Source organism: Streptomyces sp. NPDC001728, assembly GCF_040297565.1.
GTDB lineage: Bacteria > Actinomycetota > Actinomycetes > Streptomycetales > Streptomycetaceae > Streptomyces.
This window is the reverse complement of the sequence record NZ_JBEOZK010000012.1, coordinates 112,854-169,123: the sequence shown is the minus strand read 5'-3', so window position 1 is coordinate 169,123 and position 56,270 is coordinate 112,854. Positions and strand designations below refer to the sequence as shown.

Annotated in this window: 52 protein-coding genes and 5 pseudogenes (1 of these 57 only partly in view); 25 read left to right on the top strand and 32 right to left on the bottom strand. The window is 72.1% G+C overall.

The window, feature by feature from the left end:
• Positions 1-863 precede the first annotated feature (863 nt).
• On the top strand, positions 864-1,601 hold the full coding sequence (locus ABT154_RS19985) for a hypothetical protein (RefSeq protein WP_351858160.1): 738 nt from the start codon (positions 864-866) through the stop codon (positions 1,599-1,601).
• A 76-nt stretch (positions 1,602-1,677) separates the two neighbouring features.
• Here ABT154_RS19985 and ABT154_RS19980 read toward each other — a convergent pair.
• The 3 genes and pseudogenes from ABT154_RS19980 to ABT154_RS19970 all read right to left on the bottom strand — a co-directional run.
• Positions 1,678-1,853: pseudogene (locus ABT154_RS19980) on the bottom strand (Hsp20/alpha crystallin family protein); the annotation flags it as partial.
• A 213-nt stretch (positions 1,854-2,066) separates the two neighbouring features.
• Positions 2,067-2,609, bottom strand: a complete 543-nt coding sequence (locus ABT154_RS19975) for a DUF6529 family protein (RefSeq protein ID WP_351858159.1) — start codon at positions 2,607-2,609, stop codon at positions 2,067-2,069.
• Between the two features lie 3 nt (positions 2,610-2,612).
• Positions 2,613-2,969, bottom strand: coding sequence for a COG4315 family predicted lipoprotein (locus ABT154_RS19970; RefSeq protein WP_351858158.1), 357 nt, complete (start codon positions 2,967-2,969; stop codon positions 2,613-2,615).
• Between ABT154_RS19970 and ABT154_RS19965 the strand changes: the two genes are divergently transcribed.
• Positions 2,947-3,219: a hypothetical protein gene (locus tag ABT154_RS19965; protein WP_351858157.1), complete on the top strand. Its 273-nt coding sequence runs from the start codon at positions 2,947-2,949 to the stop codon at positions 3,217-3,219. The genes ABT154_RS19970 and ABT154_RS19965 overlap by 23 nt on opposite strands.
• 442 nt (positions 3,220-3,661) lie before the next feature.
• On the opposite strand, the gene ABT154_RS19960 is transcribed toward ABT154_RS19965, so the two are convergent.
• Entirely contained in the window at positions 3,662-3,805 is a 144-nt protein-coding gene (locus ABT154_RS19960; protein WP_351858156.1) for a hypothetical protein, read from the bottom strand.
• A 428-nt stretch (positions 3,806-4,233) separates the two neighbouring features.
• Here ABT154_RS19960 and ABT154_RS33950 point away from each other — a divergent pair, with 428 nt between their 5' ends.
• Together ABT154_RS33950 and ABT154_RS19950 are read left to right on the top strand one after the other, a co-directional pair.
• Positions 4,234-5,121: a hypothetical protein gene (locus ABT154_RS33950; RefSeq protein WP_502969544.1), complete on the top strand. Its 888-nt coding sequence runs from the start codon at positions 4,234-4,236 to the stop codon at positions 5,119-5,121.
• Positions 5,072-5,257 (top strand): annotated as a pseudogene (locus ABT154_RS19950) (hypothetical protein); the annotation flags it as partial. The gene ABT154_RS33950 and the pseudogene ABT154_RS19950, both read left to right, overlap by 50 nt.
• A 266-nt stretch (positions 5,258-5,523) precedes the next feature.
• On the opposite strand, the pseudogene ABT154_RS19945 reads toward ABT154_RS19950, so the two are convergent.
• Both ABT154_RS19945 and ABT154_RS19940 read right to left on the bottom strand, forming a co-directional pair.
• Positions 5,524-5,673: pseudogene (locus ABT154_RS19945) on the bottom strand (MFS transporter); the annotation flags it as partial.
• A 5-nt stretch (positions 5,674-5,678) separates the two neighbouring features.
• The gene (locus ABT154_RS19940) at positions 5,679-5,852 is read right to left on the bottom strand and encodes a hypothetical protein (RefSeq protein ID WP_351858192.1); all 174 of its coding nucleotides are present in this window, start codon (positions 5,850-5,852) and stop codon (positions 5,679-5,681) included.
• 197 nt (positions 5,853-6,049) lie between these two features.
• Between ABT154_RS19940 and ABT154_RS19935 the strand changes: the two are divergent.
• Positions 6,050-6,636: pseudogene (locus ABT154_RS19935) on the top strand (MmyB family transcriptional regulator).
• Between the two features lie 192 nt (positions 6,637-6,828).
• The gene (locus tag ABT154_RS19930) at positions 6,829-8,901 is read left to right on the top strand and encodes an ATP-binding SpoIIE family protein phosphatase (protein WP_351858155.1); all 2,073 of its coding nucleotides are present in this window, start codon (positions 6,829-6,831) and stop codon (positions 8,899-8,901) included.
• Between the two features lie 123 nt (positions 8,902-9,024).
• Here the strand turns inward: ABT154_RS19930 and ABT154_RS19925 are convergent, their stop codons facing one another.
• The 3 genes and pseudogenes from ABT154_RS19925 to ABT154_RS19910 form a co-directional block, all read right to left on the bottom strand.
• A complete protein-coding gene (locus tag ABT154_RS19925) occupies positions 9,025-9,363 on the bottom strand; it encodes a thioredoxin family protein (protein WP_351858154.1) in 339 nt (112 codons plus the stop codon).
• Positions 9,364-10,165: 802 nt separating this feature from the next.
• A pseudogene (locus ABT154_RS19915) lies at positions 10,166-11,224 on the bottom strand (ABC transporter substrate-binding protein); the annotation flags it as partial.
• Between the two features lie 239 nt (positions 11,225-11,463).
• Positions 11,464-11,874, bottom strand: coding sequence for a VOC family protein (locus tag ABT154_RS19910; RefSeq protein ID WP_351858153.1), 411 nt, complete (start codon positions 11,872-11,874; stop codon positions 11,464-11,466).
• Positions 11,875-12,273: 399 nt separating this feature from the next.
• On the opposite strand from ABT154_RS19910, the gene ABT154_RS19905 reads away from it, so the two are divergent.
• From ABT154_RS19905 to ABT154_RS19895, 3 genes are all read left to right on the top strand, one after another.
• Complete coding sequence (locus ABT154_RS19905; protein WP_351858152.1) at positions 12,274-13,314, top strand: C40 family peptidase; 1,041 nt, start codon at positions 12,274-12,276, stop codon at positions 13,312-13,314.
• A 118-nt stretch (positions 13,315-13,432) separates the two neighbouring features.
• Positions 13,433-13,801, top strand: a complete 369-nt coding sequence (locus tag ABT154_RS19900; protein ID WP_351858151.1) for a BlaI/MecI/CopY family transcriptional regulator — start codon at positions 13,433-13,435, stop codon at positions 13,799-13,801.
• Positions 13,798-14,712, top strand: coding sequence for a M56 family metallopeptidase (locus ABT154_RS19895; protein WP_351858150.1), 915 nt, complete (start codon positions 13,798-13,800; stop codon positions 14,710-14,712). The genes ABT154_RS19900 and ABT154_RS19895 overlap by 4 nt, the downstream gene beginning before the upstream one ends.
• Before the next feature lie 38 nt (positions 14,713-14,750).
• Here ABT154_RS19895 and ABT154_RS19890 read toward each other — a convergent pair whose 3' ends face one another.
• Both ABT154_RS19890 and ABT154_RS19885 read right to left on the bottom strand, forming a co-directional pair.
• The gene (locus ABT154_RS19890; protein ID WP_351858149.1) at positions 14,751-16,433 is read right to left on the bottom strand and encodes an acyl-CoA dehydrogenase family protein; all 1,683 of its coding nucleotides are present in this window, start codon (positions 16,431-16,433) and stop codon (positions 14,751-14,753) included.
• 137 nt (positions 16,434-16,570) lie between these two features.
• Positions 16,571-17,209: a TetR/AcrR family transcriptional regulator gene (locus ABT154_RS19885; RefSeq protein WP_351858148.1), complete on the bottom strand. Its 639-nt coding sequence runs from the start codon at positions 17,207-17,209 to the stop codon at positions 16,571-16,573.
• Between the two features lie 123 nt (positions 17,210-17,332).
• Between ABT154_RS19885 and ABT154_RS19880 the strand changes: the two genes are divergently transcribed.
• Complete coding sequence (locus ABT154_RS19880) at positions 17,333-19,342, top strand: CASTOR/POLLUX-related putative ion channel (RefSeq protein WP_351858147.1); 2,010 nt, start codon at positions 17,333-17,335, stop codon at positions 19,340-19,342.
• Positions 19,343-19,368: 26 nt separating this feature from the next.
• Here ABT154_RS19880 and ABT154_RS19875 read toward each other — a convergent pair whose 3' ends face one another.
• From ABT154_RS19875 to ABT154_RS19840, 8 genes are all read right to left on the bottom strand, one after another.
• Positions 19,369-20,613 carry a cytochrome P450 family protein gene (locus ABT154_RS19875; RefSeq protein ID WP_351858146.1) on the bottom strand — a complete coding sequence of 415 codons (1,245 nt, stop codon included), beginning with the start codon at positions 20,611-20,613 and terminating at the stop codon, positions 19,369-19,371.
• Positions 20,610-21,839 (bottom strand): cytochrome P450, encoded by a 1,230-nt coding sequence (locus ABT154_RS19870; RefSeq protein ID WP_351858145.1) that lies wholly within the window; start codon positions 21,837-21,839, stop codon positions 20,610-20,612. Before ABT154_RS19870 ends, ABT154_RS19875 begins: the two co-directional genes overlap by 4 nt.
• Complete coding sequence (locus ABT154_RS19865) at positions 21,836-22,465, bottom strand: GTP-binding protein (RefSeq protein WP_351858144.1); 630 nt, start codon at positions 22,463-22,465, stop codon at positions 21,836-21,838. The genes ABT154_RS19870 and ABT154_RS19865 overlap by 4 nt, the downstream gene beginning before the upstream one ends.
• Positions 22,446-22,799, bottom strand: a complete 354-nt coding sequence (locus ABT154_RS19860; protein WP_351858143.1) for a DUF742 domain-containing protein — start codon at positions 22,797-22,799, stop codon at positions 22,446-22,448. Before ABT154_RS19860 ends, ABT154_RS19865 begins: the two co-directional genes overlap by 20 nt.
• Positions 22,796-23,197 (bottom strand): roadblock/LC7 domain-containing protein, encoded by a 402-nt coding sequence (locus ABT154_RS19855; protein ID WP_351858142.1) that lies wholly within the window; start codon positions 23,195-23,197, stop codon positions 22,796-22,798. Before ABT154_RS19855 ends, ABT154_RS19860 begins: the two co-directional genes overlap by 4 nt.
• A complete protein-coding gene (locus ABT154_RS19850) occupies positions 23,194-24,840 on the bottom strand; it encodes an ATP-binding protein (RefSeq protein WP_351858141.1) in 1,647 nt (548 codons plus the stop codon). The genes ABT154_RS19855 and ABT154_RS19850 overlap by 4 nt, the downstream gene beginning before the upstream one ends.
• A gap of 295 nt (positions 24,841-25,135) precedes the next feature.
• Entirely contained in the window at positions 25,136-25,372 is a 237-nt protein-coding gene (locus tag ABT154_RS19845; protein WP_351858140.1) for a ferredoxin, read from the bottom strand.
• Positions 25,373-25,386: 14 nt separating this feature from the next.
• Positions 25,387-26,577, bottom strand: coding sequence for a cytochrome P450 (locus ABT154_RS19840; RefSeq protein WP_351858139.1), 1,191 nt, complete (start codon positions 26,575-26,577; stop codon positions 25,387-25,389).
• Between the two features lie 457 nt (positions 26,578-27,034).
• Between ABT154_RS19840 and ABT154_RS19835 the strand changes: the two genes are divergently transcribed.
• From ABT154_RS19835 to ABT154_RS19810, 6 genes are all read left to right on the top strand, one after another.
• Positions 27,035-28,237: a Cmx/CmrA family chloramphenicol efflux MFS transporter gene (locus ABT154_RS19835; RefSeq protein ID WP_351858138.1), complete on the top strand. Its 1,203-nt coding sequence runs from the start codon at positions 27,035-27,037 to the stop codon at positions 28,235-28,237.
• A 294-nt stretch (positions 28,238-28,531) separates the two neighbouring features.
• The gene (locus ABT154_RS19830) at positions 28,532-30,019 is read left to right on the top strand and encodes an ATP-binding protein (RefSeq protein ID WP_351858137.1); all 1,488 of its coding nucleotides are present in this window, start codon (positions 28,532-28,534) and stop codon (positions 30,017-30,019) included.
• A 1-nt stretch (position 30,020) separates the two neighbouring features.
• Entirely contained in the window at positions 30,021-30,428 is a 408-nt protein-coding gene (locus ABT154_RS19825; RefSeq protein WP_351858136.1) for a roadblock/LC7 domain-containing protein, read from the top strand.
• Complete coding sequence (locus tag ABT154_RS19820) at positions 30,425-30,778, top strand: DUF742 domain-containing protein (RefSeq protein ID WP_317873301.1); 354 nt, start codon at positions 30,425-30,427, stop codon at positions 30,776-30,778. The genes ABT154_RS19825 and ABT154_RS19820 overlap by 4 nt, the downstream gene beginning before the upstream one ends.
• On the top strand, positions 30,759-31,385 hold the full coding sequence (locus ABT154_RS19815) for a GTP-binding protein (protein WP_351858135.1): 627 nt from the start codon (positions 30,759-30,761) through the stop codon (positions 31,383-31,385). The genes ABT154_RS19820 and ABT154_RS19815 overlap by 20 nt, the downstream gene beginning before the upstream one ends.
• Positions 31,382-32,827 (top strand): cytochrome P450, encoded by a 1,446-nt coding sequence (locus ABT154_RS19810; RefSeq protein ID WP_351858134.1) that lies wholly within the window; start codon positions 31,382-31,384, stop codon positions 32,825-32,827. Before ABT154_RS19815 ends, ABT154_RS19810 begins: the two co-directional genes overlap by 4 nt.
• Positions 32,828-32,939: 112 nt before the next feature.
• Here the strand turns inward: ABT154_RS19810 and ABT154_RS19805 are convergent, their stop codons facing one another.
• Positions 32,940-33,974, bottom strand: coding sequence for a terpene synthase family protein (locus ABT154_RS19805; RefSeq protein WP_351858133.1), 1,035 nt, complete (start codon positions 33,972-33,974; stop codon positions 32,940-32,942).
• Positions 33,975-34,377: 403 nt separating this feature from the next.
• Here ABT154_RS19805 and ABT154_RS19800 point away from each other — a divergent pair, with 403 nt between their 5' ends.
• Positions 34,378-35,832 (top strand): TerD family protein, encoded by a 1,455-nt coding sequence (locus ABT154_RS19800; protein ID WP_351858132.1) that lies wholly within the window; start codon positions 34,378-34,380, stop codon positions 35,830-35,832.
• 33 nt (positions 35,833-35,865) lie between these two features.
• Here the strand turns inward: ABT154_RS19800 and ABT154_RS19795 are convergent, their stop codons facing one another.
• Positions 35,866-36,537, bottom strand: coding sequence for a DUF2278 family protein (locus ABT154_RS19795; RefSeq protein WP_351858131.1), 672 nt, complete (start codon positions 36,535-36,537; stop codon positions 35,866-35,868).
• Positions 36,538-36,712: 175 nt separating this feature from the next.
• On the opposite strand from ABT154_RS19795, the gene ABT154_RS19790 reads away from it, so the two are divergent.
• On the top strand, positions 36,713-38,125 hold the full coding sequence (locus ABT154_RS19790) for an amidase (protein ID WP_351858130.1): 1,413 nt from the start codon (positions 36,713-36,715) through the stop codon (positions 38,123-38,125).
• 76 nt (positions 38,126-38,201) lie between these two features.
• Here the strand turns inward: ABT154_RS19790 and ABT154_RS19785 are convergent, their stop codons facing one another.
• Positions 38,202-38,531 carry a plasmid stabilization protein gene (locus ABT154_RS19785; protein ID WP_351858129.1) on the bottom strand — a complete coding sequence of 110 codons (330 nt, stop codon included), beginning with the start codon at positions 38,529-38,531 and terminating at the stop codon, positions 38,202-38,204.
• 65 nt (positions 38,532-38,596) lie between these two features.
• A complete protein-coding gene (locus ABT154_RS19780) occupies positions 38,597-39,112 on the bottom strand; it encodes a DUF6328 family protein (protein WP_351858128.1) in 516 nt (171 codons plus the stop codon).
• A 201-nt stretch (positions 39,113-39,313) separates the two neighbouring features.
• On the opposite strand from ABT154_RS19780, the gene ABT154_RS19775 reads away from it, so the two are divergent.
• Positions 39,314-39,829, top strand: coding sequence for an ATP-binding protein (locus ABT154_RS19775; protein ID WP_351858127.1), 516 nt, complete (start codon positions 39,314-39,316; stop codon positions 39,827-39,829).
• Here the strand turns inward: ABT154_RS19775 and ABT154_RS19770 are convergent.
• Complete coding sequence (locus tag ABT154_RS19770; RefSeq protein ID WP_351858126.1) at positions 39,820-40,704, bottom strand: SigB/SigF/SigG family RNA polymerase sigma factor; 885 nt, start codon at positions 40,702-40,704, stop codon at positions 39,820-39,822. The two genes, ABT154_RS19775 and ABT154_RS19770, sit on opposite strands and share 10 nt — an antisense overlap.
• Before the next feature lie 278 nt (positions 40,705-40,982).
• On the opposite strand from ABT154_RS19770, the gene ABT154_RS19765 reads away from it, so the two are divergent.
• Complete coding sequence (locus ABT154_RS19765) at positions 40,983-41,333, top strand: ATP-binding protein (protein WP_351858125.1); 351 nt, start codon at positions 40,983-40,985, stop codon at positions 41,331-41,333.
• Positions 41,334-41,416: 83 nt separating this feature from the next.
• Here the strand turns inward: ABT154_RS19765 and ABT154_RS19760 are convergent, their stop codons facing one another.
• Genes ABT154_RS19760 through ABT154_RS19750 form a run of 3 tightly spaced genes read right to left on the bottom strand, consistent with a single transcriptional unit; the run spans position 41,417 to position 44,111 of the window.
• Positions 41,417-41,911 (bottom strand): hypothetical protein, encoded by a 495-nt coding sequence (locus ABT154_RS19760; RefSeq protein WP_351858123.1) that lies wholly within the window; start codon positions 41,909-41,911, stop codon positions 41,417-41,419.
• Positions 41,908-43,419, bottom strand: a complete 1,512-nt coding sequence (locus tag ABT154_RS19755; RefSeq protein WP_351858122.1) for an ATP-binding protein — start codon at positions 43,417-43,419, stop codon at positions 41,908-41,910. The genes ABT154_RS19760 and ABT154_RS19755 overlap by 4 nt, the downstream gene beginning before the upstream one ends.
• Positions 43,416-44,111 carry a response regulator transcription factor gene (locus ABT154_RS19750; protein ID WP_351858121.1) on the bottom strand — a complete coding sequence of 232 codons (696 nt, stop codon included), beginning with the start codon at positions 44,109-44,111 and terminating at the stop codon, positions 43,416-43,418. The genes ABT154_RS19755 and ABT154_RS19750 overlap by 4 nt, the downstream gene beginning before the upstream one ends.
• 133 nt (positions 44,112-44,244) lie before the next feature.
• Here ABT154_RS19750 and ABT154_RS19745 point away from each other — a divergent pair, with 133 nt between their 5' ends.
• The 4 genes from ABT154_RS19745 to ABT154_RS19730 are packed head-to-tail and all read left to right on the top strand — an operon-like array spanning position 44,245 to position 47,973.
• Positions 44,245-44,898, top strand: a complete 654-nt coding sequence (locus ABT154_RS19745) for a hypothetical protein (protein ID WP_351858120.1) — start codon at positions 44,245-44,247, stop codon at positions 44,896-44,898.
• A complete protein-coding gene (locus ABT154_RS19740) occupies positions 44,895-46,004 on the top strand; it encodes a peptidoglycan-binding protein (protein ID WP_351858119.1) in 1,110 nt (369 codons plus the stop codon). Before ABT154_RS19745 ends, ABT154_RS19740 begins: the two co-directional genes overlap by 4 nt.
• On the top strand, positions 46,001-46,708 hold the full coding sequence (locus tag ABT154_RS19735) for an ABC transporter ATP-binding protein (protein WP_351858118.1): 708 nt from the start codon (positions 46,001-46,003) through the stop codon (positions 46,706-46,708). Before ABT154_RS19740 ends, ABT154_RS19735 begins: the two co-directional genes overlap by 4 nt.
• Positions 46,705-47,973: an ABC transporter permease gene (locus tag ABT154_RS19730; protein WP_351858117.1), complete on the top strand. Its 1,269-nt coding sequence runs from the start codon at positions 46,705-46,707 to the stop codon at positions 47,971-47,973. Before ABT154_RS19735 ends, ABT154_RS19730 begins: the two co-directional genes overlap by 4 nt.
• Positions 47,974-48,024: 51 nt before the next feature.
• Here the strand turns inward: ABT154_RS19730 and ABT154_RS19725 are convergent, their stop codons facing one another.
• The 5 genes from ABT154_RS19725 to ABT154_RS19705 form a co-directional block, all read right to left on the bottom strand.
• Positions 48,025-48,465 (bottom strand): hypothetical protein, encoded by a 441-nt coding sequence (locus tag ABT154_RS19725; RefSeq protein ID WP_351858116.1) that lies wholly within the window; start codon positions 48,463-48,465, stop codon positions 48,025-48,027.
• Complete coding sequence (gene gadC / locus ABT154_RS19720; protein ID WP_351858115.1) at positions 48,462-49,928, bottom strand: glutamate/gamma-aminobutyrate antiporter GadC; 1,467 nt, start codon at positions 49,926-49,928, stop codon at positions 48,462-48,464. Before gadC ends, ABT154_RS19725 begins: the two co-directional genes overlap by 4 nt.
• A 242-nt stretch (positions 49,929-50,170) precedes the next feature.
• Positions 50,171-51,571: a DEAD/DEAH box helicase gene (locus ABT154_RS19715; protein ID WP_351858114.1), complete on the bottom strand. Its 1,401-nt coding sequence runs from the start codon at positions 51,569-51,571 to the stop codon at positions 50,171-50,173.
• 237 nt (positions 51,572-51,808) lie between these two features.
• Positions 51,809-52,012 carry a cold-shock protein gene (locus ABT154_RS19710; RefSeq protein ID WP_030218719.1) on the bottom strand — a complete coding sequence of 68 codons (204 nt, stop codon included), beginning with the start codon at positions 52,010-52,012 and terminating at the stop codon, positions 51,809-51,811.
• A gap of 290 nt (positions 52,013-52,302) precedes the next feature.
• On the bottom strand, positions 52,303-53,748 hold the full coding sequence (locus ABT154_RS19705) for a glyceraldehyde-3-phosphate dehydrogenase (RefSeq protein ID WP_351858113.1): 1,446 nt from the start codon (positions 53,746-53,748) through the stop codon (positions 52,303-52,305).
• Positions 53,749-53,887: 139 nt separating this feature from the next.
• Between ABT154_RS19705 and ABT154_RS19700 the strand changes: the two genes are divergently transcribed.
• On the top strand, positions 53,888-56,270 hold the 5' portion of the coding sequence (locus ABT154_RS19700; RefSeq protein WP_351858112.1) for an AfsR/SARP family transcriptional regulator. Its footprint extends 674 nt past the window's final position; 2,383 of the gene's 3,057 nt are visible here — the first part of the coding sequence; the start codon lies at positions 53,888-53,890; its stop codon lies beyond the right edge, outside the window.

Genomic DNA, 56,270 nt, shown 5'->3' with positions numbered 1-56,270 from the left:
TGCCCTCTCCGGTCAGCTCAACGACCTCGGCGTCCCCACAGCCGCCGACCGGACCGGAGCGATCCGCCACAGTGGGTCCTGGAGATGCCCGCCCCGTCGTCGTCGACGCCCTCGGCTACCACGACGTCATCGCGACCAGCCTCGCATCCGAGGTCGGAGAAGACTGGAGTCGCTACGCCGACGACCACGTACGGTCACCAACAGGCTGGGCCCCAGGCGGAACTGGCGACAGTTGAATAGGCGATCCCACCAGTAAATCCCCGTCAGGAGCCTCGAAGGGAAGCCGGGCCTGTTCGGCGATCCGCTCGAGGCAGAAGATCCGGATGCACTCGCTGGTGTCGTAGCTGGTGGGGTCGGTGGACACCCTCGGCGCGGTCCGCAGGTAGCCGCCGCGGCCGTAGATCAGGTACGCCTGCGCAGCGTCCCGCGCGAGGAGCTCGGCGAGGCTGTCTCCGGCGGTCTCGGTCAGGCCCTGTTGGGAGCGCTATGGCGAGCTCTCCGGCGACCCACTCGAGTTGCTGCGTGCGGGAGTCCGGGACGACGTCCTTGTTGCTGCGGTTGACCGCTCGGAAGTCGTCCAGGACCCGCTCGAGCTGTGCGGGGCGGGCGCGGTCGAGGGTACGGCGACGAGCGAGAGCGTCGGCGTCGAGCGGTCGCCGCTGGCACTGAGGTGTCGGACGGGCGAACTCTTGACACAAGAGTGTGTCCTGTCAGCCCTGGTGTGAGGCAAGGGCTTTGGTTCCCAGCGACTGCTCTGGAATGTCATCGCTGGTCCCGGTACCCCGCTGGCCTACTTCACGAGGCCCTCATGCCACTGCGTAAGTAAGCTCGGTTTTACCCGCACGCGCTAGAGAGGTGAAACCGTGACCATTCAACAACCCCTTTCCTTCTCGGACCTCTATGCCGTCAATTCTAGCGCGGACGCCGTTCGCGCAGCATTCACCAAGCGTTTCCAGAAGAAGCCAGACGGGATCTGCGTCAACAAAGAAACGTACTTCGACGCAGTAACGCCCGCGATCACCGAGCAGTACGGCCATCCATGCTTTAAGCGCGTAGGCGCAATTGTCTACACAGAGGGCAGCCCCTCATCCCCCCGGGACGTCGTCGTTGCTTCACACTTCGCAATGAACAAAGGTGACGAGACAGCAACCATCGGAGTGTCGATCGAGGGCGGTTGGACGGAAAGCACCACCGCTACAGTCACCGTCACGACCGGGATCACGGTCACCACCGAATTCGAACTGACCGGCGCTTGGAAAATGGGCGGGTCTTTCGCGCTCACCGTGGCAAGCGGGAAATCAACTAGTGCGACAGCGAATAGATCGGCTCAAATGACTGCCGAAGTGGAAGTTCCCCCCCACAGCAAGAGGAAGGTGGAGATGGTCGCCGTCATGCAGGAGGAGGCGGTCGACTTCCGGGCACCCGTCACTGTAGACGGAATGTTCGGCGCGAACTTCCCGGACCGTGTAGAAGAACACTACTTCTGGTTTCTTCCCGCATCTGACGTGCTGCCGAGCACCAGTGGGAGTCTCCAAGGCTCCGTTAAACGAGCGTTTGCCGTGAACACACAGACGACAGTCCATCCCGCCGAACCAATCTGAACGAGTCTTCGATGGTTCGTGCCATCAGTTGAGCAGGCGGCGGCGCGGCTGGTTGACGGGTCGGGCTGCAACAGGCCGCGATCTCCTTGCGTCCGGATCCGATGCCTATGGAGAGCTTGCGGGCTTGGCGCGCTCGGCGATCGGGATGCGCAGGCTGAGCACGCCCGCGTCGTAGTCGGCCTGGAGGCGCTCGGTGTCGAGGGTGTCGGCGAGCGCGATCTGGCGGGAGAAGACGCCCAGCGGCCGTTCGGCCTGGATCGCGCGCCACGACCATGAGTGGCGCCTACGCCACAGCCGTGTGGCCGGTTCCGGGGCGGGGCTTGCGGCACGGGTCGCTGCGGGTCCCTCCGGTCGACGTGGTCCCGTGACCGGCCGCCCGGGGCGCACGGATCGGCGCAGGACCCGGAGCGGGGAAGGCCACGCCCGGGTCGGTCTCGTCGACCACTGCGAGTGTCGCCGTCGTCGCTACAGCCCCGGGACGGTGAATCCGTTGAGGGCCCACAGCGAGGCCGAGTACCAGAGCAGCCCGATCGCGGTGAACAGCGCGCCGCCCGCGACCGGCAGGGTCCAGCCCGGCAGACGGCGGCTGCGCACCAGCAGCACCTTCGCCACGAAGGCCCCGTACAGCGCGCACCCGGCGACCGAGTGCAGGAAGACCCGGGTGCTCGACGTCTCCACGCCGTAGGTGCGCACGCAGTGGAAGGCGATGGGCACCGACAGCAGGAAGGCCAGCCATCCGACGGCACGGTGGGCGATGCGGACGCGGCCGGGTCGGGAGCGGCCGTACATCCACAGCGCCAGTAGGACCTGGACGACCGCGAGACCGAACAGGGCGGTTCCCAGGCGGGCCTTGAGCGTGACCGCGGCCGCGTCATGGGCGCCGAAGAGGCTCGTCGTGTAGTCGGGGGAGTGGTGCCGGCCGGTCAGCCAGATCGCCACCCCCACGGCCACGGGCAGCACGGCGCCGAGGGCGACCGCGGCGGCCCGGGCCGGAGTCGGGGCGGTCACGGGTCAGCTCTTGTCGACCTTGTTCCCGTCGGCGCCGAGCACGTACCACTTGGCGCCGAACTGGTTCAGGCCCTGGCCGTTCGCGTCGCCGGGCTTGGTGTCGCCCGCGTACCCGTAGACAGGGTGCCCGTGGTAGGTGACCTGGGTCTTGCCGTCGTCCCGCTTCGTCGTGCCCAGGAGCGTGGACTGAGCCGAGCCGCCGGCCGACGGCTGCCCGGTGGTCAGCAGCGGCGGCCAGGCCGTGGCGCAGCCGCCGTTGCACGTGGAGGACGTCGACTTGTCGGCCTCGAACAAATACAGGGTGCGGCCCTTGCCGTCGACGAGAACCGTGCCGAGGTTGCCGACCGTCGCAGTCTTCACCTCGGCCTGCGCGCCGGCCGGCGCACCGCTCGGGCTCTTGCTCGCCGAAGCCGAAGCCGAAGCCGAAGCCGAAGCCGATGGCGACGCCGAGACCGATGCCGATGCCGATGCCGATGCCGACGCGTACGAGGAGCCCCCGCCTCCGCCGTTGTCGGAACATCCGCTCAGTGCGGCCATCGTCAGGAACGCTGCCGTGCTCACGACGGCCAGGCGCATACGCCTCATCACAGCTCCACAGGTTGACTCATGAGGCCCGGAGTCCGAGGGGCCCGCTGCCCGCATACTGCTCGATCACGGGTTCCCGGCGGCCGACGGTGCCGGGTCCGCCCGGAGTTTTCACCGGGATGGCGGTGAACGGAGCGGGAGTGTGACCGAGATTCGCGCCAGAGGGGCAACGGGATGGATCTTGAATCCTTGAGCGCCTCTCGGCGTCACTCATTCGACTCAGTGCCGTTGGTGGTGATGTTGAGCGTCGTCCGGGGCCTGGGGCGGTGTGTGGTATCGATCGAGCGGACCGCGTATCCGCGGTTCAGCGGCTGTTACGGCGCACGAGCTGCATCTCTTCTTCTCGCCGACTCTCCGGGACGTCCTCCAGTGCCGGGAAACACCCCATGCGCCGGTACGACTTCGGCATCAGCGGCAGGGCCGGCGGATGCTCATCGCAGTCCGTGGCATCGGCCGCCCACTCCAGCTCATCCCGAAACCGCCCAGCGGATCTGATCGACATCGCGCTGGAGACAGTGGGAGGCCGGGCTGGAACTGCCGGGGTTCTCCACCTTCGGCAAGATGGCCTCGGAGATCCGCACCGAGAGGAACGCCTCGTTCTGTACGGGCATCCACGCCCGCATCACCGTTCCACCGCATCACCCCTCCGAAACCGCCCTCCCGGGCCGCGGACAACGAGGGCGACTTCGTCCTCGGACGGACCTTCGACGCCGCACTCTCGCCCTCTTCGGCGCCGCTACTCAGCGGACAACCCGCGCCGGCGAGCACGACCAGTGCCGGGTCGTGTCCACCAAGGCCGAGGACACGACGCCCGCGGGCGGAGCACGGGAGTAACCGGCCGCCCCCGCCCTGCGGGCGGCCGGCCCTTCGGGCTCCCGTCCTGCCGGATGCCGTGTTCCGACCGTACGGTGCTCGCTCGGGAAGGGTGCCCTGTGGGAGGTCGTTGTGCGGCTCGCGCGGGTGACTGGACCAGGCATTCGGCGGAGTCGCTGTCCGCGTGGTCGCCCTTGGCCCGGTGGGGGCGGCGCACAGTGGGTGCATGGATGTGGAGGAGATCACCGGGGAGCTGTACGGGTTGAGGCCGTCGGAGTTCACCGCGGCGCGCGACGCGTACGTCGCCGAGGCCCGCCAGGTGAAGGACCCTGGGGCGGTGAAGGCGATCGCCGCGCTGCGGCGGCCCGCGCTCGCGGCGTGGGCCGCGAATCTCCTGGCTCGTCAGCGGCCGGTGGACACGCGGCAGTTCCTGACGCTGGGGGAGACGCCGCGGGAGGCCCACCGGGCGCTCGACGCCGAACAGCTGAGGACGGCGAACAGGCAGCAGCACCAACTTGTCACCGCGCTCGCCCGTACGGCCGCGTCAACCCAGAACCTCACCGCCGGAGCCGGCACCGCGCCCCTCGTGATCCGCGACTACTCCTACCGTGCGGACGGGTTCCCCCTCACCATCGGCGAACAGACCCCAGGCGTTGAACGCCACGTCAAGCAGATCACCCTCGACCCGATGGGCCGGCCCCTTGCCGTCGCCGACGACGGCTGGACGGAGCGCTACCGGTACGACCGGGCGGGAAACCAGGAGATGGCGGAGTGGCCCAGCCGAGCCGGGCACGGTGAAGCCCGCGGACCGAGGACCTACGCCGGCACCCGTCTCCTCACCGCGGGAGCCCTCCACTACACACACGACGCGGCGGGCCGGGTCGTCGAACGTCGCCGAACCCCGTCCCTCGCGCAAGCCCGACCTCTGGCGCTACACCTTCGACGCACAAGACCGCCTCACGTCCTGCATCACACCCGACGGCACCCTGTGGACCTACACCTACGACCCACTCGGCCGCCGCGCCAGCAAACAACGCATGGCGGAAGACGGCCAGACCCCGCTGGCGCTGAGCAAGACCGATCGCCGCCTTGCCCGCTGGCAGAGCGCCCTTGACAGACTGCCTGAGGGCGAGACCGTCGAACTCAGCATGCTGACGAAGTCGTTCCCCGGCATCGATGACCAGGGCGGCACGTTCCGCACCCACCTCGAACTCGCTTTCCTGGCCATCGCACTGCTGCGGCGAGTAGTGGAAGGGTCAGGGAGAAGAGGTCCGGTCAGGGGGGAAGAGATCCGGTCGGCGGGGCGGGCCGGTTCAAGCCTGGTCCGCCGGGCCGGGAGTCGCATTCCGGCCCCGGCGGCGGCCACGAGCGTCACCGTGTGCGGGCGGCGGTCACCCAGACGGCCTCCGACGGGCGAGCCGGCGAGGGCGCCGACGCCGAACGCGGCGAGGATCAGCGGGACGGCCGCCGCGGCCAGGGCGGCGAGGGCCCAGAAGGGGCCGCGCCAGCCCATGAGCTGTCCGGCGAACGCGCCCAGCGGCACACCGACGACATTGGCCAGCATGGCTCCGGCGCCGACCGGCCCCAGGGCGCGGGAACCGGCGGCCGGGCCCGTGGCGTCGGTGGCGGCCACGTTGGCCACCGCCCAGAACGCGCCGGTGGCGATCGCGGTCAGGAACCGGGCCGCGAGGATCGCGGTGAAGTCCGAGCAGAGGGCGACGACGACGTGCCCGAGGCGAAGACGCCGAGGGCGAGCATCAGGGGCAGCCGCTTGGGCAGCCGCAGGATGAGCATCGCCATCAGCGGGGCGCCGACGATCATCCCCACCGCGAAGACGGTGATCATCAGTCCGGTCCGGCCTCGCCGACCCGCAGGTCAGCGGCGATCTCCGGCAGCAGCCCGGCCACGACGAACTCGGTGGTTCCCATCAGGAACGTGCCGAGCGCCAGCACGGGGACGACGAGCGCACCTACCTGTTCGATCTGGGTCGGGCCGCCCGGTCCGCCCGCCGTCCCGCCGCCGGGACGTCGAGGTTCCGCCCCGTGTCCACTGGCTGCTCGACTCGATCACGATGTCCGCCGCCTTCGTACGCAACGGGCACCTGCACGTCATCGCCCACACAACGCGCTCGGCCGGGCCCTGCACGCGCCGTTGTTCGACAGCTCCACCACCGACAAGCGCGGTCGGTGGCAAACTTCGCCCGCTACCACTTCCTCGACGGCGGCTCCCGGGACTCCTTCGTCGACTGGGACTCCGGCGCCGCCACCGTCGCGCTGTTGCGCTCCGAGGCCGGCCGCGAGCCCCATGACCGCGCCCTGCGCGAGCTGGTCGGCGAACTGTCCACCCTCAGCCCCGACTTCCGCACCATGTGGGCCGCCCACGACGTGCGCATCCGCCACGACGGCGTCAAGCGGCTCCAGCCCCCGCCGTCGGCGAGCTGGAGCTGACGTACCGGTCCGTGGACCTGCCCGTGTCTCAGCGAGCCGTGCACGACCTGAGCCTCTACACCGCAGAACCCGGCAGCGCCTCCGAGGAACGCCTCAAACTCCTCGCCAGCCTCGCAGCTACCCCCGCCCCGGCGGCGGAGCCCACCGGCACGCAGCCCACGCCTTCCCGGAACAGCCACTGACCGCCAGGGTGAACCCGCACGCCAGGATCCGTCCGTGTCCGGTTGGCCGGGGCCGTCCGTGTCCCGTCGGCTGGTACGGAGGCTCCCGTTGGTCGGTACGGAGGTTCCAGTCGGCCGGTACGGAGGCTCCCATTGGCATATCTTCGCCAAAGGCACTTATGGTGCACTTGTCGCGGGACGGGAGGTACACCGGTGGGTGGAGCCGATACCGACGGGCGTGAGGAGGGGCCGGACTCCGCCGTGCTGGAAGCCCTGTTCACGCAGTCGCCGCTGGGCCTCTTCCTCTTCGACGAGCGGTTGCGCGTGCGCCGCTACAACGCCAGTCCCCGCGGCCTCAGCGGCATCTCGGCGGAAGAGGTGATGGGACGTACCTTCGCTGAGGTCGACACCGGCTTCGACACGACCGAACTCGTCGTCCTCGCGGGGGAGACGCTGCGCACGGGCCACTCCGTGATCCACCACACCGTGAAGGGCAGCCCCGTCGGCCGGCCGGATCGGGAGCTCACGGTGTCGGTCTCGCTGTTCCGCGTGGAGGACGCCGCCGACGGGCGGCCCGGGGTCGTGATGGCGGTCGAGGACGTGACCGAGCGCGAGGCCGCCCGTGCCAGGCTGGACCTCCTCCACGACGCGCACCGCCGGATCGGCACCACGCTGGATGCCACGGTCACCGCGCGTGAACTGGCCGAGGTGCTGGTACCGGCCCTCGCCGACGCCGTGACCGTACACATCGTGGACGCCGTACTGCGCGGCGAGCGGCGCCGCCCCGGGCCGGTGGACGCCGGGCAGCCGTTGCGCAGAACGGCCTTCCTGGCCGGACCCGGGGCGAGCCCCGAGGAAGGGGACACGGTCCTGGAGACGCTCCCGTTCGCCACCCCGTTCACCAGGACCCTCGAAGACGGCACGCCACGCCTGGTGGCACGGCTGGACGCAGCGGGCACCTGGCCGCCCGAGATGTCGGAGCACGCCCGCGCCCTTGCCGCCGCCGGGGTCCATTCGGTGATGACCGTCCCCCTCGCCGTACCCGAAGCGGTGCTCGGAGTCGTCACGCTGTACCGCTCGGAGCGGCCCCAGCCTTACACGCGCGAGGACCTCGACCTCGCCGCCCAGGTCGCCTCACGGGCTGCCCTCGGCATCGACCACGCCTCCAGTTACGCCCGCGAGCGGAACACGGCCACCGCCCTCCAGCGGCATCTGCGGCCGAGTCGCACTCCCCGGCTGACGACCGTCGAGACGGCTCATCTGTACCTGCCCTTGACCGCCGGCGGGGACTGGTTCGACGTCATCGAACTGTCCGGGGCCAGGGTCGGCCTCGTCGTCGGAGACGTCACCGGACACGGCATCGAGACGGCGGCCACCATGGGACGGCTCCGTACCGCGCTGCGCACACTCGCCGATCTGGGCCTGGAGCCGGACGAGGTGCTGACGCACCTCGACGAGATCGCCGCCCGGCTCGCCCGGGAGAGCGCCGACGGCGACGGGCACGGAGACGGCACCGGTACGGCGGTCGCCACCTGCGCTTACGCGGTCTACGACCCCGTCACGCTCCGGTTCTCCCTCGCCTCCGCCGGGCACCCCGCCCCTCTGCTCGTCTCGCCGGCGGGCGAGGTGACGACCGTGGGGATCGACGCGGGTCCTCCGCTCGGCACGGGCCACGGCACGTACGAGACGGTCCTCCACGACCTCGACGACGGCGCGGTCCTCTGCCTCTACACCGACGGACTGCTCGGGCGCCGTGACGACGCCAAGGACACGCTCCGACGGGTCCTCGCGTACCCGGACCGGGCGCTGTCGGAGACGGTCGACGCGGTCGCCTACGCCCTGGCCGACGAGCACGCCGAGGACGACACCGTCCTGCTGCTCGCCCGCACCCACGGGCTCACCGAGGACCAGGTCGCCCACTGGGACCTCCCGGCCGACCCCTCGGTGGTCTCCACCGCCCGCGCCCTCACCGAACGCCAGCTGGCGGCCTGGGGGCTGCGGGACCTCGCGTTCGAGACCGAACTGATCGTCAGCGAACTGGTCACCAACGCCATCCGCTACGGAAACGGGCCGGTGCGACTCCGCCTCATCCGGGACCGGTACCTGACCTGCGAGGTCACCGACGGCAGCAGCACCTCGCCGCACATGCGGCGCGCCCGCGACACCGACGAGGGCGGGCGCGGCCTGTACCTGGTGATGAGCCTCAGCCACCGCTGGGGCACGCGCTACGCCGCCCGGGGCAAGACGGTCTGGTCGCAGCAGGCGCTTCCCGGCGCTCCCACGTGACCCACCGGGCATGCGGTGTCGAGGGGGTGTGGTGCTCCGATGGATCGGTACGCCTCACAGGGGCCGTACCGATGGTTCAGTACGCCCTCGGAGGTTGCTCGGTACCGAGGGATCCGTACGCCCTCAGAGGTGGCCGTCCAGGAGCTCCCGGACCTCGACGGTCGTCATGACCCCCGTGCCGTGCGCCACCGCCTCTCCGTCCTTCAGCAGGACGTAGGAGGGGGCTCCGGTGACCCCGTACCGCTCGGTCGCGGCCGGGCAGCGCGTGATGTCGGTACGGACGAGCGTCAGGCGGTCCGCGTACTCGTCGGCGATGCCACGCACGACGAGGTCCATCGCCCGGCAGTTCTCGATCGCCTTGGGCCAGCTCCCGGTGAAGTACGCGAGGACCGGCACTCCGCTCATCCTGAGGACGAAATCGAACTCGGCGTCCTCTCGGGGTTGGTGAACCCGCTTCGCCATGGATGCTCCTGACCTCGTGTTCCGTCGTTCCATCCCCATGATCCCTCGCGTGGAACGAGCACGAAACCCGGACCGCGCGAGCCGGTTCTCCTAGGGGGCGACCCCACCACGTTTCCGGGATTCCCCGGAGTGCGCCGAGGTGTCCGCCGCTCCTGGCGTGGAGGCATGCCACGATTCCGACACGTCAAGGCCTTCGCTCTCGGCGCGGCCGTACTCGCCGCCACCACCACGATGGCCACCACTTCCGCAGTCGCCGTCGATCCGGACCCGTTAGCCCGGTTCCACGGCCGGTACGTCGACTGGCACGCCTGCGCCCTCGGCGCGGACGACAAGGTCGGTCGGGCGCTGGACGCCGCGGGCGCCGACTTCACCGTGCCGCTCGACTACGCCGACCCCGGCGGCCGTACGATCTCCGTCGCCGTGTCCCGCCTGAAGGCCACCGACACCGAGCACCGCGTCGGCCCGCTGCTGCTCAACGACGGGGGACCGGCCGGCGTCAGCCTCCACATGCCGCTGTCCGTGTCGAAGGTGATGGGGGAGGTCGCCGACCGCTACGACCTGATCGGCATGGACCCGCGCTTCGTCGGCCGGAGCACCCCGCTGGACTGCCGCTGCGGATGGGGAAGGCGTACCTGCTGGACGAGCACGTCCTCCCCGCCGTCCTCATCGGCGGCCTCGGCAGCGACCTCGACGAACGGCGCGCCGTCCTGGCCGCGACCGTCCGCCTCCTCGCGCGAGCCGCGGACCGGGAGCCGGTCGAGCCGTCCCAAGAGTTCGCGGGACAGCGGGCCGCCGCGTCAGCCGAGTGGAGGATTCGGAAGCGCTCAGGTGCCGAAGGGTCCCGGTCGACGACCTGCACGGGCGGCCAGGCCCACTGCGGGACGTCGATGCCCGGCGGGCGCGAGAAGCGGATCCGGCCGCGGGTGCCTTCGACGGTCACCCGCGGCCAGGACTCGGCGATGCGGGACCGGTCCACGCCGCCGGAGCGGAGCACGTCCGCGAGGACCGTGATCGTGTCGTAGCCCTCGAAGGCGACGAAGGAGGGTGCCAGGGCAAGCCGTTCGCGGAGGGTCGCCGCCACGCGCCTGCCGAGCGGGCCCAGACGATCGGGCAGGTAGCGCAGGAACGGGATGGCGGCGCCGTCGTCGCCCAGCAGCGCCGCCCACTCGGCGAACTCCGGCTGCCCGGCCGGCGCGCCGATCAGGAGATCGGCGAGGCGGCGGCCCCGGGGGACCGCCCTGACGATGGGCGCCGCCGGCTCCGGGTGGCCGACCAGGAGGAGGGCGGTCGCGCCGCTGTCGACGAGGGCGTCGCACAGCGCCTTGGGGGTGAGCGTGCGCGCGTCGAGTTCGGTGACGCCGCCGCCGCGCGGGGCGAGACGGTCGCGCAGGATGCGGGCCCCCGCTGCCCAGCAGACGCTCGGGTCGGCCGCCACGGCTCTGTGCCGGTGGCCCGCGTCGAGCGGGAAGTCTGCTAGATCCGCCAGCCGTGGGACTGTGCGGGGGCGATGCGCGCGACCCGTTCCGTCGGCCGTTCGGTGAGCGCGTCGAGCACCGCCGACGAGCAGAGGTACGGCAGACCGAGGGCGTCGGCCCTGGTGGCGGCGGCACGGGCGACGACGCTGTGGTACTCGCCCGCCAGGGCGGCCACCCCCAGGTGGGCCAGTTCGTCGACGGCGGCCACGGCCTTCTCCGGGTCGGCGGCGGTGTCCCTGACCACCAGCTCCAGCGGCCTTCCGCCGATCCCGCCGGAGTCGTTGACGTCTTCGACGGCCACTTCGAGGCCGGCGAGCAGCTGCCGCCCCGCCCCGCCCCGCCGCGACCCAGCCGGGCCGGTTCAGCGGAACCAGGGCGCCGATCAGGACGGCCGGTTCGTCGGCCCCTGTGGATTCGGGCGGCGTGGGGGGGCGTGGTCAAGGGCCGGATTCTCCCGAGCGACGTCGGGGTGGGTGATCGTGTGTACGTCCGGATCGTCGAACGAACGTCAGATGGCGCCGAGAGTAGTCGAGCTGTCCGCCCCGGCCCCGTCCCCGGCTCCCCAGGCGTGAGCGACGCGCCGGCCGTGCTGCTCGGGCCGACGCGTCGGTGTGCCGCGACGAAGTCACTGCTCGCTGATGTCGACCATCCATGTGATGCCGAACTTGTCCGTGCACATGCCGAACACGTCGCCCCACATCTGCTTCTCCAGCGGTACCGACACGGCACCGTCGGCGGACAGCTCGTCCCAGTAGCCGCGCAGTTCGGCCGCGTCGTCGCCGCTGAGGCTCACGGCGAAGTTGTTTCCGGGGTTGTTCTCCATCCCCGGCGGGTTGTCGGCGCCCATCAGGGTGAACCCGGCGGAGGTCTCCAGCAGGCCGTGCATGACCTTGTCCGCGTATCCGGGCGGTGTCTCCCCGCCGAACGAGCCGTAGGTGTTGAGGGTCAGGGTGCCGCCGAGCACTTTCCTGTAGAACTCCATGGCTTGCTTCGCTTCACCAGTGAAGGTGATGTACGGGTTGAGACGGGAAGCCACAAAATGCTCCTTTCCTGACGAATGGTCGGAGTCGGCAGCGTACGTCGGGCCGGGTGGGCCGGGGGTGACCCCGGGTGGTCCGAGCGGTGTGGTCACCCGGCTGGGCGGCCGACTCCCGGCTCCCGTCCCGCCCGGCCTCCGTTCCCGTCCAGCCCGGCCCGCCCCCCCCGGCCTCCGTTCCCGTCCGGCCCACCCCCCGGCCCCGGACCCCATCTCGCCCCTCCCGGCCCGCCGATCGTTGTTTCTAATCCTCTAAGCAGATTAGTATTCGCGGAGCCTTCGCTCAGCCGGTCGCCCGTCCGGGGCGGCGCCGAGGGCACCGCCGTGCGCGCTGTCCCCGCGCGGACCCGGGGCACCGTACGGACCCGGCAAGGCGGACGAGGAAGAAGGAGCTCCACCGTGGCTTCCCACCGCCGCCCGAAGCAGTCCGGTCCGCGATGCACCGGCGTCCTCACCGTGGCCACGGCGGCGGCCGTGGCGTTCGGCACGCAGTCCGCTTCGGCCGACCCGCTGCCCGACCCCAACAAGAAGGGCGTCGAGGCGCAGGTGGACCGCCTCTACGAGCAGGCCACCCAGGCCACCGAGAGGTACAACGGGGCCAAGGAGAAGGCGGACCAGCTCAAGAAGCAGATCGCGGTCGTACAGGACGAGGCCGCCCGCAAGCAGGGCGAACTCAACGAACTCCGCCAGCGGATCGGCGGCCTGGCGGCGAGTCAGTACCGGTCCGGCGGAATCGACCCCTCCCTGCATCTCCTCCTCTCCGAGGCTCCCGACACCTATCTGGAGAAGGCCTCCGCCCTCGACCGCGTCGGCGAGCGGCAGACGGCCGTCCTGCAGCAGTTCCTCTCCCGGCAGCGCGCACTCCAGCAGCAGCGCCAGGAGGCCTCGGGCAAGCTGCGCGACCTCGACGCCGTACAGAAGGACCTGGGGAACCGGAAGAAGGAGATCCAGGGCAAGCTGAGCGAGGCCCGACGCCTGCTCAACACCCTGTCCGCGAAGGAGCGGGCGCGGATCGACGAGGCGGAGGACCGTGCCAACCGTGCCGGTGAACGCGTCGACCTCGGGAGCGAGGCGAGCGCCTCGCAGCGCGCCGCCGCGGCCTTCGCCGCCGCTCAGGGCCGGGTCGGGCTGCCGTACGTCTGGGGCGCGAGCGGCCCGAGCTCCTTCGACTGCTCGGGGCTCACCTCCTGGGCCTTCCGTCAGGCCGACGTGTCCATCCCCCGTACCTCTCAGGCCCAGGCGAATATCGGTACGCGCATCAACTCCCTCGGCGACCTCAAGCCCGGGGACCTGATCATCATGCGGACCGACCTGAGCCACGTCGGCTTCTACGCGGGCAACGGGCAGATCCTCCACGCGCCCAAGCCCGGTGCGACGGTGCGCTACGAGTCGATCGCCCGCAGCGGCATGCCCTTCATGTGGGGCGTCCGCATCGGCTGACCCCTCCCGCCCCGCCGGCTCGGTCGCTTCGACGGGGTACAGCGACCGGTGCCGCCGTGAGCTGGCCGTTTACCATGAGGACCGAACGAGGACGAGCCCAGTGGAGAGGAAGCAACCCATGCGTCGGCTGGGGGAGCTCGAAGCGGAGATCATGGACCGCTTCTGGAGATGGAACCGCCCGGCCACCGTGCGCGAGGTCGTCGACGACCTCAACCGGCAGCGGGACGCGGCGTACACGACCGTCACCACCGTCACCAGCATCCTCTTCCACAAGGGCCACCTCACCCGTACCAGGGAAGGCAGGGTCTGGCTGTACGAGGCCGTCGCGACCCGCGAGGCGTACTCGGCCGCCCTCATGGAGGACGGCCTCGGCGCCAGCGAGGACCGGCCCGCGGCCCTCGTCCACTTCGTGGAGAACCTCGACGAGGACGAGATCGCCGCGCTCCGCAAGGCCCTTCGGGACGTGGGACGACGGGCGAAGGAGTGAACGCCGCCCCCGCCCTCCTGGGCTGCGCCGCGATCGTGGGCGTCGCCGCCCCCCGGCTGATGGCACGCAGCGCCGTACCGTACGGGGCACCCGCGCTCGGCGCCGCCCTGTGGCTCGCGCTCATGATGTCGTTCACCCTCACCACCGCCCTCGCCGCCTCCCAGCTGGCGACGCCGACGGAGCACCTGCACGCGGGGATCGTGCAGCTGCTGCACGCCTGCGGTCTGGGGGAGAGGACGGGGGGTCCGGACCCCAGCCCCACGACCGCCGGTCGTCTCGCCCTGGCGATGCCTCTCGCGGTCCTGGCCGCCTACGGCGGCGCGTTCTTCTTCCACCTCGCCCGCGCCGGACGCTTCCGCGCCCGCCACCGGGACCGGCTCGACAAGGTGGGGGTGCGCTCCGACCGCCTGCGCGCGACGGTGTTCGCGCACCGTGTTCCCGTCGCGTACTCCCTGCCGGGCCTCCGCTCCCGGGTCGTCGTCAGCGACTCGGCGGTGCGGCTCCTCACGGACGAGCAGCTCGGCGCCGTCCTGGAGCACGAGCGCGCGCACGTGACAGGCCGCCACCATCTGCCGATCGCTGCCGTGGAGGCGTTCTCCACCGTGTTTCCGTGGCTGCCGCTGGCCCGGCACGCACGTGCCGAGGTCCCGGTCCTGCTGGAGATGATCGCCGACGACCGCGCGCTGCGGAGCCACTCGCGGCAGGCGCTCGCGACCGCGCTGTACGAGATGGCCGCAGGCCGGACGCCCGCGGGCGCGTTCGCCGCGGGCGGCTCGACGGCGCTCCTCCGGATGAAGCGTCTGCTCGGCCCCCGCCGGGCCCCGCACCCCGCGCTGCGGGGGACGATGGCGGCGGCCACGCTCGCCGTGCCGCTGCTGCCGGTACTGGCCGCCTGTCCGCCGGGCGTCTGAGCGAGCGGCCCCTCCGCCTCCACCCGCCCCCGACCCGCTCAGACCGTCGGCGACCCCGCCGGCAGCCGCGCGATGATCCCGCCGAGGTCCGACCGGGCCGGAAGCGTGCCGAAGGTCAGCCCCCGGTCGCCCGCCAGGCGGGAGGCGCAGAAGGCGTCGGCCACCGCGTGCGGCGCGTGCCGGACGAGGAGCGAGCCCTGCAGGACGAGCGCCAGACGCTCCACCAGGCGGCGGGCGCGCAGCTGGGCGTCCTCGGTGAGGACGAGCTCGCCGCGCAGTTCGCGCCAGGCGGCGTCCAGGCGTGCGTCAGCGCCGGCGGCGGCCTCGACCTCCGTACGGAAGGCCTCCAGGGAATCCGGTTCGCGGGTCAACGCCCGCAGGACGTCGAGGGCGTTGACGTTGCCGGACCCCTCCCAGATCCCGTTCAGCGGGGCCTCGCGGTAGAGGCGGGGCATGCCGGACGCCTCGTCGTAGCCGTTGCCGCCCAGGCATTCGAGCGCCTCGGCCACGGCGGCGGGCTGGCGCTTGCACACCCAGTACTTGCCCACGGCGGTGGCCAGGCGCAGGAACGCGCGCTCACCCGCGTCGCCGCGCTGGGCACGGTCCGCCGCGCCGGCGATCCGCAGGGCCAGAGTGGTCGCGGCCTCCGACTCGACGCCCAGATCGGCGATGACATTGCGCATCAGCGGCTGGTCGATGAGCTTCGCCCCGAGGACCGAACGGTGCCGGATGTGGTGGGCGGCCTGCGCGAGCGCGGCGCGGGTGCCCGAGGCCGAGCCGAGGATGCAGTCGAGGCGGGTCATGGTGACCATGTCGATGATCGTCCGCACGCCCTGGCCCTCGGCGCCGACCGGCCAGGCGACGGTGTCGTCGAACTCCGGCTCGCTGCTGGCGTTGCTGCGATTGCCGAGCTTGTCCTTGAGGCGCTGGATCCGGAAGGTGTTGCGGCTGCCGTCGGGGAGCACCCGGGGGACGAGGAAGCAGGACAGGCCGCCGGGCGCCTGCGCCAGGACGAGGAAGAGGTCGTTCATCGGGGCGCTGGTGAACCACTTGTGGCCGCGCAGCCGCCAGGTGCCGTCCGCCGCCTCCACCGCCGTGGTGGTGTTGGCACGGACGTCCGTACCGCCCTGCTTCTCCGTCATGCCCATCCCCGCGAGCAGCCCCCGCTTGCCGGCCGGGGCGCGCAGCCCGGGGTCGTACACCCGGCTGGTGAGCAGGGGCTCGTACTCCTTGGCGAGCGCCGGGGCGGAGCGGAGGGCCGGGACGACGGCGTACGTCATGGAAACCGGACAGCCGTGGCCCGCCTCCGTGGTGCTCCACACCATGAACCCGGCGGCGCGGGCCACATGGGCGCCGGGCCGGTCGTCGGCCCAGGGGGCCCCGCCGAGCCCCTCGCCGATCGCGACGTCCATCAGGGAGTGGTACGCGGGGTGGAAGTCGACCTCGTCGACGCGGTTGCCGTAGCGGTCGTGGGTGCGCAGCTCGGGTTCGTGGCGGTTGGCCTGCTCCGCCCACCGCTGGACCTCCTCGCCGCCGGCGCGGCGGCCGATCCGGTGCAGGTCGTCGAGGTACCACTCGGCGCCCTCCCGGCGTACGCCCTCCAGCAGGACCGGGTCGTCGGCGATGTCGTGGCCGACGAGGGGCGGGACCTGGTTGGTGACGTCGTGGGTGCGCGCGGTGGGGTTGCTGCGCAGCGGCGGCACTCCGGCGGTCGCGGTCATGGCGGGCTCCTCCTGCTCGGCGGGACGGGACGGGACGGCGGTGCGGGTGCGGGTGCGGTGCGGTGGGGCGGGTCCTTCGCGCGGGTCCGGCTCGCGGTGCGGTACGGGGGGACAGCCGGCCGGTCGGCGGCGCGGGGTCAGCGGGGTGGATCGGACGGGTGGGCGCCGGTGCAGCGCAGGGTCATCGCGGTGAGTTCGTTGAGCAGGTCGCCGACGGCGCGGTCGCCGCCGTCGGCGCCCTCTGCGGGCGTGCCGAGCGGGTCGACGAGCACCTCGCCGACGGCGCCGGTCAGCGCGGCGGCGGTGACGCGGGCGTCCTGCGGGGGCAGCAGCCCGGCGGCCGTGCCCTCGCGGACGACCTCGGCGAACAGTTCGCGGTAGCGCCGCCGGAACTCCAGGCGCTCGGCCCCCAGGGCGGGTTCGGCGGGCGCCGCGAGCAGGGCGTAGGCCAGTCCGGGGCGTTCCAGGGCGCGCCGGGCGAAGACCCGTACGCCGTCGGTCAGCCGCTCGACCGGATCGCCGTCCCCGTGGAGGACCTCGCTCAGCACCTCGGCCTCGCGGCCGGACGCGCGGCGGAAGACCTCCACAGCCAGGGCGGCCTTGGAGGGGAAGTGCTGGTAGACGGAGCCGGCCGCGATGCCCGCGGCGGCGGCGACGGCGGTCACCGAGGCGTTCGCCCAGCCGACCTCGGCCACGACCTGGGTGGCCTGGTCGACCAGGCGCTCACGGGCGGCCTCCAGCCGTTCGAGTTCCGCGGGGGTCTTCCGATAGGCCATACAATGAAGTGAACCACCATTCAGCCCTTCGTTCCAGCCCCGGAACCGAGCCGTTCGATCCCGAAGGGATGAATGTGCCGCGATGGCGCTCCGCCGGGCAGAGCGGGACGCCACGCTTCTGACGTGCGCAGACAAGGCAGCAAGGTGGTTCCCGCCCAGCGGAACGCCGCACCGGGACCCATGACCGGCCGGGCCGTGGTCCCGCCCGTGCCCCGGGGGCTCCCCATCCACCGGAGCGGGCCCGTCGAGGCCCGTCTCCGCTACTGGTTCGACACCACCCTGAGCCGCGGAACCCCCGCCCTCGTCGGCTGGCTCGCCCTCGCCTGCCTCGCCCTCGTCGTGCCCGTGAGCGCCCTCCTGGTGTGGACCGACCACCGCACCCCCACCACCCTCAGCGCGCGGATCGCCGCCGTGTGGCGGAACACGGGACAGACCCTGCGGCTCGGCGGTGAGGTCGGGCCCCCGCTGCGCGTCGCCCTGTCGGTCCTCCTCGCCCTCATCGCGCTCTTCTACGTCTCCACCCTGGTCAGCCTCATCACCACCGGCATCACCGACAAGCTGCTCGCCCTCGACCGGGGACACGCCAGAGTCGTGGAGAGCGGCCACACCGTCGTGCTCGGCTGGTCGGAACAGATCCCCACCGTCGTCGCCGAACTCGTCGCCGCCCACGCCCAGCGGCGCCGGGGAGTCGTCACGGTGCTCGCCGACCGGGGCAAGGCCGACATGGAGGAGGAGTTCCGCGACGCCGTCGGCCCGGTCGGCCGTGCCCGGCTCCTCTGCCGCAGCGGCCGTCCCACCGACCCCGTCGCGCTCGCCCGGGTGAGCCCGGCGACGGCGGAGTGCGTGCTCGTACTGCCCAGGGACAGCCCCGGCGACGATGCCGAGGTCGTCAAGACGCTGCTCTCGCTCACGGCGGCCGTGGGCGAGGAACACCCGGTGCGGGTCGTCGCGGCCGTACGAGGCGACCGCTACCTGGGCGCCGCCCGGCTGGCCGGCGGCCCCCGGGCCACCGTCCTGGACACGGACGACCTCTCCGCGCGGCTCCTCGTCCAGTGCGCGCGGCAGCCCGGACTCTCCCTCGTCCACCAGGAGTTGCTGGACTTCGCCGGACACGAGTTCTACACGGTGCGCGAGCCCGGACTGTCCGGCCTGACCTTCCACGAGGCCGCCCGCTTCTCCCCGGTGTCGGCCGTCGTCGGCATCGCCCACGAGGACGGAAGCGTGTCACTCAACCCGCCCGCCCGGACTCCGGTCCTGGAGGGCGACGCCCTGATCGTGATCGCCGAGCACCAGGACGCGACGTACTGGACCGCCGCACCGCACCCGTACGACCCCAGGGCGATCCGTGCGGCGAGTCCGGCGCAGACCGGTCCGGCCGAGGCCCCCGAGCGCTTCCTCCTGCTGGGCTGGAACCGCCGGGCCCACCGGATCGCCGAAGCGCTGTCCCGGCGTACCCCACCCGGCTCCGTGCTCGACGTCGTGGCCGAGGCGCGCGCCGCCACGGTCTCCGGCATCCGGGACCTCACGGAGGCCGTCGGCCACCGTCTGTTCGTACGCCACCACCCCGGTGACCCGACCCTGCGCGAGACGACGGACGCGCTGGATCCCACCGGACACGACGCCGTGATCGTCCTGGCCGCCGACCCCCGTCCCGGTCACGACGATCCGGACGACCGGACCCTGGTCACCCTCCTCCACCTGCGGGCACGCGACCGCGAGCGGGTGGGGGCCGGGGTGGAGAGCCGGTGCGTTCCCGTCGTCACCGAGATGACCGACGACCGCAACCGGCTGATCGCCCCCCATGCCCCCGGCGCCGACTTCGTGGTCAGCGGCAGGCTGATCGGGCTCCTGATGACACAGATCTCCCAGAACCCGCGGCTGGCCGCGGTGTTCCGGGAGATCTTCGCCGAAGGAGGGAGCACCCTCCGGATCCACCCGGCGCGCCGCTACGTCGAGACGGGCCGCGAGGTCTCCTTCGCGACCGTCGTCGAATCGGCCGCCCGCCAGGGCGCGTGCGCCATCGGCTACCGCACCCGGGGCCCCGCCCACGGCGTGTGCCTCAACCCGCCGAAGTCACAGGTCCGGCACTGGCACCAGGAGGACGAGATCGTGGTCCTGGAGCAGGAGGGGTGACCTGTGATCCGGGGCGGGGCAGTCCCTCAGCCCAGTACGACCGGCAGGTCGAAGAGGTCGTTCTGCGTGACGACGGGCTTGTTGCGCAGCTCCTCGCGCGGCACCGCGAGCCGCAGCTCCGGGAACCTCGCGTACAGCGCGGGCAGCGCCACCGACGCCTCCAGACGGGACAGCGCCGCGCCGGGGCAGACGTGCGGGCCGTGACCGAAGGAGATGTGACGGTTCGGCGTACGGGTCACGTCGAAGTCGCCCGCCGTCGGACCGAACTGCGCCTCGTCCCGGCCGATCGCGCCGAAGGACACGATCAGGGCCTCCCCCTTCGGCAGCACCCGGTCGCCGACCTCGATGTCCTCGGCGGCGAACCGGATGAGCACGTGCGAGGTGGGCGTCGACCAGCGCAGGGTCTCCTCGATGACGTTCTCCCACGGCACCTCGCCCTTGAGGACCAGGGCCCGCTGCTCGGGGTGGGTCTCCAGGGCGACGACGGCGTTGACGATCAGGCTGATGGTCGTCTCGTGCCCGGCCGCCACCATCAGCTGGAGGGTGTTGGTGATCTCCTCCGTGCTGAGCCGGTCGCCGCCCTCCGAGGCCTCGATCAGCGCGCTGGTGAGGTCGTCGCCGGGCTGCTCCGTCTTGGCCGCCACGATCCCGGCGAAGAGGGCGCCCAGATCCGCCATCATCTGCGGCACCTCCTCCGGAGGCGTCTGCGTCGAGAAGAACTTGTCGAACAGCGCCTTCAGCCGGGGCTGGTCGGCCGTGTCGACGCCCATCAGCTCACACACCACGTTCATGGGCAGCGGGAACGCGAACTCGGCCTTCAGGTCCACGGTCTCGCCGGCCGGGCGCTCGGCCAGCCGGTCCAGCATGCCCCCGGTGAGCGCCTCGATGCCCTCGCGCAGCCGCTCCACCCGGCGCGCGGTCAGCGCCTGCGCGACCAGGGTGCGCAGCCGCCGGTGCTCCTCGCCGTCCACGGTCAGCATGGACCGGCCGGGGTTGGCCAGGCCGATCAGCGGCCAGTCCATCGGTATCTCGCCGCGCTGCCAGGCACCCCAGACACCGGTGTCCTTGACGAGCCGGGAGTCGGTCAGCAGCCGCCGGGCCTCGGCGTGGTGGGTGACGGCCCAGCAGGGCACCCCACCGGGCAGCACGACACGGGCCAGCGGGCCGGCGGCGCGCAGCCGGGCGCCCTCGCCGTCCAGGTCGTTGACGAACGGGTCCAGGGTGATGACCTCGGCGCCGGAAGCGGCGGTGTGGTCGTACGGGCAGCTCATCCGATGGCTCCAAGTGCGGGTGTCGGGGTGTAGGTCACGGGGAGCGCGGTCAGACCGCGCAGCCAGGGGGAGGGACGACGGGCGAGGTCGCCCGCGGTCACCGCGAGGTCCACGTCCGGCAGCCGGTCCAGCAGCACCTCGATGCCCGTCCTCGCGATGGTCTCGGCCACCTCCTGGGCGGGGAAGGGGCAGCGGTGCTCGCCGTGACCGAACGAGAGGTGGGCGTTGTTGCCGCCGGTGAACGCGCCGGAGTCGGTGCGCACATGCGGGTCGGAGTTGGCCGCGGCCAGCCCGAGCAGCAGCAGATCCCCCTGGCCGATCTTCCGGCCGCCCAGGTGGGTGTCGCGCGAGGCCCAGCGGCCGGCGACGTTCTGGGTGGGGGTGTCCTCCCACAGGACCTCGTTCATGGCCTCGCCGACGCTGTGCCGGCCACCCGCGAGCGAGGCCGCGAAGCGGTCGTCGGTGAGCATCAGACGCAGCGAGTTGCCGATCCAGTCGGCGGTGGGCTGGTGGCCCGCGGCCATCATCACCATGAGGTCCTGGGCGACCTCCTCCAGGGAGAACCCGGCGGGGTTGCCGAGCATCCGGGAGGCCACGTCGTCACCGGGCGCCGCGGACTTGGCGGCGAGCAGCGCGAACATGGACTCGCCCAGGTGGCGCTGGCCCTCCAGCGCCCCCTCCTGGCCGTTGATCATGGCGTTCATGGCGGTGACGAGCGCGGGGCCCTGCTCGTCGGCGAAACCGTAGACGCTGGCGAGGACCCGTACCGGCAGGAGCATCGCGTACTCGGCGATGATGTCGCAGGACCCCTTGGCGCACAGCGCGTCGATGAGCTCGTCGGCGAAGCGCTCGGCCCGCTGCCTCAGCACGAACGGGTCGATCGCCTCCAGTGCCCCGGAGATGACGGCGGCGCGCTCGCGGTGCCGCTCGCCCACGGTGTAGAGGATGGACGGCTGCTTGCGGCCGATCATGGGCAGCAGCGGCCAGTCCGCCGGGATGACGTCCCACTGGTGCCACAGGTCGGAGTCGCGCGAGAAGAGCACCGGGTCGCTGGTGACCTGGTGCAGCTCGCGGTAGCCGAGGACCAGCCACGCGGGAATGCCGCCGTCCAGGACGACCGGCGCGACGGCCCCGTGTTCGCGCCGGATCTGCCGGTACAGCTCCGTGGGGTCGGTCTGGAACCTGGGCCCGCTCAGGGGGACGGGCTGGGGTTCGGGGTGGGTCACGGGGTGGGCTCCGGGATCGGCTGGGTCGTCGGCCGCGGGGCCGAGGCGACGACGGTGCGCAGGTGCTCGACGAGCGAGATGAGGACCTGCTTGCTGGACTCGCGCGAGCGGGCGTCGCAGAGGACCAGCGGGACCCCGTCGGCGAGGTCGAGGGCCTCGCGGATCTGGTCGGGGGAGTGGGAGGGCCCGCCGAAGTCGTTGCAGGCGACGACGAACGGCGTGCCGTGGTGTTCCAGGCGGTCGATCGCGTACCAGGAGTCGGCGAGCCGGCGCGTGTCGACGAGCACGACCGCGCCCAGCGTCCCGGAGAACAGCCGGTCCCAGAGGAACCAGAACCGCTCCTGGCCGGGTGCCCCGAACAGATAGAGGATGTTGTGGGCGTCCAGCGAGATCCGGCCGAAGTCGAAGGCCACGGTGGTGGCCGTCTTCGAGCTGACGCCGACGGTGTCGTCGACGCCCTCGCCGGCCTGCGTCATCGTCTCCTCGGTGTTCAGCGGACGGATCTCGCTGACCGAGCGGACCAGGGTGGTCTTGCCGACGCCGAATCCGCCGACGACAACGATCTTCAGTCCGTTGTCGGCGGTGCTCTGCAGGGTCTGGCGCTGTTCAGAGGTTACGGAGTCCAACGAGCACCTGCTCCAGGATGTCGTGATCGGGAAGGCGGTACGACGAGCGGGGATGCCGCACGTGGATCCGGCCTGTGTCGTGCAGGTCTGCCAGGAGGATCCGGGTGATCGACACGGGCAGGCCGAGTTCGGCGGCGACTTCCACCACCGCTGTGGGGAACTGGCACATCCGGAGGATCGCGGCGTGCTCGGACTGCATGCCGGGAACCGGGTCGCTCTCGGAGACGACGAGCGTCACCAGGTCGAAGGCGTCGGAACCGGCGCGGCTGCGACCGCCGGTGAGGGTGTAGAGCCGGTCGGGGGAGTCGTCCCGTCCCGGCCTGCCGCGACTCATCCCCTGGGCCTCGCTACCAGGTGCTCGCCCAACTGCTCGACCAGCTCCGACATGTTGTGGCCGACGAGCCCGGCGTCGGCGTCCTCGTCGGCGACGAGCGCGAGGTGGGCGCCCTCGCCGGCCTCCACGATGAAGAGGATGCCGCCGTAGAACTCGGCCATCGCCGAGCGGACCCCGCCCGTGCCGTCACCGAACTCCACGGAGGCGCCGTGGGAGAGGCTCTGGATGCCCGCGGCGATGGCGGCGAGCTGGTCCGCCTGGTCGACGGAGAGCCCGTCGGTACGGCAGAGCTTGAGGCCGTCGCGGGAGAGCACCAGGGCGTGACGCGTGCCCGGGGTGCGTTCCAGGAGGCCCTCCAGGAGCCAGCTGAGCTTCTCGTCGGTGGTGGTGCCGGTCATTGCGGGGTGCCTTCCGGGGACGGGGAGTTCGGGGTGGGACGGGGATCGGTCGCGTCCGGCTCGGTCGCGTCCGGGCGCGAGGTCTCCAGCGGGGCGGAGTTCGGCTGCGCGGACTCCCGCTGCGGGGGCTCCGACTCCGCGGGCTCCGGCTGGGAGGCCGCGCGGACGGCCTGGCGGAAGCTGCCGAAGCGGGTCGCCGCCCCGGCCGCGGCGCCGGTGCGCGGGCTCGCCGTACGGGGCTTGGCGGCGGCGTCCGGACCCTCGGGGTGCGCGGCGGCCAGGGCCCGGCCGCGACGGCGGCGCGGCAGCCCGCTCTCACCGAACCGAGGGTGCTCGCCGGTGCCTTCGGCCGCGCTCTCGTGCGCGGTCTCGGGCTCGGGAGCCGGAGTGACGGCCGGTGCGGGGGCGGCGGTCCGGTCCAGCGCCTCGCCGGAGGCCTGCGCGGGCACGGACACCCCACGGCCCGCGAGGGGAGCCGACGGAAGGGCGGGCGCGGCCTGCGCTTCCATGGGCGTACGGCTGATCAGTTCCTGGGGCAGCATCAGCAGGGCGCCGGTGCCACCACGTGCCGAGGGTCGGAACGACACGGTCAGGCCGTGCTTGCGGGCCAGCCGGCCGACGACCGCCAGACCCAGTCGGGTTCCGGACAGGCCGGCCAGATCCTGAGCCTCCGAGCCCACGGCGGCCTCCGCGCGCCGCAGCTGGACGTCGCTCATCACCAGACCGCTGTCCTCGACGGCGATCATGATGCCGGCCGGGACCTCCTCCACGTAGACGTGGACCTCGGCGGTGGGCGGCGAGAAGTTGGCGGCGTTGTCCATCAGCTCGGCCAGGGCGTGCATGACGCCCTCGGCCGCGTGCCCGGCGACGGCCGCGTCGCTGCTGGAGTGCAGCCGCACCCGCTGGTAGCCGCCGATCCGGCCCATGGCGCCGCGCAGGATCGACTCCATGCCGATCGGGCGGGCCCAGCGGCGGCCGGAGCGGGCTCCGGTCAGCACGGCGACGGAGTCGGCGAGCCGGCCGGCCTGGGCGGTGCGGTGGTCGAGGTGGAGGAGGTCGGTGAGGACGTCCTCGTCCGCGTGCCGGTGCTCCATCTCACGCAGGTCCGCCAGCATGCTGGTGGCGAGGGCCTGCATACGGCCGGCGGCGTTGGCCGAGGCGGCCATGGCGGCGGAACGGCCGGATTCGGCACGGCGCAGCCGGGTTTCGAGCCGCTGGACGTCGGCGGCCCGCTCGCGGGCGAGCGCCGCCGTCCTGGCGGTGTGGGAGCTGACGAGTTCCTCGGTACGGGCCGCGTGGGCGGCCTCGGCCGCCGAGGCCCGCTCCTCGTACCGCTCCTTGAGGGTGGCGTTCTCGCGGGCGGCGGACGCCCGGGACTGGGCTGCGTACGTCTCTCGCGAGGCCAGCTCGGCGGCGAGGGTCTCGACCCGCCGGCTGAGTGTGCGTGAGGTGCGGCCGTACCAGGTGACGGCGAAGGCCGCCGCGGAGAGCAGAAGAACGCCGCAGGCGGCGAACCAGGCGAGCGCGGTGCGGACGCCGTCCGGTGCCGCGGTGGCCGCGGCGGCGGCGACCGCGCCACCCGCTGCGGCTGTCAGCGACAAGGCGATCAGGGCAGGGCGGAAGGGGGTGGGTGACGCCGACATCAACCAGACTCTCGGGACAGGCACACGGGGAAGGGAGTCGTAACGTCGGCACTATAGATCTGTTGTTGATCAATACGGAACTCGGTCGACCGGATCGTCATTCATTACAGGGCGCATGTTTCCCCTATGCGCCCAAGAAAGTCCGAACTTGTTCGATCCGCGCCGAAGTACCTGGTGACGCAGGGTTCCTGACCTTTCGTGGGCCGCCCCGGGCCCGACGTACCGGCGCGGGCACCGGTACGTCGAACGGGAGCAAACAGCCGGAGGCCGCAGCCGGGCCCCTGCCCGCCCGGGGTCAGGCGGTCCCAGGGCCGTCGGCCGGATCGTGGATCGTGATCGCCTGTACGGGGCAGGCGCGGGCGGCCTCGTCCAGCAGCGTGTCGTCGCTGTCGGACCCGGCCCCGGCGCCGCCGTCCTCCCGGTCCGGGACGACCATCCCGAAGCCGGCGTCGTCCTGGGTGAAGAAGCCCGGCGAGGTCAGGGCACACTGACCGGCGCCGATACAGAGGTCTCCGTCGATCGTGACGCGCATCCGCGACACTCCTCTCACCAGCTGACGGGGAGCGCGAGCATCCCCTGAACGGTGTCGCCCGGCTTGAACGGGATCTCCTCGGCGGGCGCGTCGAGCCGCAGCCCCGGCAGCCGGCGCAGCAGCGTCCCGAGCGCGATCTCCAGCTCGGCACGGGCCAGGTTCTGGCCGAGGCACTGGTGGATGCCGAAGCCGAAGGCCACGTGGTGGCGGGCCGGGCGCGCCCAGTCGAGGGTGTCCGGATCGCCGTAGGCGGCGGCGTCGCGGTTGATGACCGAGGTCGAGAACGCCACGCCCTCGCCCGCGCGGATGACCGTCCCGGAGACGTCGATGTCCTCGCGCGCGACCCGCAGCAGTCCGTCGGCGATCGACAGGAACCGCAGCAACTCCTCGACGGCGGCGGGGACGAGCGACGGATCGGCCCGCAGCTCCGCCAGCCGCTCCGGATGGTTCAGCAGTGTGAACGTACCGAGGGAGATCATGTTCGCCGTGGTCTCGTGCCCGGCGACCAGCAGGATGGTGGCGAGCTGCACCAGCTCCTGGCGGTCGGGGCCGCCGTCTCCGGAGCCCTGGGCCACGAGGTCGTCGATGACGCCGTCGCCCGGCTTCGCCCGCTTGCGGTCGATCAGGGCGCCGAGGTACTCCTCCAGTTGGGCCAGGGCGTCCTCGGTGTCCGCGCCCGTCGGCCCGCGCAGCAGCCGCCGCGACTGCTCCTCGAAGAAGTCGTGGTCCTCGTAGGGCACTCCGAGCACGTCGCAGATGACGATCGACGGCACCGGCAGGGCGAAGGCGCTCACCAGCTCGGCGGGCGGCCCCTGGGCCTCCACGGCGTCCAGCAGCCGGTCCACGGTCGTCTGGATGCGGGGCCGCAGGCCTTCCGTGCGCTTGAGGGTGAAGCTCGGGATGAGCAGCCGGCGCTGGGTGTTGTGCTCGGGGTCGTCCCAGCCGAGCAGCGCCGCGCGTCGGCGTCGCCGCAGCGTCCCGGCGCGCTCGGTCGGCATCGGGAAGTCGGGCCGGGTGGAGTCGGTGGACAGGCGCGGGTCCGCGAGGAGCGAGCGGGCGGCTCCGTGCCCGGTGACCAGCCACACCTGCCGCCCGTCCCAGAGCGTCACCCGCGACAGCGGGCGTTCCTCGGCGGGCCGGGGGTACTCGGTCGGGGGGTGGTAGGGGCAGGTCCGGGACTGCGGGAACGCAACGGCTTTCGTCATGGGAGGCCTCGCTAGGTGCGAATCGGTGACTCTGACGTGGGTGCCGTCTCCACTACATGCCTCAGGCACCTATCTGGTCTACGCGTAGTTCGGCCAATCCACCCGTTCGGACCCGTGGGGTGTCGGCCATCCCGCCGACCGGCCCCGTGGGTGTCGGCCACCCACCCGGCCGGAAAGCGGGGGACACGGCCCTCCGGCCGTTGCTATGTTGGGCGCCATGTCCAGTCCTGAGGCGGAGAGAAGCCGGCCACCGGTGATCGGTGGCTGATCGCGCAACCCTCTGACGACCCTGCTTCCTTCGGCCCTTCGCCGAGCAGTGCGTCGCGGATCCGCCATGGATCGACCGCATCGCGGGATCGCGCCCGGAGCTCTCTCCGAGGCGTCTCCCACGCGACCCCCGGACCTGCCGTCCGCACGTCGCGTCTCCCCCTTCTGCGATGTAGTTCGGAGCTTCTCCATGCCCTTCGCCGTCTACGTTCTCGGGCTCGCGGTCTTCGCCCAGGGAACGTCGGAATTCATGCTGTCCGGTCTCGTGCACGACATGGCCGCCGACTTCGGTGTGTCCCTCCAGGCCGTCGGCTCGCTCACCTCCGCCTTCGCCCTCGGCATGGTCGTCGGCGCGCCGCTCGTCGCCATGCTCAGCCTGCGGCTGCCCCGCCGACGGGCGCTGCTGGCCTTCCTCGTCACCTTCCTCCTCGCCCATGTGGTGGGCGCCCTCACCCACAGCTTCGACGTCCTCTTCGTCACACGGGTGGTCGCCGCCCTGGCCAACGCCGGCTTCCTCGCCGTCGGCCTCTCGACCGCCGCCGCCATGGCGGGACCGGGAGCCAAGGGCCGGGCGACCTCGATCCTGCTGAGCGGTGTGACCCTGGCGTGCGTCGCCGGTGTCCCGCTCGGCGCCCTGGCCGGCGAGTTCTGGGGCTGGCGCTCCGCCTTCTGGGGCGTCGCGCTGATCTCCGCGCCCGCCGTCCTCGCGATCCTGTGGTCCGTGCCCGTGACGCCCGCCGACCCCGGGGCGCCCGGGGTGCGCGGTGAACTGCGGGCGCTGCGCGGCCCCCGGCTGATCCTGACGCTCGTGCTCGGAGCGCTGGTGAACGGCGCGACGTTCTGCTCGTTCACGTACCTCACCCCCGTCATCACCGGCGTGACGGGTCTGGGCGCCGGGTGGGTGCCCGCCGCTCTGGCGCTGTTCGGCACCGGATCCTTCCTCGGCGTCAACCTGGCCGGCCGGCTGGCGGACACCCGGCCCGGCCGGGTCCTCGTGGTCGGTGGCGCGGCGCTGACGGCGGGCTGGCTGGTCCTCGCCCTCACGGCCGGCAACCCGGTCGTGGCCCTCGTCCTCGTCCTCGTCCAGGGGGCGCTGTCCTTCGGGGTCGGCTCCACCCTGATCACCCAGGCCCTCTACGGGGCCTCCGGGGCGCCCACCCTGTCCGGCGGCTTCGCCACCGCCGCGCTGAACGTCGGCGCGGTGGCCGGCCCCGTCCTGGGCGGCCTCGCCCTCGGCGCGGGACTCGGCCTCCGTGCGCCGCTGGTCGTGAGCGCCGTACTCGTGGCCACCGCCCTCCTCGTCGGCGGTGTGGGCCGCGTGACCCTTGGGAGGGAAGGCGCGGCCGTGCGTTCGGGAGCCCCGGATCCGGGGCGGGCCAACGTCCAAATGTGATCGGTTCATTGCATGTTCGGTGCGGTGAATGGTCATTTAATGCGCCCTGAATGACCGGTGGAGGTAGCCCTTCCAGCTCGGGCACATGGGGAACCCGAACTGACTATGCTCCCCTCTGTGTTGCGGTGCGGTCACAGCGAGTCATGGACGCTGTGGTGCGCGCGGACGGAACGTGGCTGTGACGGGAAGCGACCATCGACGCGCTCTCGAAGCGCCCCGCCGGCCCATCGCTTCACCCCCAGTCCGCTCATTCCCCGTCTGCTGAGGGACCCCTTGATGGTTCGTGCAGGATCGATGTCCAGAGCCCGCCCGCCAGCGCCTCCCCGGGTGTGGCTCCTCACCCCCGGAGTGCTGGCCGGCGCCCTGATGGCCGCGCTGCTCCTCTCGCCTGCACACATACGGACCGCCGTGGCCTGGTACGGGCTGGGCGCGATCGTCCTGGCGATCGCCGCCTCGGCCGAGACCGCACGCCGGCTCCGCTCCGCCGAAGAGGCTCGCACCACCCGGGCGGGAGCCGAGGAGCGCGAGTACTACGCACAGCGCGAAGCGGCCCTGCTCGGGCGCCTCGCCGACCAGCGGGCCGCCACCGTGTGGCTCGCCGAGGAGCTGCTCCCGGCGGCCGTCGCCCGGCTCCGCAGGGGCGCCCTCGCCTCGGAGGTCCTGCGGTCCGCTTCCTTCGGCAGCCACCTCGACGAGGAGTTCGCCGAAGCGCTCAGGGGAGCCCTGGGGGCACTCCTGGAAGCGGTGGAGGCCGACGAGCACACCCGCGACGCCTCCCAGCGGACCCTGGTCGCGGTCGCGCGCCGGGTCCAGGCGATCGTGCACCAGCTCGCCAAGGACCTGCACACCATGCAGATCGTCCACGGCAACGACCTCGTGGTCTCCAGGGGCCTCCAGGACGTCGACCACCGCAACGCCCTGATCGGGCGGCTCGCGGCCAGCATCGCCGTCCTCGGCGACGCCCGGCCCGGACGCCAGTGGTCGAAGGCGATCCCGCTCTACGACGTGCTGCGCGGGGCCATGTCCCGCATCGTCGACTACCCGCGCGTGAAGCTGACGTCGGTGGCCGAGGTGGCCGTGGTCGGCCCCGGCTCCGAGCCGATGATCCACCTCCTCGCCGAACTCCTCGACAACGCCACCACGTTCTCGCCGCCCCACACCCCGGTGGAGGTCACCGCGAGCGAGGTGCCCTCGGGCATCGCGATCGAGATCGAGGACCGCGGCGTCGGACTCACCGAAGAGGTCCGCCACCGCATCGAACGCGTCATGAAGCAGTCGATGTCGGGCATCCAGCTGGCGAGCCTCGGCGAGGTGACCCAGCTCGGCCTGCCGGTCGTCAGCCGGCTCGCCCGCGAGCACGGCTGCGAGGTCGACCTGCGCACCTCCGCCTACGGAGGCGTACGGGCCGTCGTCCTGGTGCCCAGGAATCTGATCACGACGGTGCCGCAGCCCGCCATGCGCCGTTTCCCGGAGCCGATCCGGAAGCGTACGGTCGGCGGTCCGGTCCTGCCGAGGGTGGTGCCGAGGGTGGTGCCGCCGGTGGAGGCCTCGACGGAATCCGGCGAGGTGAGGAAGACGCCCAACGGACTCCCGCAGCGCCGCAGGGAGTCGCCCGTCCCGACGCCGGTCGTCGTCGCCGGGACGACGACCCCGCCCGAATCCGGGGGATCCTCCGGCACGGCCCGCCCGCCGGGTCTGATGTGGGAGGCCTTCAACGGCACCAAGCGAGCGTCCGCCGAACCCTCCACTTCCCCCAGCGAACCGTCAGATGAGGTTGAGTAACATGCAGCCACTGCCCAACATGGACTGGATGCTCAAGGAGCTCGTGGGCAGCGTCCCGTACGTGCGCCACGTGGTCGTCCTGTCGTCGGACGGGCTGTGCATCGGGCAGGCGAACACGGAGCCCGACGCCGCCGACGCCATCGCCGCCGCCTGCTCCGGCATCCAGAGCCTCGCGCGTGCCATCGCGCAGATGTTCCCGGAAGGCAACGGAACGACCCGGATGGTCGGGATCGAGGCCGACGGCGGGTACTTCTCCCTGATGGCGGCCGGTCCGGGGGCCTATCTCGCGGTCCTCGCCGACCCGGAGGTCGACGCCGGCCTCCTGGGGGACCGCATGCGGACCCTGGTGGTCCGGATCGGCCAGCACATGACCAGCCCGCCCCGTGATGACGTCGGGCAGGCGATGTGACATCAGAGAACCGGAACCCCTGGGAGGAAGGCAACCCCGTCCCCCTCTACGTCATCACCGGCGGGGGTTTCTCGGCCGACACCTTCAACCTGGTCACCCTCATCGCGGCGAGGTCCACACCGGATCCCGCGATGCAGCCCGAGCAGGCGGCCATCCTCACCATGTGCACGTACCCGCTGTCGGTGGCCGAGCTCTCGGCGTACCTCAGTCTTCCGTTCAGCGTGGTCACCGTGCTCCTGTCCCAACTCGTCGACGAGGAACGGGTCGAGGCCATCGCGCCCGTGCCGGTCGCGGCGTTCCCCGAACGAGGCCTACTTGAGGCGGTGATCCATGGACTACGCAAGCTCTGACGCGCCCGCCGTCGTCGGCCCGCGCGGCACCGACATGCTGCTGCCGTACGGCGCCCGGGGCGTCAAGGTCGTGATCGTCGGCGGCTTCGGAGTCGGCAAGACGACCATGGTCGGGGCGGTGAGCGAGATCCCGCCGCTGACCACCGAGGAGACCATGACGCAGGCGGGCGTCGGGATCGATCACAACCCCGGCGCCCAGGGCAAGAACACCACGACCGTCGCTCTCGACTTCGGACGGATCAGCATCAACGAGGAGCTGATCCTCTACCTGTTCGGGACCCCGGGACAGGAACGCTTCTGGTTCCTGTGGAACGGCATCTTCGAAGGCGCCCTCGGCGCCGTGGTGCTCGTCGACACCCGGCGGGTCGAGGTCTGCTTCGAGGTGGTCACCCGCCTGGAGGACCGTCGCGTCCCGTTCGTGGTGGCTGTCAACAGCTTCCCGGAAGCCCCGCAGTACCCCGTAGAAGAACTGCGCACCGCTCTGGCCCTCAGCGATTCCGTGCCCATCGTCACCTGTGACGCACGCGACCGGGCGTCCTGCCGGGACGCCCTGCTCTCGCTGATGGTCTACCTGTGCACCCTCGCAGCCTCCCAGGAGACCGCATGACCGTCCCACCCGCCGAACACACCACCGCGCTGCCCGGACAGCCCCCGCCCCCGGGCTGCCCGGCCCATGTGGCCACCACAGGACCCGGCGGAGCGAGCCGGCTCTACGGCCCGGCCGCCGAGACGGACCCCATGGGTCTGTACGAGGAACTGCGCGCCGCCCACGGCCCGGTGGCGCCCGTCCTGCTCGACGGCGACGTACGCGCCTGGCTCGTCCTCGGCTACCTCGAGAACCGCGACGTGGCCAGCCGCCCCACCCAGTTCTCCCGCGACCCGCGCGTCTGGCACGGATGGACGAGCGGGGAGATCGACCCGGAGACCTCGCCCCTGGTCCCGATGATCGGCTGGCGCCCCGACTGCGTGTGCGCCGACGGCGAGGAGCACCAGCGGCTGCGCGGCGCGCTCACCGCCGGCCTCGACCAGTTCGACCACCGGGGGCTGCGCCGCCACATCACCCGCTTCGCGCACGAACTGATCGACACGTTCTGCGAGGACGGCGAGGCGGAGCTCGTCGAGCAGTTCACCGAGCACCTGCCCATGCTCACCCTCACCCATCTGCTCGGCATGTCGGACGAGGCGGGACCCGGGCTCGTGCACTCCGCCCGTGACCTCTTCAAGGCCACCGAGACCTCGCTCGCCAGCAACACGTACGTGCTGGAGAGCCTGGAGAAGCTCGTCGCCACCAAGCGCGCCCGCCCCGGGCAGGACATCGCGTCCGCGCTGCTCGCGCACCCCGCGGGCCTCTCCGACGAGGAGGTGCAGCACCACCTGCGCCTCATCCTGCTCGCCGGCTACGAGACGACCGCCAACCTGATGTCCAACGTCCTGCGCATGGTCGTCACCGACCCGCGGTTCCGCGGCTCCCTGGCAGGCGGTCAGATGACCCTGCCCGAGGCCGTGGAGCAGGTCCTCTGGGATGAGCCGCCGCTGATGGTGTGTCCGGGACGCTGGGCCAACGGCGACACCACCCTCGGCGGACAGGAGATCAAGGCGGGGGACATGCTCCTGCTCGGTCTCGCCGCCGGAAACGTCGACGAGGCGATCCGGCCGAACCCCGCGACCCCGGTCCACCACAACCGCGCGCACCTGTCCTTCAGTGCCGGCAACCACGAGTGCCCCGGTCAGGACATCGGCCGCATCATCGCCGACACCGGCATCGACATCCTCCTCACCCGGCTCCCCGACATCGCCCTGTCGGTGCCCGAGGAGAGCCTCAGCTGGCGCTCCACCACCTGGGCCCGGCACCTGACGGCGCTGCCCGTGCAGTTCGTCGCGCGGGCCCCCCAGGTGCACGACCACCCCGCCCCGCTGCCGCCTCCGCCCGCGCGGACCGATACCAGGCGGTCGGCGGCGCCGCCGAGGCCGCAGGCCGAGCCGGCCAGGGGCACCGAGACCCGGGACGCCTGGTGGACGCGCGTCCTGAGGATGCTGGGGCGCCGGTAGACCCGTACGGCCCGGCGGTGGACCCGTACCGACCGCACCCCGCGCATGGCCGCCCCGTGCCGCGGGCGAACGCACCGCACGGCCGTACCACCCGTACGGCCGTGCGGTGTCGTCACTCCTGGAAGGCGGGGACGTCCGCGGGGGCGTACCGGGGGGCGCCGGTGTACCAGGCGTGGATTCCCGACAGGAAGCCGCACGCGCCCCGGAGCCAGGTGTCCAGCTCGGCCCGCTCGTCCTCGTCGAGTCCGGCGCGCTCGACGACCGGCGGCAGTTCGGTCCGCCGGAGGTGCTCGAAGTCCCGCATCCGGGAGTTCACCAGGTTCAGGGCGGCGGGGACGGCGTCGTGGAGCGGGATGCCCAGGGACGTGCCGAGGACGAGGACGAGGTTGTTGACGTCGTGCTCCTCGTTGACCTCGCGCTCGTAGGAGGCGATGTCGTTCGCGAGCCCCATGTAGTCCATGAAGGCGTCGAGAAGCGCGCGGACGGTCCGGCTGCGCCGTATCTGCTCGGGTATGCGCGCTCCGGTGGCCAGTTCCACGGAGTAGGGGGCGGTGTGCGCCGCGAAGCTCTCCCGGCGGAACGGCGCGTACTCGATCAGATGGGGTATCCGACCGCCCCTGCTGTTGGCGAGTTCCTCGACGCCGGCGTCCACGTACCTCACCAGGGCCCGGTTGAACTCGTGCCGCCAGTGGGCGAGTCGGGGCGGGAAGAGCTGCCCCTGGAGGTCGGCGATCCCGCGCTCGACGGCGTTCGTCGGCTCCGGCAGGCGGGCGCCGGACTCCGGTCGCAGGAAGGCGTGCAGGCGCGTGGTGAACGTGCGCGCGGCGGGGAGGTCGCCGGTCTGCTTGAAGGCGGAGGCGAAGTAGTCGTCCCAGGCCAACGCCCATATGTTGAAACGATGGTTGAGGCGGAGGCCGGCGAGTGAAGCGTCAGGCAGGGTCCAGGCGGTGAGCTGGTCGACGGTCATCGCGTGGAACTGGGCCGGGGTCCAGATCGGCCGGCGGGCCGGTGGCCCCCCTTCGCCGCCCAGCATGCCCATCGCCCGCGCCCATGTCTCGCTCTCCTCGCGAAGGGCCGGCAGGTAGGGGTTCACCCGCAGGGGGTGGGGCATCCACAACTCGGGGATCTCGACGGCGTGCACGGTCATGGGGACCGACCCCCTCCTCTTTCGGCCCGCCCCGGTGTGCGGACGGCCCAACACACACGAACAACGGACGATTCACGTCATCTATGGCACCGAGGACGGCCGATTTCCGCCCTACGGCTCTCCAAACCTGCCCGCCCCGAACGACCGGCAACCCCTCGACGGACGTGGACCGGTGATCAGAAGGAGAATTAACCGGAGGAGAACGGTCCTACGAACGATCTCTCTCACGCGTATTCCGATCTTCCCGCACAGCGGGGCCCATCATAGGGGCCTTGTCCGGGAGCCCGGCCAGCTGCAAGATCGCTGGGAGATGAACGACGACGGACCGGAGTCCGAGGGCATGAGGGCGGGTACATGAGGGCGGGTACATGAGGGCGGGGACGAGGGGACCGGGCGGGGTGTCATGGGGACGTTGACCAAGGGCGGGAACGGTTTCGTTCCCTCCGTGCCGCTGAACATCGCGGTGCGGGGCGGCGAAATCGACGCCATGGCACTGCTGTTGACGGGCGGCGGGACGGTCGGCGGCGACGGGGACGTCGTCTTCCACGGAGCGCCGGTGCATCCTTCCGGCGCCGTACGGCTGACCCGGGGCGGTGCGGGCACGGCGTGGCTGGAGGTCGGGCTCGCCTCCGTGGAGGCGCGGGTCGAGCGTGTGCTCGTGGTCGCCTCGACGGAGCGGAGAGCGATGCGGGACGTCGCCGGGCTGTCCGTGGAGGCGTTCGCCCCTGACGGTACGTCGGTGGCGCGGTACGACGTGACCGACGCGGCGGGGGAGACCGCGATGGTGCTGGCCGAGCTGTACCGGCGGGCGGGCGGCTGGAAGTTCCGTGCGGTGGGCCAGGGTTACGCGAACGGCCTCGCGGGGCTCGCGACGGATCACGGGGTCGATGTGGCGGAGCCGACGCCTCCGGTGCAACCCGCGCACCCGGTGGTTCCGGAGCGACCGGCGGTGCCGACGCCGCCGGTTCCGATGCCTCCGCCGGTTGCGCCGGGGTCGCCGGTGGGGCGGCAAGTACTGGGGGGAGCGGCGGGGTTCAAGGTCCCTGGCCCGCCGATGTCGATGCCGGCGCCGGTACCGCTTCCTCCCCCGATGCCGGCGCCGGTACCGCTTCCTCCCCCGATGCCGGCGCCGGTACCGCTTCCTCCCCCGATGCCGGCGCCGGTACCGCTTCCGCCGCCGGTCACCCCCACCCCGTGGGCTGCCCCGCCGGTGATGCCCGTCGCCCCCGCCCCGTACGCACCCCCGCCGGTCGTGCCGGCACCCGTCGCCCCGTGGTCGTACGGCCCCGTCTTCCAGCCGCTCTCATGGACCGGCCGCGACAACGACGTGATCACCGTCGAGGGCCTCCCGCCGGGCCCGGTCGTCGTCCAGCTCGACATCGACGGCGACGGCTACACGGGGCTCACGGTCCTCGACCGCCGCAACAAGGAGGCGGACAACCTCGTCAACAGCACGGAGGACGACTTCTGGGGACGTGTGCTCGCCCAGGTCCCCCAGAAGGGGCCGCTGCGTCTCAAGCTGGAGGCGGAGGGGCCGTGGAGGGTGGAGGTCTCCCCGCTGGCGACGGCCCGTCACCTGACGGAGGACGAGGTGGAGTACCGGGGTCCCGACGTGCTGCTGCACACCGGTGGCGCGGCCGACCTGACCGTGCACTACCGAGGCGACGAGAACCTGATCGTCAACATCTACGAACTCGCCGACCACCACGACCCGACGGCCCTGCCCGATGACGAGAACGTGCTGAACGAGATCGGCAAGCGGCGCGAGACGGTGCCGCTGCCCGAGGGGCCGCTCGTGGTGCAGTTCGAGATGGCGGACGGCCCGTGGCGCGCCAGGGTGAGGCGCCTCGGGGGGTGACCCGGGCGGCGCCGGCCGCCGATCCGGGCGCGTTCACCCGGTGGGGTGCCCGGCGCCGTCCGTGTGTCCGGCCTGGCTGGAGAACTTGCTCAGGAAGACGTCGTAGCGGCCGTCCGAGCGGAGGGCGAGCGTCGCGCCGTCCTGCCAGATCCCGTTCTCCGGCCACCACTGGGAGTCGGTCGGGTCGCCCTGGTTCTGGTGGATGTTGTGCACGCCGAGGTCGCCCTCGGCGTCGTGCTCGAAGGGCTCGCCGAAGACGAGGAGGCGTCCGCCGGGCATCAGGACGGACTCCAGCGCGGCGGCGGCGTCGATGTTGGAGCCCGCTTGCCAGGGGCGGGAGCCGAACAGATCGAGGAGGTCCCGCAGCCAGGACGGCGGTCGGCGCTGGAACAGGACGCCCGTGCGGTCCACCAGCTCGGGGTCGCGCAGACAGTCCAGGGCGCCCGAGTCCGGCGTGGGGGCGAGGTCGTGGAAGCCCGGGGCGAGGGCCGCGGCGGGCCCGACGGCGGCGGCGTCCAGGGTGAACGCCTTCCACTGCACGCCCACGTTGGACTTGTGGCTGTCGACGTCCACGGCGCAGTGGTAGCGCCCGGCCGGAGCGTCCACCTCCAGGTGAAGGTGGAACCAGCGGCCCTGGTCGTCCGGCGTGTCGCGGTAGTGGCGGTGCAGCGTCCCCGAGAGCACGCCGTAGCTTGTGAAAGGCATGGCTCCAGTGAAGCACCGGCGAATACGGTGAGCATCCGCGCGTTTCCCGAGCGTGACGGGCGGTATCGGTTCCGGATGCGTACGCAAGGGTTCACGGAGCGGGACCCTCGCGTGTTACTCATGGGTACGGCATGCTGGTCGTCCATCGATCGCGAGGCCGGGGGCTGAGACAGCGGTGTCCACATTCGAGGAACTGACCACGGTGCACGCCTTCCGGGACGACGCCCTGGGGGAGCACGACGCCGTGGGACTCGCCGCGGCGATACGGCGGGGCGAGGTGAGCGCCGCCGAGGCCGCCAGGGACGCGGCCGAGCGGGTGCGGGCCGTCGAGGGGCGGCTGCACGCCGTTCAGGTACGCGTGGCCGCTCCCGCGCCGGTCGCCGGGGCCGGAGCGCTGGCCGGGGTGCCGACGTTCGTCAAGGACAACACCGACTACCTCGGGCTGCCCACGGGTCACGGCAGTTCCGCCTTCACCCCGAGGACCGCGCGGCGGCACGCGCCCTTCGCACGTCAGTTCCTGAGCACCGGTGCGACGGTGCTCGGCAAGACCCGTCTGCCCGAGTTCGGGTTCAGCCCGACCACGGAGTACGAGTCCGCCGAGCCCGTGCGCAACCCGTGGAACACCGGATATTCGGCGGGTGGTTCCTCCGGCGGCAGCGCGGCCCTGGTCGCCGCGGGGGCGGTGCCCTTCGCCCACGCCAACGACGGCGGCGGCTCGATCCGTATCCCCGCCGCCTGCTGCGGACTCGTCGGCCTCAAGCCGACGCGGGGCCGGGTCGTGAGGAACGCCCAGAGCCGTCAACTGCCGCTGGACATCGTCACCGACGGCATCGTGAGCCGGTCCGTACGGGACACCGCCGCGTTCCTCGCGGCGGCCGAGACGCACTGGCGCAACCCGAAGCTGCCACCTCTCGGCCTGGTCGAGGGCCCCTCGGCGCGGCGGCTGCGCGTCGGATTCCTGGTCGACTCGCCGAACGGCGTCCCCACCGACTCCGCCACCCGCGAGGCCGTCACGGAGACCGTGGCCACGCTCGAACGGCTCGGCCACACCGTGGTGCCGGTGGAACTCACCCTCGATCCCCGGTTCACCGAGGACTTCCTCACGTACTGGGGGATGCTGTCGTTCCTGCTCGGCGTCACGGGCCGAGGCTTCGGCGCGGACTTCGACCGGCACCGCATGGACGGCCTCAGCCGTGGGCTGCGCGAGGACTACCTCAAGAGCTGGCGGAGCACCCCGGGTGTGGTGCGCCGGCTCAAGCGCACGCGGGAGGCGTACGCGGCGGCGTTCCGCGGGCTCGACCTCGTACTGTCGCCCGTGCTCGCCCACACGACACCACGGCTGGGCCACCTCAGCCCCACCGTTCCCTACCGGACCCTGATCGACCGGATCCTCGCGTACGTCGCCTTCACCCCGGTCAACAACGTCGTCGGCACCCCGTCGCTCTCCCTGCCGGCCGCCCGCCCGACGGAGGAGGGACTGCCCGTCGGCGTCATGTTCTCCGGCCGCCCGGGCGCCGAGCGCACCCTGCTGGAACTCGCGTTCGAACTGGAGGCGGACCGCCCCTTCCGACGCGTCCAGGACGTGTGACCGCGAGGCGGCGCGCCTGGTCGTCGCCGTAGGGGGGCGCGAACCGTCGTAGGTGAGGCCGGCCACCGGCCCCGGCTCAGCTGCCGCCGCCCAGGGCGCGCCTGAGCTGCTCCTTGTTCATCTTCGACCGGCCGTCGATGTTGCGGCGCTTGGCCTCCTCGTAGAGCTGGTCGTACGTACGCCCCTTGGCGCCGCTGTGCGAGCGCCGGCCGCCGCGCTCACCCGAGGACACGTCCTCCCGGGACAAGCGGCTGGAGGCCCGGGACTCGCCGTGCCGCGCCCGTTCCTTGTTCACGGTGCGGGCGGCGATCTCCTCGGCGCGCTTCTCGCTCTCGCCGCGCCGCTGCGCGCTCTCCTTGACGTGCTCGTACTGCCGCTCCCGCTTCGGGCTGGATCCGCGAGGCATGGCGTACTCCTTCCGGTGTGACACCGGGGCGGGCTTCCCCCGGCGGCTACCCGTCGTCCCGCCCGTCACTCCGTCCTCTTCGCCGTGTGTCTGCTCCGGGCCCACAGCGGGAGCGCGAACCAGCACAGCAGGTACCAGGCCAGGACCCCGCCCACGAGCCACGGCACGATCGCGTTCTCGGTGGCCACCCGCAGGATGAGGACGAGCGCGGAGGTGAGGGTGGCCAGCAGGAACACGATGCCGATGAGGATCAGCCGGGACGCCCAGGCGACCGCCTCGGGTTTGATCCTGCGTCCGGAGACGATCCGGTGGAAGGAGACCGGGCCGATGAGGGCTCCGGTGGCCAGTGATCCGAGGACCACGGTCAGGACGTAGATCGCCTTGTCGGCCGCGTCCAGGCTCGCGTACCGGGGAGTGAAGACGACGGTCAGCAGGAAGCCGAGGAGGATCTGTACGCCCGTCTGGGCCACCCGGATCTCCTGCATGAGGTCCTGCCACTGCCGGTCCGCGCGCTCCTCTGTGGTCTCCACCCGCCCCCGGCCGCCCTCGGCCGACTCCCCGCCGTCCTCGCGTCCGGCCATCCTTCCCACCTTTCGGCTCACCCGTTCCGCCGCGTCTTCGCAGCATCACACGAGAACGCACCGTCGGCCGTGCCGGACCGCGCGGGGAGAACGGCAGGACGGACGCCCTCACCGGAATCGTGGACGGGTTCACCGTGTACGACGGGCCGCCCGGGGAACTCGCCGAGGGAGAGGCCCCCGAACCGAGGCGTGGAGCCGACGATGAGCGAACCAGCTCCGATGAGGAGTCAGACCCGTCGCCTCGGACCGCTGGGCCCGGATTCGGCGGTCGCCCGCTGCCGGGACTTCTGCCGCGACGCGCTCACCGACTGGGACTGGCCGGGATCGGCTCCGTCGGCCGGGCTCACGGACGGAGAGCGGCAAATCGCCGTCGAGGACGTCCTGCTGCTGGTGTCGGAAGCGGTCACCAACGCCTGCCTCCACGCCGGCGGCCCGACGGAACTCGTGATCCGGCTCGCCCCTGCCGAGCCGGGGACGCCCGAGGGGGCCTCCGGGGTGCGGATCGAGGTGAGCGACCGGGGCGCCGGGATTCCTCGTCTACGGCCCCGTGGCGCGCTGGGGCAACCGGGCGGCAACGGGCTGATCGTGATCGACCGGCTCTCCCACGCGTGGGGAGTCGTCAGGAGGGAGGGGGGCAAGTCCGTCTGGATGGAGATCGCGGCGCCGGTCCCCGCCGGCGGGGGCGCCGGACCGGCCCTCGGGCTCCCTCACCTCTGAACCCCCGGGCGGTCCGGGCGGTCGGCGGTCAGCGCGGTGCGCAGACCGCCGAGGATGCGGCTCAGCAGCCGGGAGACGTGCATCTGCGAGAGGCCGAGGCGCTCGCCTATCTCCGACTGGGTCAGCTCCTCGCCGAACCGCAGCGCCAGGATCGTCCGGTCCCGGGCGCAGAGGGCGGCGACGAGCGGCTTGAGCGTCTCCAGGTTCTCGATCTTCTCGAAGGCCGCGTCGTCGGCGCCGAGACGGCGCGCGAGCAGCCCGGGACCGCCGTCCTCGTCGTCCACGGGCACGTCGAGGGAACGGCTGACGAAGCCGTTCGCGGCGATCCTGCCCTCGCGCAGCTCGGCCTCGCTGACGTGGAGACGCGCCCTGAGCTGCGCGTCCGTCGGTGGCCTGCCCAGCTCCTGTTCGAGGGCGTCGTTCGCCTTCGCCAGATCGAGCCGCAGTTCCTGGAGGCGGCGGGGTACATGGACGCTCCAGCCGGTGTCCCGCAGGTGCCGTCGGATCTCGCCGAGCACGGTCGGCAGCGCGAAGGACATGAACTCGCACCCGCGCTCGGGGTCGAACCGGTTGATCGCCTTGATCAGCCCCACGGTGCCGACCTGGAGGACGTCCTCCCAGGACTCGCCGGAGCGGCGGAACCGGGTCGCCGCGTACTTCACCAGGCTGAGGTTCAGCTCGACCAGGGTGTTCCGTACGTACGAGTAGGCGGGCGTGCCCTCCTGAAGTGACCGGAGCCGCCGGAAGAGGATCACCGACAGCGTACGGGCGTCGGCGGTGCTGACCGCCAGCGGATCCGCGATCTCCGGAAGATCGTCGGCCACGCGGGAGGCGAGGTCGTCGGCTGTTCTGGCGGTGCTGCTGCGGTTCGGCATCGAAAGGCTCCTCAAGGAGGCCCCCATGTCCTCCTACCCACTCACGCGCCCGGGAAGCGGAGCGGGCACCGCTCGTGAGGCGCGGGAACGGACCGTGACGAGCGGGGGCACTGATCGTGAGGAAAGGGAATGGCGAGCCTCCGGCGGGGAAGGGGCCCCTTGGAGGGAACAGGGCGAGGAGAAGAGATCGGGTGGGAAGAACAGTGACCGCAGGGCATCGCACAACGGACGGGAACGGACCCCCGGTCCCACGTGACGCTGCCGAGGCGCGCGCCCTCGTGGCGAAAGCGCTGGCGGTGGGGGCGTCCGGGCACGGGAACGCGCCGTCACCCGTCGCACTCGGGGACGCGCTGCTCGTGACCTCCGAGCTGGTGACCAACGCGCTCCGTCACGGGGGCGGTCTCACCGGCTTCGACGTGGAACTCGACCCGACGGAGGTGACGATCTCCGTCGCGGACGCGAGCGACGAACTGCCGCACCCCTCGGGCCCCTCGGGTCCGGAGCGGGCCGCCGGCCTGCCGGAGGGCGGCTTCGGGTGGCCCATGATCAGGCTGCTCGCCCTCGAGGTCAGGCTGAGCCTGCCCTCGGAGGGAGGCAAGACCATCGAGGTACGGCTGCCGCTGCGCTGACGTGCACGAGAAGGCCGCCGTCCCCACGGGAAGGCAGGGCGTGCGAGGGGGCCGCCCTCCTTCAGGCCGGCGGCCCGCCCGGCTCACCGGTTCAGGAACTCGGCGCACCGGTACGGACCGAGCACCGCGTCCCCGGGCGCCCGCAGGGTGACCTCCACGTCGTCGGCCCCGACCTTGGGATCGAGCACGGACTGCGCGCGGGCCAGCGTGCACACCAACTGCCCGGTGCCCAGGTCGCGGCCCGTCTCCTCGTACGGCTCCTCCAGACGTACGGTGACGCGGGTGTCGTGCCCGGTCACCCGGTACCCGCCGATCCGGACGAGGTTGGTGAGGCCGTCGAGCTGCTCGGCGGGCGGCGGGCCGGAGGCGAGCAGCTTCACCACCGTGGCGAGGTTCTCGATCTCCCTGTCGAGCACGGGCACCCCGCGCAGTCCGCTGTCGGACGCGTAGTACAGCCGGACGCCCCGGGTCGGCCCGGAGGCCGACTCGCCCGCGCCTATCACCCCGGTCGGCCGGACACCGCACCCCACCAGGGCGACGCCGAGAGCCACCGCGACCAACGGTCCGCTTATCCTCACCGCGCCTCCTCCTCGGTACGCCGCAGGGGCAGGCGCAGCGTGAACACCGCACCGCCCTCCGGCCCCTCGGCGACCTCGATCGTGCCGCCGTGCAGCCGCGCGTTCTCCAGGGCGATGGCCGTTCCCAGGCCGCTGCCGTGCCCGCCGCCGTCGTCCGAGCCCCGCGTCCGCGCCGCGTCCGCCTTGTAGAACCGGTCGAAGACCCGCTCACGGACCTCCGACGACAGCCCGGGACCGTGGTCGGCGACCGCCACCGTCACCCAGGAGCCGTCCGCCGTGACGGTCGTGCCGAGGGTCACGGTGACGGGCGGGGCGCCGTGCCGCAGCGCGTTGCCCACCAGGTTCGCGACGATCACGTCGACCCGGCGCCGGTCGACGACCGCGCGCACCCCCTCGTCGAGCCGGGCCGTCACCCGGTCCGTCCAGCCGCGCAGCGCCAGCGAGCCCCGTACCGTGTCGGCGAGGTCCGTCTCGGCCGCGTTCAGCCGGACCGCGTGGGCGTCGAAGCGGGAGATCTCCATCAGGTCCTCGACGAGCCGCGAGAGCCGCGCCGTCTCCGCGCCCACGGTCCGGGCCGCCCGCGCCGCGTCCGCCGGCAGCTGGTCGGCGTCCTCCTCCAGGACGGTCGCGACCATCGTCATCGCCGCGAGCGGCGTGCGCAGTTCGTGCGACACGTCCGCCACGAAGCGGCGTGCCCGCGCCTCCTGCTCCCGCAGACGCGCGTCCGAGGCCTGGAGGGCGTCCGCCGTGTCATTGAACGTCCTTGCCAGTTCGGCGAGTTCGTCGTGGCCCTTCACCGTGACCCGGCTGCCGAGGTCCCCGGCCGCGAGTCCGCGGGTGGCCCGCCCCAGCTTCCGTACGGGACGGAGCACGGTGCCCGCGGCGAGCAGCGCCAGGACGGCGGCAAGCACCACCACCGGCAGGATGCCCGCGCGCACGGAGTCCAACAGCGCCTCGGTGTCGTCCCGCTCGGCCCGCAGATCGGTGATCACGAAGACCTCCAGGCCGGAGGTGCGCCGGTCCCCGTCCGCGAACGTCACGGGCGTCCCGACCACCAGATACGGTTCGCCCCGCCACTCCACCCGCTGGAACCTGGCCCCCTCCCCGGCCCGTACGGCGGCCCGCAGCTCGGCGGTGATCCGGCCCTCCGTGTCGGCCAGCGAATCGGAGACCGCGACGAGGTCCTGGTAGCGGGCGACGACGATCCGGGCGCCGAGGCCGTCCGAGACCTTCGCCGCGAACCGGGCGAGCGACCGCCGGTCGGGCGGCAGGTCGAAGTCGGCGGCGACCGCCGTGACCCGTGTCCGTACGTCGTTCACGGCGGCGTCCTGGGTGCGCCGCAGGACGGCGGTGCGGGCGTCCCGGTAGGCGAGCGCGGTCGCGGTGACCGCGCTGACGAGCGCGACCACCACGAACGTCACGACCAGACGGGTCCGCAGCCCTCCGACGAGTCGCCGCTTCCGGGCGCCGCTCCCGGCGCGCCCGGACTCCGTCGACCGGCCGCTCACAGCGGGCCGAAACGGTAGCCGAAACCCCGTACCGTCTGGACGTACCGAGGCCGCGCCGGTACGTCCTCCAGCTTCGACCGCAGCCGGCCGACGGCCGCGTCCACCAGCCGCGAGTCACCGAGGAAGGTGTGGTCCCAGACCGAGGCGAGGAGCTGTTCGCGGCTGAAGACCCGGCCGGGGGAGGCCGAGAGCTCCAGCAGCAGCCGCAGCTCGGTGGGCGGCAGCGGGACCGTGACGCCGTGCTTGGAGACGGTCAGCCCGGCGCGGTCGATGACGAGCCCGGCGTGATCGGCGGCGTCCGCCCGCGTCCGCCCCGAGGGTTCCGCGCGCCGCAGCGCGGCCCGGATGCGGGCCTCGAGGACGGGCGCGGTGACCGGCTTGACCACGTAGTCGTCGGCGCCCGCCTCCAGACCCGTCACGATGTCGTGGTCGTCGCCGCGCGCGGTCAGCATGACGACCGGCAGCGTGGCCGTCCGGGCGCGGATCCCCCGGCACACCTCGAAGCCGTTCATGCCGGGCAGCATCAGGTCGAGGACGGCCAGTTCGATCCTTCCGCCGCCGGGGGAGTCGAGCAGCGCGAGCGCCTCCTCGCCGGTGGCGGCCGTGTCGACGCCGTACCCGTGCCGGCGCAGCACGAGCTCCATCCCGTCCCGAACGGACGCGTCGTCCTCGATCAGCAGTACATGCGGCATGCGGTCGATTATGGGTGCCGCGAACACCCGTCCGGCGCCTCCACGGGGGACCGGTCCGCAGGTCGGGGGCATTGTTACGTTCCCATCATGTCGCCATGGAACCGTCATCACGTGCCCTGGCGAGGGTGGGCGCATGACCCCGAAGACAACCCCCCGTGCCGCCGCCCGGCTGCGCCTGACGGCGCTCGCCGTGCTCCCCGTCCTCGCCTTCTCCGCGGCCTGCGGCAGCGGTGACGACGGCGCAGGCGGCGCGCGGAAGAGCGAGGACATCGCCTCCGTGCCGGAGACCGCCGCGCCCTCGCCGTCCACGAAGGCCGACGGCGGCCCGAGCACCCGGCCCGCCGGGAAGAGCGCCTTCTACGACGCCCAGCTCGCCTACGTCCGCTGCATGCGCGTCAAGGGCGGCTACAAGGACTACCCGGACCCGAAGCTCAGCGGTCACCTCGACTGGGCGAAGGTCGACGAGATCGCGTCGCGGCCCGGCCAGATGGAGGCCGCCAAGGGCGGGAAGAACGGCGTCTGCGTGACCGAACTCCAGAAGGTCATGCTGGCCGAACCCGAGCGGGACCAGCAGAAGGACTACGAGTCGATGCTCGCGCACGCCACCTGCATGCGCGACCACGGAGTCTCCCGGTTCGCCAACCCGACGATGAGCGGCGGCAACGCCCAGCCCGGCGGCGACCCGAACCCGGCCTCCCCGACCATCGACAGCCACTCACCGGTGTACAAGGCGGCCCGTGAGGCGTGCGCGACGAAGCTCCTCGACGGCCTGGACGGCATGCAGTGAGGCGCCGCACCGCCTTCCGCGCGCTCGCCGCGGTCACCGTCGCCGCAGCCGTCACCGGAGGCGCCGTGCTCCTCGACGCCGGGGACCTCGGTGTCCTCGGGGGCCGGGGCGACGGCGGCTCCGGCGGCCCGGGGAAGGGTGGCGACCTGCCGCCCGCCACCGCCGTCGTCGTCCGCACCGACCTCGTCCGCTCCAAGACCGTCGACGGCAGCCTCGACTTCGCCCAGCGGCGCGCCGTCAGGTCCGCCGCCGAGGGCACGGTCACCGTCGCCGCCCCCGAGGGCCGGACGCTCACCAGGGGACAGGCGCTCTACGAGCTGAACGACAAACCGGTCAGCCTCCTCTACGGGCCGGTCCCGATGTTCCGCGAGATGAAACCCGGCGACCGGGGCAGCGACGTCCTCCAGTTGGAGCGCAACCTCCGTGACCTCGGCTACGGCGCGGGCCTCCATGTCGACACCCGGTACGACGAGGACACCGCCGCCGCCGTCACACGGTGGCAGAAGTTCCTGAACCGCGAGCCCACCGGCAGGGTCGGCAGGGGCGACGTCGTCTTCCAGCCCGGTCGCGTCAAGGTGGTCTCCGCCGACGCGGCGCTCGCCGACCGGGTCGGCCCCGACACGGCCGTCCTGACGGTGGCCTCCACGAGCCCCGTCGTCCGGGCGCGACTGGACCAGTCCGACGGCGCGCTCACCTCACGGGGCACCAAGGTCGAGGTCACCCTGCCCAGCGGCAGGAGCGTGGCCGGACGTGTGGCGGGCACCGTACGACCCGAGGAGACCGGCCCCGACGGGTCTCCTGCCTCCCAGGAGGGCATCGTCGTCGAGGTCGTCCTCGACGGCGGCGCGAAGGCCGTGTCCGGCGAGGACACCAGGGCGACGGCCAGCGTGAAGTTCGTCAGCGAGGCCCGCGAGGGCGTCCTCGCCGTACCCGTCGAAGCGGTCCTCGCCCTGCGCGGCGAGAACGGCGGCTACGGCCTCCAGATCGTCCGGGGCACCACCACGACCACCGTCCGGGTGGAGACCGGCATGACCGCCGACGGGCAGATCGAGGTCAGCGGCCCGGACCTGCGCGAGGGCATGAAGGTCGGAGTGGCCGCGTCATGACCCCCGACCCGGTGATCGAACTGCGCGACGCCTCCAAGTCGTACCCCGGCGGCGTCCACGCCCTGCGCGGGGTGAACCTCACCGTCGACGAGGGCGAACTGCTCGCCGTCGTCGGCCCGTCCGGCTCCGGCAAGTCCACGATGCTGCACGTCATGGGCACCCTCGACAAACCCACCGGCGGCACCGTCCGGATCGCCGGCCACGACGTGTCCGCGCTCTCCGACGCCCGGCTCTCCGCCCTGCGCGCCCGCCACATCGGCTTCGTCTTCCAGCACTTCCACCTCGCGGCGGGACGCGACGCCGTCGACAACGTCGCCGACGGACTGCTCTACGCGGGCGTGCCGGCGCGCGAACGCCGCGCGCGGGCCCGGGAGGCCCTGGCCCGGGTACGGCTCGACCACCGCCGCTCCCACACGCCCAACGAACTCTCCGGCGGCGAGAAGCAGCGCGTGGCCATCGCCCGCGCGCTCGTCGGAGACCCCCGGCTGCTGCTCGCGGACGAACCCACGGGGGCGCTCGACTCCGCGTCGGGCGAGATCGTCATCGAGCTGCTGCACGAGCTGAACGCGTCGGGGACGACCATCTGCGTGATCACCCACGACAACGGGATCGCGGCCTCGCTGCCGCGCAGGGTCCGCTTCCGGGACGGCGAGATCGTCGCGGACGAATGCGGCGCCACCGCCGGGAAGGGGGTCTCCCCGTGAGAGGAACCCACCGGGCGTCGAGCCCCCGTGGGGGGAACGCCACCGAGGCAGCGGGCACGTACGCCCCCCACGCCCCCCGCGCCCTCAAGCCCGCCCGGCTCTCGGTGAGCGACGTGTTCCGGGTCGGCGCCGTCGGGCTCCGCGCCCGACGCGCGCGCGTGGTGCTCTCCGCGCTCGGCATCGCCATCGGCATCGCGACCATGGTCGCGGTCGTCGGTCTGTCCGAGTCGAGCCGGACGGACCTCATGGCGCGGCTCGACCGGCTCGGCACCAACCTCCTCACCGCCGAGGCCGGCAAGGACGCCCAGGGAAGGGAGGTGAGACTGCCCAGGAACGCCGTCGCCATGGTCGAGCGCATCGGCCCCGTCCAGCACGCCACAGCGACCGGCGACGTCGACGCCCGCATCCGCCGCAGCGACCTGGTGCCCGAGGAGCGCACCGCGGGCGTCACCACCCAGGCGGTCCGCACCGACCTCCTGGCCGCGCTCGGCGGCGAGGTCGCCGAGGGCGCCTGGCTGGACCCGGCCGGCGAACGCCTGCCGGTCACGGTCCTCGGAGCGGTGGCCGCCGACCGCCTCGGCGTCACCCGCACCGGCGAGACGATCATGATGAACGACACCCGCGTGGTCGTCATAGGCATCCTGCGGCCCATCGAACTCGTCCCCGGCCTCGACCGGGTCGCGATGGTCGGATTCCCCGCCGCCGAAAGCCACTTCGGCTTCGACGGCCACCCCACCACCGTCTTCGAGCGCTCCACGGACGCCTCGGTGGAGGACGTGCGGGCGGTCCTGGCCCGCACCATCAGCCCGGGGAACGAGTCGGTCGTCAAGGTGTCCAGGCCCTCCGACGCCCTGGCCGCCAAGGCCGCGACCGACAAGGGCCTGACCGCCCTGATGCTGGGACTGGGCGCGGTGGCCCTCCTGGTCGGCGGCGTCGGCGTCGCCAACACCATGGTCATCTCCGTACTGGAGCGCCGTCAGGAGATCGGCCTGCGCCGCTCCCTCGGCGCGACCCGCACCGCGATCCGGCTCCAGTTCCTCACCGAGTCGCTGCTCCTGTCGGTGCTGGGCGGGGCGACGGGGGCGGTCCTCGGGGCGGCGGCGACGTTCGGCTTCGCACGGGTGCAGGGGTGGACGGCGGTGGTGCCGCTCTGGTCCCTGGCGGGCGGCCTGGCCGCCACCCTCGCCATCGGGGTGATCGCCGGGCTCTACCCGGCGATCCGCGCCTCCCGCCTCCACCCCACGGTGGCGCTGAACGCGACGTGACGGGAGGAGGGGGCCCCGGGCCGGGCCCCCTCCTCCCGGCACGTCGCGTGCCTACCGTCGTACCGTGCTGTCCGTCTTGAGGTCCTCGACCGCCTCGTCGAACTCGTCGAGCTTGTCGGGGCAGTAGACCTGGAGCACGATCCGCTCCGCCTGCACCGCCTTCGTGTCGGCGATGACCGGACGCATGCCCGGACCGGTGGCGCCGTTGGAGATCTGCTCGATGCGGTAGAGCGCCTTCCTGAGGGCGTTGCCAGGGGCCGCGCAGACCTGGCCGCCGTCGGTGCCCAGCAGGCGCTGGGTGTTCTCCAGGTCGGGGGCCGGGTAGCCGGCCTTCACCAGCTCCTCGCTCAGCTGGGCCGCCTTGTCGGCGGTCGCGCCGGTCCGCTTGAAGCTGCTGTACTGGATCAGACCGGTCACGGCCAGCCCGACGAGGATGACGATCGCGCCGATGTAGATCCACTTGTGCTCGGAGGCGAATCGGGTGGGGCTCATGAGGTCCCTGCCTCACCGCGGGCGGCGGAGGAACGCCAGCTCGGCTTGCGGAACTTGAGGAAGGCCCAGGGGATGAGCAGGCCGAGGATGATCAGACCGCCGCCGACGATGACGATGTACGACCAGACGCTGCCGCTGCCGAACTGCGAGGGCGGGACGAAGCCGATGGCGAGCGCCGCGAGCGAGGAGAGCAGACCGACGGAGCACAGCACCCCCAGGGCGGGTGCCCGGTAGCCGCGCGGGTGGTCGGGCTGGTTCTTCCGCAGGCGCATGGCGGCGGCGAACATCAGCAGGTAGACGATGAGGTACACCTGCGTGGTGATCGTCGAGAAGATCCAGTAGACGCTGGACACATTGGGGATGAGCGCGTACATCAGGGCGATGATCGAGGTGACGACGCCCTGGGTGACGAGGATGTTCTGCTGGATTCCGAACTTGTTGAGCTTCTGCAGGAACGGCGGCAGATAGCCCTCGCTGCGCGAGATCTCCAGCAGGCCCTTGGACGGTCCGGCCAGCCAGGTCAGCATGCCGGCCAGCGAGGCGGAGATCAGCATGACGGCTGCGATCGGGGTCATCCAGCCGACACCGAAGTACGAGAAGAACGCGTCGAACGCCTGCATCACGCCCGCGGTCAGGCTGAGCTGGTCCGCCGGGACGACCCAGCTGATCGCGAGTGCGGGGAGGATGAAGATCAGCAGGACGAGTCCCATCGCCAGGAACATCGACTTCGGGTACTCCCTCGGCGGGTCCTTCAGCGAGGAGACGTGAACGGCGTTCATCTCCATCCCGGAGTAGGAGAGGAAGTTGTTGACGATGAGCACGAGGCTGGCCAGGCCCGTCCACTGGGGGAGCAGATGGCTGCTGTTCATCGGCGCCGCGGACGGGTTGCCCTGGCCGAGGAAGACCATGCCGAGGACGACGAGAATGGTGCCGGGCACGAGCGTTCCGATGACGAGGCCCCAGCTCGAAAGACCGGCCAGCGCCTTCGTGCCGCGCGAGGAGACCCAGACACCGGTCCAGTACAGGACCATGATGACGATCGCCGTGTAGACGCCGTTGTCGGCGAGCGAGGGATCGATGACGTACGCGATCGTGCTGGCCACGAACGCCAGCAGGCTCGGGTAGTAGAAGATCGTCATCGCGAACTGGCACCACACCGCGAGGAACCCCAGGGGCTTCGTGAGTCCCTCCGCGACCCAGCGGTACACACCGCCGGACCACCCCGAGGCCAGCTCGGCCGAGATCAGCGCGGTCGGCAGCAGGAACACGATCGCCGGGACGAGATAGAGGAAGACGCACGCCAGGCCGTAGACGGCCATGGTCGGCGCGGCTCGCAGACTGGCGACCGAGGCGGTGGTCATGAGGGCCAGCGTCACCCAGGTGAGGGTGGGCGTGGCCGCCGACCTCGCCACCGGCCGTGCCTCCGGTTTCGGCAGATCTGATGGGACGTCCATGGAACTCATCGGACACACCTCGCGTGGGACGGACGGAATGCCGCCACCTTCCACGAGGCCGGACGCCCCCGCACGGCAGGTGCGCCGTCGGGGTGACGTCCGCCGGTACCCGGTGGGAGACTCGCACAGTCCCGGCCCTCTTGATGCGCGGTGTGCCGGACGTGCCGTCCTCCCCGACGGTCAAGGTCCTGCGACCGAACGGGACACCGGACGGCCGGGCCCCGCACCGGGGACGTGGCCGCCCACGGGGGTCACTTGCCGCGGCGGATCCGCGCGGCCTGGCGGGCCTCGGCGGTCTTGCGGGCCTCGGCGGCCCGGCGGGACTCGTTCTTGGCACGGCCGGGACGGCCCGGGACGGTGCCCATGCCGCGGAAGGCGGCCCCGCCGCGCTTGACGCCCTCCTTGCTGGGCGCGCTGCCGTCCACGGGAACGCCCGAGGGGGTCCGGGCGCCGGTGATCCGGCTCAGCTCGGCCTCGCCCGAGCGCACCCGGGTCTCGAGGGGACGGATGCCGGCGTCCGCCATCAGACGGGCCACCTCGCGTCGCTCCTCCGGGGTCACCAGGGTGACGACGACACCGGACTCGCCGGCGCGGGCGGTGCGCCCGCCCCGGTGGACGTAGTCCTTGTGGTCGGCCGGCGGGTCGATGTTGACGACGAGGTCGAGCTCGTCGACGTGGATGCCGCGCGCGGCCACGTTGGTGGCGACCAGGACGGGGACCTCGCCCGACCGGAAGCGGTCCAGGGTGCGGGTCCGCAGCGGCTGGGACTTGCCGCCGTGCAGCGCGGCGGCGCGGACGCCGCTGCCGAGGAGGTGCTTGGTGAAGCGGTCGACCGAGGCCTTGGTGGCCAGGAACATGATGACCCGCCCGTCGCGGGCGGCGATCTCCGTGGCGGTGGCGAACTTGTCGGCGCCGTGCACGAGGAGGACGTGGTGGTCCATGGTGGTGACCGTCGCGGACGAGGGGTCGACCGAGTGGACGGCCGGGTCCGTCAGATACCGCTCGACGAGCAGGTCGACGTTGCGGTCGAGGGTGGCGGAGAACAGCAGCCGCTGACCCCCGGGGGGCGTCAGGTCCATGATCTCGGTGACCTGGGGCATGAAGCCCATGTCGGCCATCTGGTCGGCCTCGTCGAGGACGGTGACGGCCACCCGCTCCAGCCGGCAGTCCTTGCGCTCGACCAGGTCCATCAGGCGGCCGGGGGTGGCGATCACGACCTCGGCCCCGTCGCGCAGGGCTGTGGCCTGCCGGCCGATCGACATGCCGCCGACGACGGTGGCCAGGCGCACCTTCAGGGCGCGGGCGAAGGGGTCCAGCGCGTCCGTGACCTGCTGGGCGAGTTCACGGGTGGGGACGAGGACCAGCGCGAGGGGCTTACGGGCCTCGGCGCGGCGCCCGGCGGTGCGGACGAGCAGGGGCAGCCCGAAGGCGAGGGTCTTGCCGGAGCCGGTCCGGCCGCGTCCCAGGACGTCACGGCCCGCGAGGGCGTCGGGGACGGTCGCGGACTGGATCGGGAACGGCTCGTCGACCCCGAGCCGGGTGAGCTCGGCGAGGACCTCGGCGGGCAGACCGAGCGCGGCGAAGCCGGTGGCCGGCGTGCTCGGGGCGGAGGCGGACTCGGCGGCGTCGGATGTGCTGGGGGTGGTGTTCATGCGGGCCCTTCCTCGAAAACGGTGCGCTTCGAGGAATTCGCGACCGGCCGCGGACGGCCCATGAATTTCTGGAACGTACCGAACGCCAGGTGCGTACGGATCCGGCCACACCGACGGTGAAGAATGGGTGTCCGGCCCGTGAATAAGCCTGGAAGTGCTGAAAAATGCCTGGAAATGCAACGAGCCGGGGCCCTCACCACACGGGTGAGGGCCCCAGCTGCGTCGGACGTGTCAACGTCAGGCGGGGAGGATGTTCTCCGCCTGCGGGCCCTTCTGGCCCTGCGTGACGTCGAAGGTCACCTTCTGGCCTTCCTGGAGCTCACGGAAGCCAGAGGTGGCGATGTTGGAGTAGTGGGCGAAGACGTCCGGGCCGCCACCCTCCTGCTCGATGAAGCCGAAGCCCTTTTCAGCGTTGAACCACTTCACGGTGCCGTTAGCCATGTCAAATCTCCTTCGGGGCGTAGCCCTGGAAGCCGCACTGTGCGACTCCCGGCGTCGCCGTGATGATTGCCCCGTCCGGAAAACTGCACCGAAAACACAGAAAGTGCCTGACGATGTCGAATCGTCAAAGGCACTTGTAAGTTTCTTTGGGAACCACGACTGCAACTGCTGATAACTGTAGCACGTTGTCGCCGTGGGTGCACGGAAATGGCTATTCGACGGCGAACGGCGGCGCGCCGCACCCCGTACATGGGGTGCGGCGCGCCGCCGTGCTGTGGAACGGGTGGAGATCAGACCGCCGGGGACGGGAAGGTCGGGTACTCCACGCCGGACACGTGCTGGACCACGCGGATCACCTGGCACGAGTAGCCGAACTCGTTGTCGTACCACAGGTAGAGGATCGCGTTGTCGCCGTCGACCTTGGTCGCGCCGGCGTCGACGATCGACGCGTGGCGCGAGCCCACGAAGTCCATCGAGACGGCGTCGGGGGCCGTGGTGAAGTCGATCTGACGCTTCAGCGGCGAGTGCAGCGAGACGTCGCGCAGGTACTCCAGCACCTCTTCGCGGGTGGTCTCGCGGCCCAGTCGCAGGCTCAGGATCGCGATCGAGACGTCCGGGACGGGGACGCGGATCGAGCTGCCGGTGATCGGGGCCTTGAGCTCCGGCAGCGCCTTCGCGACGGCCGAGGCGGCACCGGTCTCGGTGATCACCATGTTGAGCGGCGCGGAACGGCCGCGGCGGTCGGCCTTGTGGTAGTTGTCCAGGAGGTTCTGGTCGTTCGTGAACGAGTGGACCGTCTCCACGTGGCCGCGCAGCACGCCGTACTCGTCGTCCATCGCCTTCAGCGGCGGGACGATCGCGTTGGTGGTGCAGGAGGCGCAGGACAGGATCTGCTCGTCCGGCTTGATGGTGTCGTGGTTGACGCCGTGCACGATGTTCGGCACGTCACCCTTGCCGGGCGCGGTCAGGACGACCTTCTCGATGCCGGGGCGCAGGTGCTTCGAAAGGCCCTCGCGGTCGCGCCACTTGCCGGTGTTGTCGATGAGGATGGCGTTCTCGATGCCGTACGCCGTGTAGTCGACCTCGGAGGGGTCGTTGGCGTAGATCACCTTGATCGTGTTGCCGTTGGCGACGATGGTGCTGTTCGCCTCGTCGACGGTGATCGTGCCCTGGAACTGGCCGTGGATCGAGTCGCGGCGCAGCAGGGAGGCGCGCTTCACCAGGTCCTGGTCGCCACCGCCGCGCACGACGATCGCGCGCAGGCGCAGACCGTTGCCCGAGCCGGCCTTCTCGATGAGGAGGCGGGCGACGAGGCGGCCGATGCGGCCGAAGCCGTAGAGGACGACGTCGCGGCCGTCACGGCGCTCGATCTTGTTCTCGCCGGTGGCACCGGCCACGGCCTCGGCGGTGAACGCCTCGACCGTCAGACCGCGGCTGTCGGTCTTGAAGTCGGCGGCCAGCACACCGATGTCGATCTGGCACGGGCCGAGGTCGAGGGTCGTGAGCGTCTGGAGGAACGGGAGCGTCTCGGTGACCGAGAGCTCCTCGCCGTCGATCTGCCGGGCGAACCGGTGGGTCTTGAGGATGCTGACCACCGACTTGTTCACCAGGGAGCGGCTGTGGACCAGGACGGTGACGTCCTGCTCCCGGTGCAGCTTCCCGATGATCGGGATCATCGACTCCGCGATCTCCTCGCGGTTCTTCCAACTGGTGAACGAGTCGTCATTGACAGTCACAAGATTATCTTTCGAGCTAGGCGGCGCTCATATGGTAACCCGGGGCCGGTTTGATCAATCAAGGGGTGCCGAACCGTACGATGGGACCCGTCGGGAACCGCCGGTAGGCGGGCGGGCCCGCCTACCTTGATGCGGGGGCATGGTGGTGAAGTTCGGGCTGCTCGGGTCGCTCGTCGTCCACGACGGGACGGAGCTGAGACCGGTGCCGGGCCCCAAGGTCCGGGTGCTCCTCGCGGCACTCCTCCTCCAGGCCAACCGCACCGTCTCCCGGGACGCCCTCAAGGAGGCCCTCTGGGGCGCCTCCGTCCCCGCCAGCGCCGACGCCGCCCTCGCCAACCACCTCACCCGGCTGCGCCGCACCCTCGCCACCGTCGACCGGGGGCCCGGGGAACGCCTGCGCACCGTCGCCCCCGGCTACCAACTACTCGTCCACGAGGGCGAACTCGACGCCGACGTCTTCGAGGGCCACGTCAGGGCCGTCCAGCTCGCGCACCGGCGGGAGGACTGGGAGGGCGTCCGCCGCGAGGCCGCGCTCGCCGTGGGCCTGTGGCGCGGCACGCCCCTCGCCGACCTCGCCCCCTTCGCCGAGGCCGAGGGGCCCCTGCTCCGCGTCCACCAGCTCGCGGAGGCCCGCCTCCAGGCCCTGGAGTGGAGCTTCGACGCCGAACTGTGCCTGGGGCGGCACCACGACGCCGTCGCCCCGCTCAGCACCCTCGCCGCCGAGCACCCGCTGCGCGAGGGCTTCCACCGGCGGCTGATGCTCGCCCTGCACCGGTCCGGCCGGCAGGCCGAGGCCTTCGCCGTCTACCACCGGCTGCGCCGGAGCCTCGTCGACGAACTCGGTACCGAACCGGGCGTCGCCGTCCAGCGGGCCCACCAGGAGGTCCTCGCCGGGGACCCGGGCCCCCGCCCGCGCGCCCAGGCGCGCACCGCCGCCCCGCGCCCGCCCTTCCAGCTGCCGTGCGAGGGCGACACCTTCACGGGCCGTACGGCCGAGGTGGCGAGGGTACGGGCGCTGCTCGGCGCGCCGGGGGCACGGGACGAGGGGGGCGGCGGGGCCGCGTCCGGGACCGGAGGCGTCTCCGGGCTCGGGAGCCCGGCCACAACCGGGGGTTCGTACGGCACCGGGGGTTCGTACGGCACCGGGGGTTCGTACGGCACCGGGGGTTCGTACGGCACCGGGGGTTCGTACGGCACCGGCAGTGCGTCCGGCGTCGGCGGCGAGCCGGAGGCGCCCGCGCGTGTCCGGCCCGTCGTCGTCTCCGGCATGGGCGGCATCGGCAAGACCGCCCTCGCCGTCCACGTGGCCCACCGCGTCCGTGACGCGTTCCCCGACGGCGCCCTCTACGCCGACCTGCGCGGCTACTGCGTCGACGGCGCGCGGACGGCCCACGAACTGCTCGCCCGCTTCCTCTCGGACCTCGGGGTGCGCCACGACACCCTGCCCGAGGACACCGACGACCGCGCCCTCCTCTTCCGCGCCGCGCTCGCCGAGCGCCGGGTCCTGCTCGTCCTCGACAACGCGCGCAGCGCCGCCCACGTCGCGCCCCTGCTCCCCGCCGGCGGGCCCAGCGCCGCCCTGATCACCAGCCGCCAGCTGCTCGCCGACCTGCCGGGCGCCGTCACGGTCCCGCTCGACCCGCTGGCCGCCCGGGACCAGCACGCCCTCCTCGCCCGGCTCGCCGGCGCGGAGCGCGTGGGGCAGGAGCCCGAGGCGCTGGCCGACATCATGGACGCCTGCGGCGGGCTGCCGCTCGCCCTCCACATCGTCGGCGGCCGGCTCGCCTCCCGCCCCTCCTGGCCGCTCGCGCTCCTCGCGAAGCGCCTCACCCCGCACCGGGGCAGGCTGGAGACCCTCGCCATGGGCGACTTCGACGTCCAGCGGACCTTCGCCATGAGCTACGTGGCCATGCGGGACAGTGACCAGCCCCTGGAACGCGAGGGCGCCCGCGCCTTCCGGCTCCTCGGCCGGAACTGGTCCGGCCACCAGGTCACCCCCCAGTCCGCCGCCGCGCTGCTCGACATCACCGAGGGCCGCGCCGCCGCCGTGCTCGACGTCCTGGCCGACGCCCATCTCGTCCTCACCCCGGAACCCGACCGGTACGTGCTCCACGACCTCCTCGGCGAGTACGCGTGGCACCGGGGCGAGGAGGAGGACACCGAGGCCGAACGCACCACGGCCGTCCTGCGCCTGCTCTCCTGGTACGCCACGGCCCTCGCCACCGCCTCGCGGGTGGCCACCCGCGAGACACAGTCCCCGCCACCCCTCGACGGAGAGACCGGGACGGCCCTGGCCCTGCCCGAGTTCGCCGCCGACGACGAGGCGATCCGCTGGACCGCCAAGGAACTCCCCGCCATCCAGGACGCCCTGACCCGCGCCGGGGAGCTGGGCCGTTCCGACCTCGCCTGGCGGCTCGCCGTCGGACTCTTCGGCTACGCCGGTACGCACTGGTGGACGGCCGAGTGGGACACCTGCCTCGGGCAGGCCATGGACATCGCCCGCACCCATGGCGACACGCTGG

Bases quoted from the DNA above. Each gene is read 5' to 3' on its own strand.
- ABT154_RS19715 (WP_351858114.1), bottom strand. From the start codon at position 51,571: ATGAACACCACCCCCAGCACATCCGACGCCGCCGAGTCCGCCTCCGCC.
- ABT154_RS19885 (WP_351858148.1), bottom strand. From the start codon at position 17,209: ATGGCCTATCGGAAGACCCCCGCGGAACTCGAACGGCTGGAGGCCGCC.
- ABT154_RS19855 (WP_351858142.1), bottom strand. From the start codon at position 23,197: ATGACCGGCACCACCACCGACGAGAAGCTCAGCTGGCTCCTGGAGGGC.
- ABT154_RS19900 (WP_351858151.1), top strand. From the start codon at position 13,433: ATGCGTCGGCTGGGGGAGCTCGAAGCGGAGATCATGGACCGCTTCTGG.
- ABT154_RS19830 (WP_351858137.1), top strand. From the start codon at position 28,532: ATGTCCAGAGCCCGCCCGCCAGCGCCTCCCCGGGTGTGGCTCCTCACC.
- ABT154_RS19805 (WP_351858133.1), bottom strand. From the start codon at position 33,974: ATGACCGTGCACGCCGTCGAGATCCCCGAGTTGTGGATGCCCCACCCC.
- ABT154_RS19925 (WP_351858154.1), bottom strand. From the start codon at position 9,363: ATGGCGAAGCGGGTTCACCAACCCCGAGAGGACGCCGAGTTCGATTTC.
- ABT154_RS19890 (WP_351858149.1), bottom strand. From the start codon at position 16,433: ATGACCGCGACCGCCGGAGTGCCGCCGCTGCGCAGCAACCCCACCGCG.
- ABT154_RS19840 (WP_351858139.1), bottom strand. From the start codon at position 26,577: ATGACGAAAGCCGTTGCGTTCCCGCAGTCCCGGACCTGCCCCTACCAC.
- gadC (WP_351858115.1), bottom strand. From the start codon at position 49,928: ATGAGTTCCATGGACGTCCCATCAGATCTGCCGAAACCGGAGGCACGG.
- ABT154_RS19745 (WP_351858120.1), top strand. From the start codon at position 44,245: ATGACCCCGAAGACAACCCCCCGTGCCGCCGCCCGGCTGCGCCTGACG.
- ABT154_RS19770 (WP_351858126.1), bottom strand. From the start codon at position 40,704: ATGCCGAACCGCAGCAGCACCGCCAGAACAGCCGACGACCTCGCCTCC.
- ABT154_RS19800 (WP_351858132.1), top strand. From the start codon at position 34,378: ATGGGGACGTTGACCAAGGGCGGGAACGGTTTCGTTCCCTCCGTGCCG.
- ABT154_RS19785 (WP_351858129.1), bottom strand. From the start codon at position 38,531: ATGCCTCGCGGATCCAGCCCGAAGCGGGAGCGGCAGTACGAGCACGTC.
- ABT154_RS19850 (WP_351858141.1), bottom strand. From the start codon at position 24,840: ATGTCGGCGTCACCCACCCCCTTCCGCCCTGCCCTGATCGCCTTGTCG.
- ABT154_RS19750 (WP_351858121.1), bottom strand. From the start codon at position 44,111: ATGCCGCATGTACTGCTGATCGAGGACGACGCGTCCGTTCGGGACGGG.
- ABT154_RS19780 (WP_351858128.1), bottom strand. From the start codon at position 39,112: ATGGCCGGACGCGAGGACGGCGGGGAGTCGGCCGAGGGCGGCCGGGGG.
- ABT154_RS19845 (WP_351858140.1), bottom strand. From the start codon at position 25,372: ATGCGCGTCACGATCGACGGAGACCTCTGTATCGGCGCCGGTCAGTGT.
- ABT154_RS19725 (WP_351858116.1), bottom strand. From the start codon at position 48,465: ATGAGCCCCACCCGATTCGCCTCCGAGCACAAGTGGATCTACATCGGC.
- ABT154_RS19795 (WP_351858131.1), bottom strand. From the start codon at position 36,537: ATGCCTTTCACAAGCTACGGCGTGCTCTCGGGGACGCTGCACCGCCAC.
- ABT154_RS19775 (WP_351858127.1), top strand. From the start codon at position 39,314: ATGAGCGAACCAGCTCCGATGAGGAGTCAGACCCGTCGCCTCGGACCG.
- ABT154_RS19810 (WP_351858134.1), top strand. From the start codon at position 31,382: ATGACCGTCCCACCCGCCGAACACACCACCGCGCTGCCCGGACAGCCC.
- ABT154_RS19815 (WP_351858135.1), top strand. From the start codon at position 30,759: ATGGACTACGCAAGCTCTGACGCGCCCGCCGTCGTCGGCCCGCGCGGC.
- ABT154_RS19735 (WP_351858118.1), top strand. From the start codon at position 46,001: ATGACCCCCGACCCGGTGATCGAACTGCGCGACGCCTCCAAGTCGTAC.
- ABT154_RS19960 (WP_351858156.1), bottom strand. From the start codon at position 3,805: ATGCCCGTACAGAACGAGGCGTTCCTCTCGGTGCGGATCTCCGAGGCC.
- ABT154_RS19710 (WP_030218719.1), bottom strand. From the start codon at position 52,012: ATGGCTAACGGCACCGTGAAGTGGTTCAACGCTGAAAAGGGCTTCGGC.
- ABT154_RS19940 (WP_351858192.1), bottom strand. From the start codon at position 5,852: ATGATCACCGTCTTCGCGGTGGGGATGATCGTCGGCGCCCCGCTGATG.
- ABT154_RS19860 (WP_351858143.1), bottom strand. From the start codon at position 22,799: ATGAGTCGCGGCAGGCCGGGACGGGACGACTCCCCCGACCGGCTCTAC.
- ABT154_RS33950 (WP_502969544.1), top strand. From the start codon at position 4,234: ATGGATGTGGAGGAGATCACCGGGGAGCTGTACGGGTTGAGGCCGTCG.
- ABT154_RS19875 (WP_351858146.1), bottom strand. From the start codon at position 20,613: ATGAGCTGCCCGTACGACCACACCGCCGCTTCCGGCGCCGAGGTCATC.
- ABT154_RS19825 (WP_351858136.1), top strand. From the start codon at position 30,021: ATGCAGCCACTGCCCAACATGGACTGGATGCTCAAGGAGCTCGTGGGC.
- ABT154_RS19835 (WP_351858138.1), top strand. From the start codon at position 27,035: ATGCCCTTCGCCGTCTACGTTCTCGGGCTCGCGGTCTTCGCCCAGGGA.